The 48934-nt window shown below is 30.0% G+C and carries 51 protein-coding genes; 41 read left to right on the top strand and 10 right to left on the bottom strand.

From position 1 onward, the window contains the following. Positions 1-209 precede the first annotated feature (209 nt). The 5 genes from HS848_RS12390 (at position 210) to HS848_RS12370 (ending at position 8036) form a co-directional block, all read left to right on the top strand. Positions 210-1424, top strand: coding sequence for a hypothetical protein (locus HS848_RS12390; RefSeq protein WP_198612544.1), 1215 nt, complete (start codon positions 210-212; stop codon positions 1422-1424). Between the two features lie 11 nt (positions 1425-1435). Then, a complete protein-coding gene (locus HS848_RS12385) occupies positions 1436-3364 on the top strand; it encodes an AAA family ATPase (RefSeq protein ID WP_198612543.1) in 1929 nt (642 codons plus the stop codon). Positions 3365-3408: 44 nt separating this feature from the next. Beyond that, positions 3409-6729, top strand: a complete 3321-nt coding sequence (locus HS848_RS12380; protein ID WP_198612542.1) for a DUF4013 domain-containing protein — start codon at positions 3409-3411, stop codon at positions 6727-6729. An 82-nt stretch (positions 6730-6811) separates the two neighbouring features. Beyond that, positions 6812-7117: a hypothetical protein gene (locus HS848_RS12375; RefSeq protein ID WP_198612541.1), complete on the top strand. Its 306-nt coding sequence runs from the start codon at positions 6812-6814 to the stop codon at positions 7115-7117. Between the two features lie 28 nt (positions 7118-7145). Then, positions 7146-8036 carry a hypothetical protein gene (locus HS848_RS12370; protein WP_198612540.1) on the top strand — a complete coding sequence of 297 codons (891 nt, stop codon included), beginning with the start codon at positions 7146-7148 and terminating at the stop codon, positions 8034-8036. A 96-nt stretch (positions 8037-8132) separates the two neighbouring features. Here the strand turns inward: HS848_RS12370 and HS848_RS12365 are convergent, their stop codons facing one another. Continuing rightward, positions 8133-9032, bottom strand: coding sequence for a replication/maintenance protein RepL (locus HS848_RS12365; RefSeq protein ID WP_198612539.1), 900 nt, complete (start codon positions 9030-9032; stop codon positions 8133-8135). 495 nt (positions 9033-9527) lie between these two features. Next, entirely contained in the window at positions 9528-10214 is a 687-nt protein-coding gene (locus tag HS848_RS12360; protein ID WP_198612538.1) for a hypothetical protein, read from the bottom strand. Positions 10215-10591: 377 nt separating this feature from the next. Here HS848_RS12360 and HS848_RS12355 point away from each other — a divergent pair, with 377 nt between their 5' ends. Next, a complete protein-coding gene (locus HS848_RS12355) occupies positions 10592-12331 on the top strand; it encodes a hypothetical protein (RefSeq protein ID WP_232806188.1) in 1740 nt (579 codons plus the stop codon). A 67-nt stretch (positions 12332-12398) separates the two neighbouring features. On the opposite strand, the gene HS848_RS12350 is transcribed toward HS848_RS12355, so the two are convergent. The 3 genes from HS848_RS12350 to HS848_RS12345 all read right to left on the bottom strand — a co-directional run bounded on the left by HS848_RS12350 (position 12399) and on the right by HS848_RS12345 (position 13744). Further along, positions 12399-12611: a hypothetical protein gene (locus HS848_RS12350; protein ID WP_198612536.1), complete on the bottom strand. Its 213-nt coding sequence runs from the start codon at positions 12609-12611 to the stop codon at positions 12399-12401. A 187-nt stretch (positions 12612-12798) separates the two neighbouring features. Then, positions 12799-12930 carry a hypothetical protein gene (locus HS848_RS12825; RefSeq protein ID WP_269814430.1) on the bottom strand — a complete coding sequence of 44 codons (132 nt, stop codon included), beginning with the start codon at positions 12928-12930 and terminating at the stop codon, positions 12799-12801. Between the two features lie 220 nt (positions 12931-13150). After that, a complete protein-coding gene (locus HS848_RS12345) occupies positions 13151-13744 on the bottom strand; it encodes a hypothetical protein (protein ID WP_198612535.1) in 594 nt (197 codons plus the stop codon). Between the two features lie 368 nt (positions 13745-14112). Between HS848_RS12345 and HS848_RS12340 the strand changes: the two genes are divergently transcribed. From HS848_RS12340 to HS848_RS12290, 11 genes are all read left to right on the top strand, one after another. After that, positions 14113-15606 carry a replication initiator protein A gene (locus HS848_RS12340; RefSeq protein WP_198612534.1) on the top strand — a complete coding sequence of 498 codons (1494 nt, stop codon included), beginning with the start codon at positions 14113-14115 and terminating at the stop codon, positions 15604-15606. Between the two features lie 45 nt (positions 15607-15651). Then, positions 15652-17478 carry a DUF4041 domain-containing protein gene (locus tag HS848_RS12800; protein ID WP_232806187.1) on the top strand — a complete coding sequence of 609 codons (1827 nt, stop codon included), beginning with the start codon at positions 15652-15654 and terminating at the stop codon, positions 17476-17478. A 238-nt stretch (positions 17479-17716) separates the two neighbouring features. Then, positions 17717-18010, top strand: coding sequence for a hypothetical protein (locus HS848_RS12330; protein ID WP_198612533.1), 294 nt, complete (start codon positions 17717-17719; stop codon positions 18008-18010). A 339-nt stretch (positions 18011-18349) separates the two neighbouring features. Further along, entirely contained in the window at positions 18350-20548 is a 2199-nt protein-coding gene (locus tag HS848_RS12325; protein WP_198612532.1) for a ring-infected erythrocyte surface antigen domain-containing protein, read from the top strand. 28 nt (positions 20549-20576) lie between these two features. Next, positions 20577-21458, top strand: coding sequence for a hypothetical protein (locus HS848_RS12320; RefSeq protein ID WP_198612531.1), 882 nt, complete (start codon positions 20577-20579; stop codon positions 21456-21458). A 40-nt stretch (positions 21459-21498) separates the two neighbouring features. Then, positions 21499-23529, top strand: a complete 2031-nt coding sequence (locus HS848_RS12315; protein WP_198612530.1) for a hypothetical protein — start codon at positions 21499-21501, stop codon at positions 23527-23529. A 253-nt stretch (positions 23530-23782) separates the two neighbouring features. Beyond that, on the top strand, positions 23783-24118 hold the full coding sequence (locus tag HS848_RS12310) for a hypothetical protein (protein ID WP_198612529.1): 336 nt from the start codon (positions 23783-23785) through the stop codon (positions 24116-24118). Positions 24119-24204: 86 nt separating this feature from the next. After that, a complete protein-coding gene (locus HS848_RS12305; protein WP_198612528.1) occupies positions 24205-24513 on the top strand; it encodes a hypothetical protein in 309 nt (102 codons plus the stop codon). 52 nt (positions 24514-24565) lie between these two features. After that, a complete protein-coding gene (locus tag HS848_RS12300; protein WP_198612527.1) occupies positions 24566-24826 on the top strand; it encodes a hypothetical protein in 261 nt (86 codons plus the stop codon). A 19-nt stretch (positions 24827-24845) separates the two neighbouring features. Further along, positions 24846-25259 carry a hypothetical protein gene (locus HS848_RS12295; protein ID WP_198612526.1) on the top strand — a complete coding sequence of 138 codons (414 nt, stop codon included), beginning with the start codon at positions 24846-24848 and terminating at the stop codon, positions 25257-25259. Between the two features lie 181 nt (positions 25260-25440). After that, positions 25441-26031, top strand: coding sequence for a hypothetical protein (locus HS848_RS12290; RefSeq protein WP_198612525.1), 591 nt, complete (start codon positions 25441-25443; stop codon positions 26029-26031). A gap of 40 nt (positions 26032-26071) precedes the next feature. On the opposite strand, the gene HS848_RS12285 is transcribed toward HS848_RS12290, so the two are convergent. Continuing rightward, complete coding sequence (locus tag HS848_RS12285) at positions 26072-26455, bottom strand: hypothetical protein (RefSeq protein ID WP_198612524.1); 384 nt, start codon at positions 26453-26455, stop codon at positions 26072-26074. 98 nt (positions 26456-26553) lie between these two features. On the opposite strand from HS848_RS12285, the gene HS848_RS13055 reads away from it, so the two are divergent. From HS848_RS13055 to HS848_RS12265, 4 genes are all read left to right on the top strand, one after another. Continuing rightward, entirely contained in the window at positions 26554-27927 is a 1374-nt protein-coding gene (locus HS848_RS13055) for a glucosaminidase domain-containing protein (RefSeq protein ID WP_198612523.1), read from the top strand. A gap of 15 nt (positions 27928-27942) precedes the next feature. Further along, positions 27943-28479, top strand: a complete 537-nt coding sequence (locus tag HS848_RS12275; protein WP_198612522.1) for a hypothetical protein — start codon at positions 27943-27945, stop codon at positions 28477-28479. Continuing rightward, on the top strand, positions 28466-29059 hold the full coding sequence (locus HS848_RS12270) for an efflux RND transporter permease subunit (RefSeq protein WP_198612521.1): 594 nt from the start codon (positions 28466-28468) through the stop codon (positions 29057-29059). The genes HS848_RS12275 and HS848_RS12270 overlap by 14 nt, the downstream gene beginning before the upstream one ends. 318 nt (positions 29060-29377) lie before the next feature. Beyond that, positions 29378-29731 (top strand): hypothetical protein, encoded by a 354-nt coding sequence (locus HS848_RS12265; protein WP_198612520.1) that lies wholly within the window; start codon positions 29378-29380, stop codon positions 29729-29731. A 44-nt stretch (positions 29732-29775) separates the two neighbouring features. Here HS848_RS12265 and HS848_RS12260 read toward each other — a convergent pair whose 3' ends face one another. From HS848_RS12260 to HS848_RS12250, 3 genes are read right to left on the bottom strand one after another with little or no spacing between them, the layout of a single operon-like run. Continuing rightward, on the bottom strand, positions 29776-30402 hold the full coding sequence (locus tag HS848_RS12260) for a hypothetical protein (RefSeq protein WP_198612519.1): 627 nt from the start codon (positions 30400-30402) through the stop codon (positions 29776-29778). Positions 30403-30421: 19 nt separating this feature from the next. Further along, on the bottom strand, positions 30422-30703 hold the full coding sequence (locus HS848_RS12255) for a CopG family transcriptional regulator (RefSeq protein ID WP_198612518.1): 282 nt from the start codon (positions 30701-30703) through the stop codon (positions 30422-30424). Between the two features lie 14 nt (positions 30704-30717). After that, on the bottom strand, positions 30718-31530 hold the full coding sequence (locus HS848_RS12250) for a ParA family protein (RefSeq protein WP_198612517.1): 813 nt from the start codon (positions 31528-31530) through the stop codon (positions 30718-30720). A gap of 216 nt (positions 31531-31746) precedes the next feature. Between HS848_RS12250 and HS848_RS12245 the strand changes: the two genes are divergently transcribed. From HS848_RS12245 to HS848_RS12150, 20 genes are all read left to right on the top strand, one after another. Beyond that, positions 31747-32061: a hypothetical protein gene (locus HS848_RS12245; protein ID WP_198612516.1), complete on the top strand. Its 315-nt coding sequence runs from the start codon at positions 31747-31749 to the stop codon at positions 32059-32061. Between the two features lie 98 nt (positions 32062-32159). Continuing rightward, entirely contained in the window at positions 32160-32885 is a 726-nt protein-coding gene (locus tag HS848_RS12240) for a hypothetical protein (protein WP_198612515.1), read from the top strand. 134 nt (positions 32886-33019) lie between these two features. Further along, positions 33020-33394 (top strand): hypothetical protein, encoded by a 375-nt coding sequence (locus tag HS848_RS12235; protein WP_198612514.1) that lies wholly within the window; start codon positions 33020-33022, stop codon positions 33392-33394. 11 nt (positions 33395-33405) lie between these two features. Continuing rightward, positions 33406-35775, top strand: a complete 2370-nt coding sequence (locus tag HS848_RS12230) for an FtsK/SpoIIIE domain-containing protein (RefSeq protein WP_198612513.1) — start codon at positions 33406-33408, stop codon at positions 35773-35775. 45 nt (positions 35776-35820) lie between these two features. Then, a complete protein-coding gene (locus HS848_RS12225; protein ID WP_198612512.1) occupies positions 35821-36486 on the top strand; it encodes a hypothetical protein in 666 nt (221 codons plus the stop codon). A gap of 47 nt (positions 36487-36533) precedes the next feature. Continuing rightward, positions 36534-37634 (top strand): hypothetical protein, encoded by a 1101-nt coding sequence (locus tag HS848_RS12220; RefSeq protein ID WP_198612511.1) that lies wholly within the window; start codon positions 36534-36536, stop codon positions 37632-37634. Positions 37635-37833: 199 nt separating this feature from the next. Beyond that, entirely contained in the window at positions 37834-38121 is a 288-nt protein-coding gene (locus HS848_RS12215; protein ID WP_198612510.1) for a hypothetical protein, read from the top strand. 35 nt (positions 38122-38156) lie between these two features. Next, entirely contained in the window at positions 38157-38711 is a 555-nt protein-coding gene (locus HS848_RS12210; protein WP_198612509.1) for a hypothetical protein, read from the top strand. A gap of 53 nt (positions 38712-38764) precedes the next feature. Next, positions 38765-39190 carry a hypothetical protein gene (locus tag HS848_RS12205; protein ID WP_198612508.1) on the top strand — a complete coding sequence of 142 codons (426 nt, stop codon included), beginning with the start codon at positions 38765-38767 and terminating at the stop codon, positions 39188-39190. Positions 39191-39212: 22 nt separating this feature from the next. Continuing rightward, positions 39213-39836, top strand: a complete 624-nt coding sequence (locus HS848_RS12200) for a hypothetical protein (RefSeq protein WP_198612507.1) — start codon at positions 39213-39215, stop codon at positions 39834-39836. 5 nt (positions 39837-39841) lie between these two features. Next, the gene (locus tag HS848_RS12195) at positions 39842-41179 is read left to right on the top strand and encodes a TcaA second domain-containing protein (protein WP_198612506.1); all 1338 of its coding nucleotides are present in this window, start codon (positions 39842-39844) and stop codon (positions 41177-41179) included. A 24-nt stretch (positions 41180-41203) separates the two neighbouring features. Beyond that, positions 41204-41998, top strand: a complete 795-nt coding sequence (locus HS848_RS12190; protein WP_198612505.1) for a hypothetical protein — start codon at positions 41204-41206, stop codon at positions 41996-41998. A 22-nt stretch (positions 41999-42020) separates the two neighbouring features. Then, complete coding sequence (locus HS848_RS12185) at positions 42021-43007, top strand: DUF1002 domain-containing protein (RefSeq protein WP_232806186.1); 987 nt, start codon at positions 42021-42023, stop codon at positions 43005-43007. A gap of 19 nt (positions 43008-43026) precedes the next feature. Continuing rightward, positions 43027-43368: a hypothetical protein gene (locus HS848_RS12180; protein ID WP_198612504.1), complete on the top strand. Its 342-nt coding sequence runs from the start codon at positions 43027-43029 to the stop codon at positions 43366-43368. 41 nt (positions 43369-43409) lie between these two features. Further along, positions 43410-44216 carry a DUF6710 family protein gene (locus HS848_RS12175; RefSeq protein WP_198612503.1) on the top strand — a complete coding sequence of 269 codons (807 nt, stop codon included), beginning with the start codon at positions 43410-43412 and terminating at the stop codon, positions 44214-44216. Between the two features lie 183 nt (positions 44217-44399). Further along, positions 44400-45659 (top strand): Y-family DNA polymerase, encoded by a 1260-nt coding sequence (locus tag HS848_RS12170; protein WP_198612502.1) that lies wholly within the window; start codon positions 44400-44402, stop codon positions 45657-45659. A gap of 165 nt (positions 45660-45824) precedes the next feature. Beyond that, a complete protein-coding gene (locus HS848_RS12165; protein ID WP_198612501.1) occupies positions 45825-45992 on the top strand; it encodes a hypothetical protein in 168 nt (55 codons plus the stop codon). Between the two features lie 97 nt (positions 45993-46089). Next, positions 46090-46296 carry a hypothetical protein gene (locus HS848_RS12160; protein WP_198612500.1) on the top strand — a complete coding sequence of 69 codons (207 nt, stop codon included), beginning with the start codon at positions 46090-46092 and terminating at the stop codon, positions 46294-46296. A gap of 226 nt (positions 46297-46522) precedes the next feature. Beyond that, entirely contained in the window at positions 46523-46792 is a 270-nt protein-coding gene (locus tag HS848_RS12155) for a hypothetical protein (protein ID WP_198612499.1), read from the top strand. A 161-nt stretch (positions 46793-46953) separates the two neighbouring features. Continuing rightward, on the top strand, positions 46954-47721 hold the full coding sequence (locus tag HS848_RS12150) for a LysM peptidoglycan-binding domain-containing protein (RefSeq protein ID WP_198612498.1): 768 nt from the start codon (positions 46954-46956) through the stop codon (positions 47719-47721). Positions 47722-47943: 222 nt separating this feature from the next. On the opposite strand, the gene HS848_RS12145 is transcribed toward HS848_RS12150, so the two are convergent. Further along, a complete protein-coding gene (locus HS848_RS12145; protein WP_198612497.1) occupies positions 47944-48345 on the bottom strand; it encodes a hypothetical protein in 402 nt (133 codons plus the stop codon). Positions 48346-48934 lie beyond the last annotated feature (589 nt).

Below are 48934 nucleotides of genomic sequence, written 5' to 3'. Positions count from 1 at the left end.
AATAACATCGTAAGTAATAACGTAAATAACATCGTAAGTAATAACGTAAATAACATCGTAAGTAATAACGTAAATAACATCGTAAGTAATAACGTAAATAACATCGTAAGTAATAACGTAAATAACATCGTAAGTAATAAATTGAATCTATTATTTTTCAAATAATAGATTCACTCATTAGCTATATCACTAATGAAAGGTGGCTTCATATGTTTAAGCGAAAAAAACGTGATGACAAAGAAAAATTAAAAGCGATTAAAAAGAAACAAAAATCCCAGCAGCAACAAAATAAGACCCCTAAGAAAAAGCTAACTAAAGAAGAAAAAAAAGAAATGAAACGTAAGCGTAAAGAATTTAAATCTAATAAAACAAAATATGATATCGAAGGCGGTATTGGTGGCGATAAAGACCCAAGAACTAAACGTGATATGCGTACTACGTTCATTGCTATATTCGCTATAGTGTTATTCATATTCAGTTCTATACTTTGTGGTTTTGGATTTCAAGCTTACGGTAATTTCAAAAAGAATAATACTGAGGAGTTTGGTAGCACTAAATCTTTTACACAAGCTGATGCAAAAGTAAAATTCAGTGAAGTTTGGACTGACAAAAATAGAGATGTGACTATTGTCAAACTTGGTTATCCTCAAAGTTCACAAGATAAGCTTTCTAATAGAGGTAGTGCTTACAAGCTTTATATGAATCCAAAAGGTGCAAAACCAAAAGTAAAAATGGCTTACGGAATACTAGGGGTTGAAGGTGATGGTTATTTATTTATTAAAGGTAAACTAAAAGACCAACCTTATCATATTGGTATTGAAAACACACTAAGTTTGACAACAAAATCAATTACTCAATCATCTAGTTCTTCTACTGATATTGATGAAGAAGATGGAATAGAAAGTGCAATTTCTTCTATGAATGATGATGGCTCTTCTAACTCAGCATTTGGCAATGATGATAACGCTAAAAAAGCTAAAAAAGAAAGAGACTTCATTAAATTTATCATTAATCCATATTCTGATAATACAAAAGTATACAAAGGTAGTTTCTTAACATCATCTGGAGATATAGATTATTCAAAAGTAATATCTCAAACAAGTACAGATTCAGCTATCAAGGAGAAAGAAGACGAAAGAGAAAAACATGAATCTAACTTAAAAGATTTGAAGACTAGTAAAAAAGAATACGAGTCTCGTGTTAAAGATGAGAATAAAGATAAAAAATCCAAGAAAAAAGACAAAGAAAAAGACGTTGGTAATAATAAATCAAAAAATGAATCTAACCTAGAAAAAACAGAAGAATCTATTAAAGATGAAGAAAAAGAAATTGATTCTCTTAACAGTGAAATTGATAAATTGAAAAAGTCTAACTTTGGTAAAGAAGATTTTGGAGATATGCAAGAAAAAGCAACAATATACTAGGAGCGATACACATGACTGATACACATAAACGTTTCGATAGTTACAATATAAAAGCCAATGAATTCTTTGAAGACATGAATAGAGAACTAGGTTATTCTCTAACTCAATTATACGAACCTAAGCATAATGTAATCGGTAGAGATAAAGAACTCCATCAATTAGACATACTAATGTCTCGACCTTTAACACCTATAGCCCTTCTTATAGGGCTAGCAGGTGCTGGTAAAACAGCTATCGTCGAAACTTGGCTAAAAATGCAAAAACAAAAAAATAAAAAAGTAGTTTTACTATCTTTAGCATTAGGTGCTATGAGTTCAGACGGTAACACATTACTTCAAAAACGTATGGAATCTCTAATGCCAAAATTAAAAGAATATCAAGATATTCTTAGAGAGAGTGACCCAAACACTGAAGTTGTTTTATTTATTGATGAGGTTCATATGGTTGTTTCTATATTTGGTAAAGGCTCTAAATTAGGTGGAGATTTACTCAAAACTTCTCTAGCTCGTTCATACGTAAAGGTTATTGCTGCAACAACACGTATTGAGTATGATTCATATATTGCTAATGATGCACCTTTGGCTCGTCGTTTTAAAAATCTAGCGATTAACGAAGTCAATAAAGATGTTACAAAGCAAATTCTACAGGATAGTTGGTTGTCTACTTATTTCTATAATGAATCAGATGTAAGAATTGATGATGCATTACTAGACAAAATCATAGAAGCTAACAGATTATATAGACCACAATTTGCTGAACCTGCAAAATCTATCGATATATTAGAAAGTGCAATTGCTATTCATAGAGTTGAAGATGTTGATATTGATGAATCTATTATTAATCGAATTTTCGATGAACAATACAATATAACGTTAAATTTTCAAGCAAACTTTGACCATGTATATCAAACGATTCTAAATCGAGTTATGGGACAGCCAATGGCTCTATATACAGTGGGACAAGCAATTAAAAAGTTAGCCTTCCAACTAGATAATTTTAGTAATAGACCTAAAGCAACAATGTTATTTATCGGTTCAAGTGGTGTTGGTAAAACTGAAATGACAAAAGCACTTGCTGAAGGCTTGTATGATAATCCTAATAAATATAAAACATTTAATATGGCTGATTACGCTCTAGCCAATACATCTCCTATATTTCGTAGTGAGTTAGGTAAAACGGTTAGTCATGATTCAACAGTCATCGTGTTACTAGATGAAATGGAAAAAGCACATAAAAATGTGATGCAAGACTTATTAGCTATCTTAGATGAAGGTATCGTTAGACATAATGAAATAGGCGCAGATGGTTACATGATTACACATGAAGTTTCATTAAAAAATACGATTGTCATTGCAACAAGTAACGTAGCTGCTGACTTATTTAAAGATGTAAACCAATACAGCCGATTACGTACAACTATCACTCAAGAGAATATGAATAAATACTCAGCATCATTAAAACAAGAATATAGAGATTTAGAAATTGATATACACGATGCCTTAAGAGATGCATTTTCTCCTGAGTTTGTTGGTAGATTTTCAAATATTGTTCCATTCTACGCTCTACACGAGACAACCTTGATAGAGATTTGTCATAGAAGTATCATGAAACTAATTAAACAACTCAATAACCGTCCTGAAGGCTACAACGTTAAAGTAAGAGAACCTATGAAATGGAGTCATGGCGGATATAATATTGTAGCTAGTGAATTAACAATGTATGTTTGTTTTGAACTTGCTAATATTGATGATTCGAACTTTGGGGGCGCTCGTGCTATAAAGCGTTATATTGACAATGAAATTTTCCCGAACATCTTAGATGCTATCCTAGATAATCCTGATAAACGACGCTTCTTTGTGCATACAAATGGTAAGTGCTCGTTTGAAAATCCTGATTATCAAGTAGGATTAGGCGATATCATCGTAGAACCCGCTTCCTAACACTTTTAAAAATAATACTAATCATTAGAAAGGAATGATTTATAATGCAGCATAAAAAACGTGTCTTTACATTACTTATCGCAATCGTATTGATTTCAACTTTATCATTAAGCTTTCTATCAATGCATAGTGCTTCACCACTATCACATCATATAGCTTATGCTGATGAAAAAGAAAATAATGGCAATAATGATGACCAAGATAACAATCAAGATGGTAATAATAATAATTCTGATAATGTAAATAGTACTGAAGAATTGCTTAAAAAAGCTAACAACGGAGATACAACAGAAAAAGAAGATGATGAATTAAACAAATTGCGTAAACAGAATATCGTTAAAAATCAAGGCGATAAATGGGTTGCTGGTGATGCATATCAAGCAGATAGTAATCTATGGACATTGTACTCTCGTATTTTAATGGAATCTGGAGATAATAAAGATAATAAAAAAGAAAAAGAAGAAGGAAATGGTGGGGGCGTCCAAAAAATGGTCAAAAATGCCATCGGTTCATTTATGGGAGACGGTGGTGTTGAAGTTGATATTCCCTTTAATGAAATGTACTCCATTGGTAAAGATTTAGGCGCTCAAAACGGAGATAAAGACGCAAACTCTCAAGCAGGACGTCAGCTTGCTTCATTCTTCTCAACGTTTTCTCACTACGGATACGTTGAAACCGTGTCTGGTAATACATTAGCTGCTAAAGCAGACGGCGCATTTAATACGATTATGCGTTATTTTGCAGGGCTATTTTGCTTAGGGGCTATTCTAATACACGGATTCTTTAATGGATTACTTGGTTGGATTGTAAGTTTCTTAGCTAAATTCGATGTTTTCTCAATTTTAGGTTATAACGACCCTGACCAATTAAAAGAGAATGCATCAAATCCATTTGTTAAAGCAGTCTATGGATTTGTACAAGGTGTTGGATTATCACCAGCGTTCTTTAACTTTTTAGTTCTAACAGGCTTTTACGCTATAGTTGGACTGTTCGTTTATCGTATGATGCGCACACTATCATCTGATGCATTTCATTTCGGACAATTCGGAGACCATACCAAACGTTTAATCATTCGATTTTTAACCTTTTTCCCAGTCCCCGTGTTGATTATTACATTAGTAAGTGGATTTGCAAGTCAGCTAGATAATATACAAAACAATAAGAAATTTAATCCTTCACCAGCTCAACAATATATTCTCAATGATAGAAAATGGGCAGCATCTCAGAACTTATCACCTAACGCCTTACAACAAGAAAACAAAGCACCTAATGCAGGTTCAGATAAACAACATATTGATGGTGATTATGCACCGAGTAATGCTCGTAATTTAATCAGCAATATTAACTACGAATCTTATAATCGCATGGATAACATCAATGATGAAAGCTCAATGAAAATGAGTTTAGATTTAATTTTTGGTTATATGCAAAACGGTAAATTTAATGTAAACACATATATGTCTGATATTCGACAAACACCTGCTTCAGGTGATGACCCAACAAGTAAATATTCAGCTTTTCAGAATATCGGAAGCTTAGGTAAAAAGGTAGACCAACAAAATTATAAAGATTATATTTGGACGGCTAAACCCGTATCTAGTTCTAATGAGGATGAAGCTAAACCAACAGATAAGAAATATAAACCACAAGCCAATGCTGGTGTAGATGGCGAAAAATCATTCTCTACACAATCTGTTGCACTTATGCTTCAAACATCATTCGAAGACCATGCAGCAAACTTTTATGCCTACAATATTCCACCGACGGGTATTCAAGGACAGGCAAAAAACATGAGTACTGTTAAAACAGAGTGGAGAGAATATACTTTACCGGGTGAAGGACTACTTGGTAAATCTGGCTCTTACATGGCAATGGTAACACAAGCAATATTCCAATCTATTGTTATTTTAGGTTGTATACACGCTTTACTATTTACCAATTTCTTTAAGGCAACAATCTTAGCAGTTAAGCATTGGTTACTAGGTTTAAGTACTGGTAATCCAGCACACATGCTTGTTTGTCTATTACTTGGTTTAACATCACCGATGACTGGATTTATCGCATATGCCTTACCTTCATTACTTGTATCAGCAATTAACTTACTGGTGCAAGGTGTGAACGGGGTTGTTAAGGCGTTTGGTATCTTAAATGTCGATGGTGTCATTGATTTAGGTAAATCCATCGTATTCTTGTTTGCTGGTTTCTACTTAGTTATTTCTAAAACAGTGACAGGTACGAATATCATTACAACTATTATTGGTTTACCTACTGATATTGGTTTAAATCTAGCTAAACGTGCACAATCAATTATGCGTTCTCGTCAACAATTTAGACATGCAATTCGTTTAGCTAACCGTACAGCTCGTGAAGTGAGTGGTTCAGCAGCAAGTAATACAGCAGCAGGTATGAATAAAAGTACAATGGGTGCTACTTGGAATGCAGCTACAACACCTTCTGAGTGGGCAAGTCACGGCGTCAACTACATTACGAATAAAACATCAAATTCTAATGATAATCAAGATGGCAAAGAATCAGCAAATGCATTTGCAGCTAGACAAGGTGGCGCAGCTAACACAGGTCGTTCTGGTACAGCTCGAAGTACGTTATTAGGTGCTGAAAATCCTAACCCATCTAGAACACATAATCCATATGGTGGTCATAATTATTTTGCTGGTACTAAAGGCAACCCAACTTCAGCTAATAATAACGGTACAAACAATAAACCAGTTGACCCTGAAAACCACAAACGAAATAATCAATACAAAAATACTGCTGATTCATTACCTTCAGCTATGAAATCTGGTTCTGCAAATGACTTTGCGAAGGACATTAGCCGTCAAAAGCAAGAACAAGCTAAAAAGTCTGGAGAAGCTCAAGCGAATAAAGATATTAAAAACACATCTACAGATATAAACACACCTAACTACCAAGATAACAATCGTTCATTCTCTAATGATGATTATCCAACAACAAGTCAGAGCAACCATTCATCATATGAAACAGCAAATGACTTTGCATCACAACAACCGCCATTTAGTGATAGAGAACTAAAAACATTAAATACAGCAAATAACGAATCAGAATTCCAAGAAAAACTATATTATACAAACAATGGTCAATATGCGGCATTGAGCCAAGACAGCGCTAAGCAACATTTACAAGGTACTAAATTTGTAAATGATGATGGAGATATTGACTACAATAAACTTGACCAATTTAACGATAGTATTAATGGTAAACACTTAGAAGACTTAGACAATGACAGCATGAGACAAAAAGAACAACTCGATTATGCGTTCCGACAAGGTGCATCATCAATCTACAGCAAATATGATAATATAGATGTAGATAACAAAGATAAATAATTGATATGTCTTCTTTAAAACTTCAAAGGGTATCCATCGTGATGCCCTTTTCTTTTACAAAATTTTTATTGAGGTGATAACAATGAAGATTACATTCGAGAAAGATACACCCGAAGAAAAAGAAGCAAAGAAAGCTGAACGTAAAGCAAAACGCAAAGAAAAATACGGTCATCTAGGACAAGCTCAAGAAGGTAGCTTAGCAAAATTCATTTCAGATAAGTTTAAAAACAAAGACGGTAACAATAGAAAGTTCTTTGATGATAGTAAGGATTTTGATTTCTTAAAAGAGTCGCAAGAAGGTAGTGCTATCAATTATTTGAAAAATCTAGGTAGTCGTATGTTCCCTAAATCTGATGAAAACAACAGTAAAAACAAAAAAGAAAAGTAGATTGCGCATAAAAGAAAGGTTGATACTTATGAAAAAATACATCTTATTAATCGCATCTTTAGTACTTATGATAGTACTTGCATCGTGTTCTAATAACAGTAATCCTAAACAAAAAAAGACTACAAAAAGTGATGAAATGAAAGTCGGCGAAATGATGCAAGAAGATAAAGAGCATGTATGGTTTCTAATGCATGATAAGAAAACTGAGACTTTGGAAAGTCAATCCGTAGTTGATGAGTTTATTATTACAAAGGGCGGAAAAATGAAGATATACCAAGCTAATACAATTCCGTCTCAAGAATTAGGAAAATTGCTACATCAAGATGAAAAATCATTAATTAAAGATATTAAAAAACAAGATAAAAAGTACTTCAATATGAAAATGGCTGAATTCTATGGTGATACTGAAGCGGATATTAAGAATGCTAAAGACCTTATAAAAAAAGGTTATGCTAACTATAGTCCTTCTCAAGATTCACATGGTGGTAGTGATTATGCCGTCATTCAAAAAGAACTCCATAATAAAAGCCCTAAAGAATCTCTAAAAGACTTAGAGAAAAATATGGAAGACCTTAAGAGTCATGATTATGAAGCTCCAAAATCACAAAAAGTAGACTTACGTTCTGTTGGTAGCGGCAAATTAAGAATTAGTACCGATAGAAAATTTAATTTCCTTAAAGCTTTTCAAACTAACAATGGAGAATATAATACATTTTCCAATACTGTAGCACCTACAGAAATCTCTGGTAAAAAAGTTGCTGGTTTAAGTACTTTTGATGAAGAGGATGGCTCTAAAGAAGGAACTGACCCATTCTTAGTCACTACTGTTGATAATAATATTAAAAAAGTTTTACTTGATAAACCAACAGACCCTGCTATTAAGGATAACCAAGAATTTAAACACAAAAAAGGTTCATAATAACAAACTCTCGCCCCTATAGTTTGCTATAAGGGGCTTAATTTTGCGTTTAAATCATTTCCTATTATCTCATTGAATGCGTTCATTTGAGTTAAATTAATCAGTTATACCCCACATTTGAAGACTTATTTGTTTGAACTCACTAGGTTGATTATCTATGTAGTTTTCTTGATTCCACATGTTCATATGGTATTGACGATAAGATAATGTTTTAGCTATTTGTGTGACATATGCAAAGATATTGCGAACTTTATTTCCTTCATTTCTATGGTATTTTCTTAATTTTTTAATTAGTGAATTGAAACAAGTCTCAACAATGATTGTATAGTTTTCATCTGTGATATTACCGTGCTTTTGTATCTGAGACGTAATCGCATTATAGAGTCCTTTAATTTGGGCATCACTAAAGAAAGGCTTGTACTTTTCATAGAGTTCAAGTGGTACAACTTCAGGACACGCTCTAAAGCTCTTAATATTCTCAGTACGTTTTAATTTAATTGATTTCTTACGTCTTTTGTTACTTAAATAAGATTTTAATAGTTTAAAAGAACTTATAGTTTGTTTCTTTACTTTGGCAAACGTCATTGCTTGATGTGACTGATGTTGGCGATTATGTTCTTCTACATCACGAGGGGACACTTGCGACGTGTCATTAATAATTTCTTGTTGGACTTCAACTGGATTTATTACATAAGCGTTAGCACCTTTACCTCCAGTTTTGATTCTCATAAGATTAATAACAGAAATGTATCCTTTTTCTTGTAAAGCCTTTAAATGTCTTTTTATTGTGCGCACCGATTTATCTAATGACTTTGCGATTGTTTTAATCTTAATATGAGAGACACCTATTACTATACAACTGTACTGTTTGAGTAAGTTAAGTGTTTCATAATGTGTTTTAGTAAGTGATGCATTATATTGTCTTACTGTATTATCCATTTCTTCTATAGAATTGAATGTAGCATAATCTTGTAAATTAATAAGTTGATAAGCCATAATATCTATCTCCTTCTTTGGAGAACAAAAAAGAGTGTAAGCCGATGAAATTTAATTCGGCTTACACTCTTTCGTGACGATATTGTCATGATGGATATCCTTCAGTTCCAGTTTAATTTGATACTTTTATATTGCCAAATAATGGTTGATTTAGTAACATAAGGGTATCAAATTAATAAGAAAGAGGACATCTTAAAGAGAAACTTTGCCGATGGGGGATTCATCGTGTGAAGTGCTAGCCGATACTGGTTTTATCGGATTAGCGATTAATAATTGCGCTAACAATTATTAATGCTAGATGTTCTTTTTCGTTCTTAATTTGATTTAAATTAATTTTAGCATTAAATATTCAGAAATCAAAGGATATTTAAGTGCTTGTTTCATTTCTTCAGTATATACACTGCATAGTATCGAATATCAATTAAAATGCTAATATCATATACAAAAAGGCTCTACAACCAATCATGGTTAAGTAGAGTCTTTTTGTTGGTTCCCTTATTTAATTTTTTCGTCCTCTTTCTGTTTAGGCTCGTAACATGCCACATAGACAATCAATTGTATAATAGTAATCATCATAAAAAACGTATAACAGTCATTACTATGTAGGTATAATTGATATGTTAAATTAGAAGTTGTTGGTAGCGTACTTTCATTAATTTTAACTATCGCATTGAATAGTGGTTCAAACAGTTTAGTAGTTAAATATTCAACCTTCTCTTTACTATCAATTTCTGTACTTTGATTTTGATGTTCATGGGGATAGCGTTCCACGTAATTATCGTTTGTAATGATTGTTTCTGATGTTACTTTAATATCTCCCATTTTCACAATGCCATTATCATTAATAATTTCTGTTAAACCATCTATATTAGGAATCTTCATATTTTTTATACTACTAATTGTATTTGTGAATTCTTGATTATATCCCCAATGACGTCTAAAGTTTTCTATCATTTTTGTATTTAACTGACTAATTTCAGTAAAGTTATTGCTTACTTTAAATGCTTTTCTCAGTTTTTCTGTTAGTTCTATTGAAGTACTTTTGAAGATATCATTACTCATTAATTTTCTATATTCTGAACTATTTAAGTAGTTAGTTGTTGTGAACACATTTCTTTGTAACTGCGTATTATTTTTAATCATAGCCATTGTTTTTTGATAATTAATTAATGCTTGATTCACTATATCGTCTCCCGTCATTTGTAATTTTTCTCTACTTATAACCAAGTATATATTAATTATCAACTTATTATATCTGTCTTTGCCTATCTTAGCCTTCCCGCTTCACATTTCGAATGCTATTAAAGGTTTATATATTAAAAAGTGATAAGATGAAAGAAACATATAATAACTTTAATAACATAATTTAAAAGGGGTTAAATTAACTTATGAATTATACAATTACAGAATTAAGTCTAAGAAATCCTAATTATTTAGGCATTAGTCGAGAACTATTTATTAATGACAAATACAGTAATTTATCTTTTTTAGCTAAAATCTTATATAGTATTCTAAGTAAATTGCAATTCAGAAATGGTTATGACGAATGGACTTTAAATATGCGAAAATTAGAGAGTGAATCTAAAATAGTAGCTGAAGATATAGAACAATATTTAATTGATTTAGAAGAACTGGATTTGATTTTTACAGCAGGAGATAAAATAGTTGTTTTACAACAAAGAGAATTAGCCAAAAAAGGTATTTACAAAATGCCATCATTCTTACTAAAAGATGCTTTTGATGATTTAGATTGGTACGCTAAGATTTTATATACTATTTATCGAAATAGATATTTATTTGCTATTAAAGAAAATATGGGTAATAGTGATTTTTACAATGATGAACATATACTTTATGGAATATATAAAATTAAAGATATTGTTAATGAATTAATGATTGATGAAGAAACAGTTGAGATGTACAACGAACAACTCATTCATGCACATTTACTTAACACTTCAACTACGACTAATGGGTATCTGCGTTTCTACACATACGACGTCTCCTGTGTACCTAAACAATCTAATACAAAAACAACACATTACGAAAAACAAAAATTAATTAAATATATGCCATCAAAAATAGCTTTTATTTTTCAAACGATGGATATCGAACATATTTTGGAAATACAACATGCTATGCGAAGTTATATAGCACATTACAACATCAACAATCCCAATCGCTATCTACGAAAACATGCTGATGGTATTAGTAAAATCATTCAAACAATGGCTTTAGTGGGTGATACAGATAACAAAGACGTATATACAAAGCATAATTTATGTTTCTATGTATTTAACAATGAGATGAAACGCTATTTAGATAATCCAAATCATTTTAAAACTAACAAATCACAAATTAATTATCATATTGATATATTTAATTCGATGATGTCTACAATATTATCGGATTTGAAGATTAAAAAAACCGACTCGTTTAAGATTAAAAGATTACAAAATGCGTTTCCCGAATTTCAGAAATCAACAATCTCTTTACTTCGATTATTTACCCTTAATGATGCAATTTTTTTAGGCAATACACTACGTGATATTATAGAAATCAACAATGTAACTAATCTTGAACTTACACCAGATAATATATTTAGTTATAGTGATAATATGTCTTCTATTAATATAGCAATCTGTGAAGTCAAAGGTTTGTTGATACTGGCAGACCTTGAATTTTCTCATATTGCACCGTTCCTACATGATATGTTCTTAGATGGATTTAATACGTATTATGATTGGACTACTACAGATATAGGTATTGATATTGACAAACAATATGCCAAATTAGAAAAAGGGAATAATATTTATAGCTATTCAGAAGAAACGTCTTATATGATGCAGCTATTAATACAACTGACCAATTGTAATGAGTCAGATGACAATACTCAGGATATGATACGTGTATTGTATTTATTTTCAGGTTTTCATCGTTCAATATTACCACTTAAATTAGAAAAGTATATGTTGTCATTAAAGCTATCAGATTTCATATTTGTATATAGAATGTTTTCATTAGGAATAGCCGATTATACACTTACAATGAAATACAAAATGAACTTATTCCATGTAGACTTGTCATCACTAGAAGACCGTTTATTACGTTGTATTGACATTATCCTACATGTGAAAAATAATCCTAAGTTAAATGATAATACCAATATATGTACTAGTATCGTAAGTGGTGAAATTTCTAATAGTTATCAAGATGGTCATCAATACGAATATGTAAAGCATACAGAAACAGAGATTACGAATTTAATAAATGAATACTTGGAAAAAGAAAAACAATAATATAACGACTAAAAGCCCCCTACAAGTTCTATGGGGGCTTATATTTTGAGTTCTATTTCATTTATCTTTAGTCTTTATTTAATTGGTTCGCCTGATTGTGTTTTTCTAATTCCAATTGATAAAGATAAAGTTTTTCTGCACTGTCTAAAGTTAGTTTACTAAGCTTACGTTCACCACTTCTTAATCGTTGTATACTAGACGCCGATACACCTGTTTGTTGATGAATATAGTAAGCCGATAAATCACTTTCTAGTAGTCGTTCGATAGTTTTTATAATCATTGTCTTATCAATGAACCGTTTATTTATTTGAGCGTTTTATAGATACAGAATGAAAATTAAAGCTAATGCGATAGCTAATACACCAATAGCATAGTTCAACAAAGTTTTTAATTTTATCTTCATTAATTTTGTCATTTTTATCACCTCGTTTTATAATAGAGGTAACGGGGGATAACCCCCGTAATACCTAATGTAGACAACTGATTATTATTTTAATTGCTGGGGCGATTACCGAAAAACCAATAGCGTAATTTTTGAAGGTTTTGCTACGGGTTAATTGGATTTCTGCCTCTTTTTCTTTTCGCTCTATACGGTTCATTGTGCTCACCTCCTTGATTTGATAATTCTATTATACATGCCAATCGGCATGTAGTCAATGGTTTTCTCCTCTTTTTTTATCTAATTTCTCAATTTTTTTAATTTATATGATTACTTACCTGTTTATTTACCTACGTATTTATATGATTACTTACCTGTTTATTTTTTGTTGTAAAACAAAAAATAAACCCTATTAATACATTATTAATAGGGTTGCTCTTCTATATTTGTTTGAAGTTAAACGTATTAAAATTTCGTTCTTTACCTTTTTCTAATAATCCAAAGTCTTCTAGTTCTTTGTAATACGTTTGTACAGTTCTTAAACTTCGACCAATCGGTTTTGCTATCTCAGTTCCTTTGATTTTTAAGTAGGGTTTGTTTTCTTTTTCTTGTAACCAACGATAGTAACTATAAAAAATTTTAGCTCCATATGTTAAAGAATGATATTTCTCGTTTAAAAATTCTTCAGGAATAGGAATGGCATCTGTATTATTTGGTCTATTAACCTTTATTACTCCTCCATTTTCAATGTCAATGTAAGATAGCTTTGATAATTCTGATAACCTTATACTCAATACTGATTTTGCTATATTCAATAATTTAGCTAGTTCTACTTGTTTTAATGGAAAATAATTATCTTCACCACTCATTGAATATAATAAGGATAGGGTATATTTCAAGGTCATATTTAATTTGATATTGGCTTCTCTTTGAAAAAAGCATTTATATATATATATATTACTTGTCATATTTTCACCTACTTCAATCACTCTTAATATAATATTAGCATTTTTTTCTATTAATGTAACAATCAAAAATCCATCATGTATATGTATTGGAAATATTTGAAACTGGTGCTATAATGAAATCAAATAAAAAACACAGTTGCTACCAACAACTGTGTTAGGGTGTTTTGTCACCAAAACAGATTAACATTCTATTCAAGTAAATAGAGGGTTTACATAAAGCTATAAATAAATCTTTATTATGGTGTTTTATCACCTGTTAATAAAGAACTTAAATAAAACTGTAAATAAACCCTTATTTATGCTTTTATTTACAGTTTTAATTATATAGGGCATATCCCAACAAATCAACTATTCTACTTATTTTGTTAAAAACTTCTTTATTTTCTCTCTAGGTGATAAAACCCCCAAATACTATCTATAAAGGGGTTATTAAAATGACTAAAAATCTAAAAACACGTATCTGTAATCAAAATGATAAAAAACATTTACCATTTCTTAAAAGTTACAAATTCCTATATCAAGATAAAAATTATCAAGATTTACCTTACCAATCAAAAGCAATGTATACAAATATCGCCAATAAACAAATGAGAGTTCTAAAATCAAACGTAAGTGACTTATACATTGATAATAACGGAAATCGTTTTGTTACTTATCCAATTAAAGAATTAGAAAATGACCTTAACCTTTCTAATTCTTCAGTTAAAAAATACAAACGGATTTTAATTGAATTTGGTCTCATTTCGACAAAAAATAATGGTAAACATATTTATGTAAATCAACCACAATTATCAGATGATTCTTTAACATACGATAACGGTAAAAAGTTATCATATTTCCATATGCCTAAGTTTTTTGAAACTAATCCTAATTATACAAACGCATCTCTATTAACTAGATTAGTCTATACATTGCAAAAGGAACGTTTCACACTAACGTTAGCTAATGTTACGCCAAAGAGACCGTCAAAATATATTGATGAAAGAGGTCGTGTATACTGCATTTATGCTAATCAAGCGTTAGCAAAAATGTTAAACGTATGTGAAAAAAGTATTATTAAAGCTAAAAAAGAATTAGAAGCTTTAGGTTTACTTAAACAAATCCAACAGGCTATTAATGAACCAAATCGTTTATATTTATATACACCTTTACGCAGTGAACAATTAACAACTGATTCACTTATAGATGAAACTCAAGACCAAAAAACAAAGAGAAAATATGTACTAGTACCACCCGAAAAATCTATTGGGGGTTGCGTATATAAAAAGCAAGGGTTTAAATATGCAGTCGGCAAGGGTTTAAATATGCAGTCTATGAATACAGATTTAAAGAACACAGTATATATTAATACATATAATTCTATGTATTCTATGTATAGTATGTATAGTATGTATATATCTAACAATCTTTTATCAAAACCAAACAACACAGACGAAGACATAGAAACAACTAAAAAAGAAATGAAATTACAACCATTTAACTTTAGTAAACTCTTAAAAAACTATCTTATGAACTTTAATTCTCATGATTTAGGCATTATTTTAAAGAAACTGGTAACTGCTAAAAATAATTATAATGAAAATTATGATACAAACTTTGTACTTGAAGAGATTAACGACGAATTACTCAAAATGTTAAAACGAGTTAAGGTTACTATGCATGAGAAACAAAGTACTGTATCTGAAATGGGTGGTTATTTCTATAACAGTACAATCAATGAACTAAAAGCACACGAAATTAGACAGATTAAAGAACAAAATGATAGTGATGAAACTGTGGAAGAATTCGAAGACCGTTGGTTTGCTAAAATTCAAGATATATCTAAGCAATTACAAAACAATAAAGTGGACTGTACGATGGTTAAATATGAGTATGAACAAAATAATAATACGCTTGGATTCCAAGATGAATTGGGTATCCCTTATTAAGCATATTTGTAATTCTTACAGAAGATAATTAATTGGAGGCGTAAAATGTCTATTGCAAACGATTTAGAAACTTATAAAAGAGTGTTCGGAGTTGAAAATATAGTGTATTCCCACACTGCCGCCTTTATTTATAAAGAAAACGGCAAGGATAGAAATATTATATCTTCAATATTTTTAACATCTGAAAACATAACAATAATCAATACAAAACATGATTTAAAATACCGAATACCGTTAGGAGATATCATAGATTTTAGTACTGAAAGTAAAGTATTGAAATATTACGTCCATCTAGTATATGGTCGTCAGTCAATGCGTTATCAGGCTAGCATAGACTTTACGACTAAGAGTGGTGGGAAAACTTTCATCAGTCTTTTAAGCTTAGCTATTGATGTAGACAGAAAAAGACTAGATTTAGATAAAAAACTTAATGATATGAACAACGAAGTACATCATTGGAAACAACAAATTAATGATTTAGATTCCGCTAACAAAGCATTGACCGAAGAAAAGCAACAAATAGAATATGAATTTAAAGATGAGTCACATGGTTTAAATGGCAAGTTACAAAAAGAATTAAACGATGTGTATTCAATAAAAAAACAATTAAAAATCCAAGAAAAAGAATTACAAAATACAATCAAAGATGAAAAAGATAAACTTCAAGATTATAAAAACAAAGAATTAACAGCGATTAATGAGAAGAAAAGACAAATCATGAATACGATAGCTGAACTTAATTTGGAACGTAAGGATATTGCAGCAAAGAATGAAAAACTCAATGATGAAATAAGACTTAAAAAAGAGAAAATCTTAGAATTAGATAGCAATATTGAAGATAAGATTTTAAATTCCGATTTGAAAGATATCTTTGTATCTCATTTTGAAGATAGTATTACTTCAAAAGAATTAAACGATAGATTAAGCATGTTATCTTTAGATGAAAAAGATATGGTGAAAGATGATAATGCAGTATTTTACTCAGGATATGATGAGAAAAAATCATTTATAAATAATCAAATTAAGCAGATATTAAGGTCATTTAATACCGAATGTGACTATTTATTTAGTAGCTTAACTTCTAGAAATTATGAAAACTATCATAAAAAAATAATTCGTTCTTTTGAAACCCTAAACAAAATATATAAAGTTGATAATGTTGAATTAACTAGAGGATATCTAAAAATAAAGTTAGAAAAATTGAATCTAATTAATGAACGAGCAATTAAAATTGAACAAGAAAAAGAATTACAACGAGAAATCAAAGAGCAGATGAAAGAAGAAGAAAAAGTAAGAAGAGAATTAGAACAACAAGAGAAAAAAATTGAAAAAGAAGAAAGACAATTTGGTAATGAAATAAAGAGTTTATTTAAACGTTTAGAAAAATCACAAAATGAAATTGAAAAAGAACTATATGTTGATAAAATCAAAGAACTTGAAGAGAAAGTTAAGCAACTAGAAGAAGATAAAAAAGATGTTGAAAACAGAAAACTCAATACTAGAGCTGGTTATGTCTATGTAATATCGAATATTGGGTCATTTGGTGAAGGTGTATACAAGATTGGCTTAACTCGTAGATTAGAACCCTATGATAGAGTTAAAGAGTTAGGTGATGCATCTGTACCTTTTGAATTTGATGTTCATGCAATGATATTTAGCGATGATGCACCAACACTGGAAAATACATTACATAGACATTTTAGAGACAGAGAAATAAATAAAGTAAACCATAGAAAAGAATTCTTTAGAGTTGATATTAACGAAATAGAAGAAGTCGTTAAAAATAATCATAATAATACAGTTGAATTTACAAAAATACCAGTTGCAGAGCAATATTGGGAAAGTCAGAATATCAGTGAGCAATATAATTAAATTCATACTACATGACTAAACTTTTTTGGTTACTTTTGAAAGTTCATAGAACAAAGGTATGAATATTGGTAAAATAAGATTAATAAACGTCTTATTACACTGTAAAATCTAAATTTTTTATTAAAAATAATATTTTTTGTACACTCTAAGTGTTATTGTGCTGTCAAATATGATATAGTTATACGTGTAATAAGCATAGTCAGATAGACAAATTCATGCGAGAAAGGAATGTTGTAACATGTTAGACCCGATTATTGAGAGAATTCAATCTCTTGGACCAGAGGTAAAGGCAGTTATTGCAGCTATTGTTGTACTTGCTGGCATTATCTTTGTGGCAAAACCGATTGTTAATAGTCTTAAAGCTTTTGGTGACGCTAAATGGTTACAAGGTTTAATGTGGGGCGGTGCAGCATTAGTTGTTGTAGCCATAGCCACAGGTGCTTTAGCCATTGTGTTTGGCTGGGGTAAAGAAGTAGGTAACGGCATGGAAGGCGAACTAAGCTTTATCATGATGCAAATTTTAAATTATTAATTTCCCACAACATCAAAAGAGGATAAGGGTATATCCTCTTTTTTTAAGAATAAACTGTACACACTTTGTGTACGATGCAGAAAGGACTGAGACTAATTTAATGAGCAATAACTATATAAATATTGATAGAGATGAGCTTATCGCCCATGCGTTAAAGATATTGAATAACAAAAATTTAAAGGGCACCTACATTGCTCAAGAAGCTGATATCAATCAGCGACAGGTCTATAACTTTAGAAATGGATATAGAGATATTAGACAAGCAAGACTAGAAACACTAATCAAATTTGAAAACTTATACCAAAGAATCAAAAACCGATTATAGAAGGGGAGATATGCATGGCAAAGAAAGATGACTTAATGTTAGACAGTATTAAAAATGCAAATGATGTTGAAATTCCTTTTGCTATTGTTTTTACGTATTTAGATGAATATGTAGAGACGTTCAAGCGAGAAGATAAAGCTTGGAGAACGTTTGAAAAACAATATCAAACAGACAATTCGAAAGAAAATTATCATCATATAGAAGATATTAATATAGATATTGATGATGAAGAAGAACCGTACAAAGATAAACCCGTTGCAGTGATTACAAAAGAATCACTAAGTGCTATATCTGAAAATGATAAAGCAACATTAGAATTTGGCATTCGTGTTGTAGATACAGAATCAAATATTGCTCGTGTATTCAGTCAAGAAATGTTGGACTACTACGGTATAGATTATTTACTACAAAAAATTGAATTTGATGATGTTGAATCAACACTTAAAGATGTTATGGAACAAACTAAGCAATTATCTAAAGTTGCTGGAAAACAAAATGAAACTAAAGAATCGCAAGAAGAGAATAAAGTACAAGAAACAGCTACTACAGAAGATAATCAAAATTCACAAGTGGCTTATACGAGTGGTGAAGAGGATAACAACGTAGAAATAGAAAGTGAAACTAATAAAGAAGAAGACATACAAGAGTTAGATGAACCGAAGGAAGTAAGTCAAGATATACCACAAGAAGAGCAAGTGCAAAATCCAACACCAATTACGGAAATTCCACAGAACACTAATGAAGAAAACGCAGAAATTACTGAACAAAATAAACAATATGGTTTTGATTTAGAACCTAAAAAGCCTGAAACACCGATGGACTATGCTAAGCAAGATATAATTCATGAACTTTCAGAGAAAATTAATCCAATTACTCTACCAAGATTAAATCATATTCCAGATGACACGTTAGGTAATTTAAGTAATTCTAAGTCTTATGATAAGTTTTTAACGCTTAAACGTATAACTGAAGATAAATTTGTTAAACGTACTGAATCAGTAGAAAAATCATTAAATAATTTGCGACGTGAGCGCTTAATGAAAATCAATAATAAGCTAGTGAGACGACTAAGCATAGAAAATGATGAGCTTCTTAGAAAAAGCGATTTTACATCAGAATATTCACCTTTTAATGAAGGTTATAGAACATTAAAGGCACAATACCAAGAAATTATTGATTCTTTACCAGAAACAAAATATGAAGAAATCGAAAAAAATAAACACCATCATGAAACAAATAAAAAGGCTTACGTAGAAAGAGCAGCACAAACAGCAGCTCAAGAATATGACCGACAAAACTTACACCTAATTGATGAAAAAGCACAAAACTACATTGATGATATTAAAAAAAGTGCAGACAATGAATACAACGATAATTATCAAACGCTCGAACAAGATGCACAAAATTGGTATGTAACGAACTTCAATACACTAGTTCCTAAAATTTTACAGTCTCATCAAGAAGAGATTGAAAAAGTCGCAAATGATGTATCTGTAGAAATGAAACAAGCGATTGAAGATATGAATAAGAAAAATGAAGATGATATCAACTACTTAGTTAAACAATTTCAAGATATCACATACAAAGAAATTGAAACTGACGAAAATAATAAAGCACTTATCGATAAAAAAGTAAGTGAACGAACACTAGAATATCCTGAGTTTAAACATCAAATCGAAACACTAAAGAATGAACTTGAGCATATCAATAAAGAAAACGAAAAAGCATATGAACAGCAAAAAGATTTAGAGAGAGAATTATTAGCAGAACGTAAGAAAAACGAAGGATTACAACAATCTCTAGAAAATCGTAGTTTAGATTTCACAAATGTATCTGATAATTACCGTGAGTTACAAAAAATCATGGCTGATGGTAACGTTGAAAAATTACAGCGTATTATTGAAAAAAATAAAGGCGAAAATATGAAACCAACGTTAGTTGAAAAGATTAAAGGTTTAGGAAATATCATCGCTGCAGCGATTATTGCGATTGCGATTGTGATTGCAGCTATCTTATTTAGTGGTGGTAGTGGTAAAGCAGATGAAAATACTGTTTCACAAAATCAAGTAAAAACAGAAGTTCAAAAAGCAGTAGATAAAAATGACAAACAACATGAGCAAGCACAAAAAGCATCTGATGAAAAAATTAAGCAACTTGAAGATGACTTAAAAGATGCAAAAAAAGACAGCTCGAAAAAAGATGATAAAAAATAAAGTGATTTTTAAGAAAGGGGGATAACTTTTGGCTGATAATAATGATGCTGGTAAACCAAGAAGAATTTATGGTTTTAAAGCAAATTTTAGACAACACAAAACTGAAGTTGAACTACGTATTGATAAAGTTGATAAGTTTAACATTCCTTATACTATCATTCCCAAAAGATTAATTCTCTCAGCACTAATGGCAGCAGTATTAATTATAAGTACCGCCTTTTTCTTACTGATAGATTTAAGAAGAGCAATTTATATTGGTGTACCCCTAATTTTAATGGTTATCGCATTGCTCATATTGATAGGCTTATATGCCTTTTTATTCCCAGCTTTCGGGTCGCTACTTGAAATCAGTATTAATCTAATTAATCACTTAATAACAAGTAGACAGGTGAGACAGGGTAAAAAATCTCGTTCTAAAAAAACAGGATTTAAACGAACTCGAAAGGACGGATTAATACGATATTCTAGTGGTAATGTTGCACGTTTAGCCATGTTAGATGGACGTACTTCCAAAACAGCTTTCCCAACTGAAATATTGATGCAAGAAGGCGTCGCAGCTAACTATCATACTTCTAGAAATAGAGATATAACTGAAACAATCATTACAAGTTCTCAAAAACAAAGTACAGAGTTACAGTTAGAAAATATGAGAGCATTAGAAGAAACGAACGAAGATGCCGCTATTAAAGAACTTATTCATTTACAACGTGCATATACAGATAAACGCATTGAAGGTCAAGCGACAACTTTTGTACAGTATCTTCTTATGATTGCGCCAGATGAACAAACTTTAGAAGAAGGTATTGAAAACTTATATAATTCAGTCGAAGAAGGCTTGTATTACAATGTGCAATTCCTCAACAAAAAAGATACAGATAAAGTGTTATCTGACATAAAAGGATTTAAATAGAGGACACTATATGTCCTCTATTTTTGAAAGGGTGAAGATGATGATTAAATTGCCAACATTAAAAAAGCATAAATCAAAATCTAAAGACAAAATGAAAGAAGCTAAAAAAAAGGAAGCAGATATTAATACAGCGAAAGATTCAAAGAAATCTAAGGATAAAAAGCTAAGTAAAAGAGCTAAGAAAAAAGAGGTTAAACGTATTCGAGATTTAGGTACGGAATATGCGCCTAGCTCAGGTTATGTGTCAACCGCTTCAATTATGAAATCAGGCAATCGATACGGTACCGTGTTTAAAGTTATTAATACGTACGGTATGAATAGAAACCAACAGCTAGGTTGGGCTTATAAATTAATTCCCCCGATTAACGTTGAGGGTGTAAGAGGATATTTATTTGTAGAAACAAAACCCTTTAGTAAAAAAGAACAATCACATTACTTTAAAAATATCGTACCAGAAACGCAAAAATCTTATAAGACTAACGAAACAGGTAATGTTGATTCAGCAACTGATGAGAAACGACGTAAAGCCCGATTACAGGATATTCGTATTGCCGAAGAATTACATGGCGAAGAAAATATTGCTTTAGATTTACATTTGCATGTACTTATTGTAGGAGATAATCCAGACAATATAGAAGAACAGATACGCCGACTAAATAATAGTTATAGTAAACGTATTAGTGGTGTTAAATTAATGAGTGTTGCAGGTGTACAAGAGCAAATGTTTAGGGAGTTACTACTTGCAAAAGAAGGTAAATCATCTAACTATACGATGATGAGTACGTTATATGGAGGATTTGACCATGTATTGAGACGTGGTTTGAATGATAAAGATGGCTTGCCAATAGGAGAGTTAAGTGATTCTTATACAAAAGGACAGGCATTTATGGCATTAAATAACACATTTAAACGCCGTGTCGTGGTAGCTAGTCACAAAGAAAGTCGTCTAAGGGGATTTAATTCTAAAATGTCTTCTTCATCATTGTGGGGGCAACTCATCGCAAATAACGCTATGATGTATGGCAACCGTACATTTCATATTGTATTAAATGGTCATCGTTATTATGGTGATGTTGATAGAACATACTTCTCATGTCCGCCAAGTTTAAATAAAAAACTACAATATATAGACTTGGCTAAAGGTGGGTTAAATCCTATTCAGATGTTTGGTGATACGAGACGCAAAGATGACAAAGCATATATCACTAATATATTTGATAATAATATCAAGAAATTGTATCAGATTACCTATCTATTAGGTGGTCGTCGACTACGCACTGAAAGAGAAGATTTAATCATGTTATTAGAGAAGTTTTATAGAGATTCTAAAGTATGGAACCGTGATTATCCACTACGTTCTCGACTAATTGGTATTAGTGAACCAGAGACAGTTAAAACAATGGGTAGCTTCATACTAACGCTTAACAACTATCAAAAATCAGTTAGAGAAAATCCAACATCGACAGAAGAAGAAATTAATAATGCGAAACACTTATACCAAACAGTACAAAGTGCTTTAAACACACACAGTCAGTTATTTAATACAGTCACTACATTACCAAGTCATAAAGATAATAGTAAGCTTCAGTGGTACTATGATGTGTCGAATATTAATAATCCAGATGTACGGGAAGCGCAATTCGTGAATGCATTTGATTATTGTACGTATACGGCAGCACCTAATGATATTGTAATGATTCACGGTGTAGATAAAATATCTGTTGAAACTTTGAAAGTACTTAAACCAACACTAGAACAGCTTTCAGATAGAGGCGTTCGTTTAGCTTATTTATTTGATACGATTGGTTCAGGTGAAGTTAAAGATGACGTACTGAAAGCTGATATTTTTAATACAGACGGAATACTGTATCAAGACTTTGAACAACAGTTTGATTACACGATTTTAGGTACAATGTCGCAAGCAGACCTTGCACATTATGAGAGTAAGGTACGACAACAATTAAATGACGAATTAAGAAGTGCACTGATTAGAAATAACCCCGTACAATATCAAATACGACGTACTGGAGACTTAACTTCTAATATTATTAGAGGAGAATTTATATTATGATAAAAATCTATATCTGAAGTTGATATATCCAAAACCAAAAGACCCCCAATCTAATGCAATAGATTGGGGGTTCGCTACGCTAATGACACTACTACATGTCTCCTAAAGAATACTATCTTAATGTTCATAATACAAGCGTATTAAAAGAAAATAAAAAAATCCTAAAAATACTTTACAAATGTATAGTAAGGGTATATAATAATACTTGAAGTTGATAGTTGAAAACAAACAGTATTGAAAGGCGGTAATTCCCATGAAATTAAAAAACATCAATAATTACACACATCAAGAACTACAAGATGTTGTAACTCAAGTGAAAGCAGAATTACAGTTAAATGAATTCTTAGAAGAAGCGGTTATTATATTAGCAAATTTCCAAGAAGAAGAGGAAGAAGGACAAAAATATTATGAAATTTATCATTCAGAAATTAGAATTGATGAAGATACAACCGTACAAGAAGCTTTAGAACAGCAAATAGAAACAGAAAGACTTGTACGTGAATATAAAACACAGAGAGGTCTAATACAAGCATTTATTAATGAAAATGAAATAAAAGGTGAGTATTACAAAATTCATACTAGAATATAAAAAAGCAGAAAGAAGCGGTACTACCGCATAAGAAAGTATTAAGATAACATTGATTAACCAATATATATAAAGAGGAGAGACTTAAAATGATTAAATTAAATACAAACGTATCAATAGAAAGAATAGCAAATGAATTAGAAGTAGGACGTTCTATTGATTTAGAATACAATGAAGCTCGATTCACATTTACGAAAGAAAATAACGGTAATAGTTTATATCCTAATTTAAGAGTTCAATATGATTCAGATAACTTTGGAGAATTAATAGTAAGCGATGACTTAGCAACCAAATATATCTATCGTGACTATGAAGACGATTCAGAATACGATATAAAAACGTTAGAGCAACTTTACGGATTATCATTACTATTCTTATGGAAAGAAAGAACAGAATAAAATATAGGGGCTTTAAGCTCCTCCTTAGTATTAGGAGGCTTGATGAGGTGTCATGGGAGAACTAAGTATAGATAAGAAGGTATTCATTTTAATTTTTAGCCGAAGTGTAACTGGATATGAAATAGCTCAGCACTCAGATATTAGTGAAGCGACAATATCACAAATAAGAAAAGGTAATCGACTTATAGAAAACCTTACAATAAAAAAAGGTCGGTCACTAGAAAAGTGCTATGATGAATTTGAGAAAATCGGAAAAATTGAATTTGATAGAGACTATGAAAATGCTAATAAGTATTATAAAAAAATAAAGTGAATGAAAGGGGTAAATGAATATGGATATAAATAATATTTCAATAAGTAATCACCCCGTTATATTTACAATTGTAACCATAGTGTTTGTTTTTGTAGCAATTATATTTGTTTTTATACCTGCTATTAAAAAAATCCAACAAGATAATATAAACCGTATACAAAAGAAGATAGAAAATAAAGAGTATATTGAAGGGATTGTTACTAAAAAACAAGCTGTTCCAAAGGATTTTAGTATCACTAAATGGAAGTGGGAATATGATTATCTAATAGAGATAGACAATGGCAATCCGTTATATGCGAAAACATTAAAACAGTATAATGCAATACCTCTCAATAAACCGTGTAAAGTTGTCACTTTTGGTGAAAAGATTATGTATCTAGAAGGTTATACCAAGCTAGAAGGACGTGGAATGCTACAATTTTTAAAAGAATAACTCTCTATACCTTAATAACGTTTTAAAGTAGTGAGTTTTTCTAAAAGAGTTGGTTAAATGAAGTTGATAATATAAACAATATAGTAACGACATTATAATTTGTGTTATCAACTTGTATAATTTAAAAACGTATAATAAAAAGATATAAAATAGGAGTAGTGATTTAAAAAGGGTGAGTAATATGTCTACCAATCCGTTTATTATGGCTTTAGGTATGTATGTGATAATTACATTCATTATATATGTATCAATAAAAATAAATAAAAGAAGTGTTGATAGTAAAGATAAAGTGAGTAGAAATCGACAACTAGTAAAATCGACAACTAGTACAATTAGACAAAATAATAGTAATGATATGTATCATATCGGTGGTATTACAACAGACCAGTTTATACTTGAATTATTAAGTACGTATTCTTTAGATTATGCAGGATACAGTTTTGAAGAACTTCATAACAAAAAAACACAGGTAGATTATGATGCGTATGATTTATTTGATATCCTTTGGGTACTGTTTGGAACTTTTGATGAAATATTAGATTGTGATTACGTTGAAGATGGATACGGCACAATGACCTATAAAGAAGTACAAGTACGATTTAACGCCAAAAAGAATCATATGAAGATTGACATAGCAGATATTACTTTAGAAGGAACACTTGAAGAAATAAGAGCTTTTAGATATAAACCTATACAAAACTTTAAAATGTTAGACCCTATCGCTGCTTCAAATCATATTGAAGATTATACGGGAGACATAATACCTAAATAAAGAGAGGACTATACTTTGTAGTATAGTCCTTTTATTGTTGCTAATCTCTATAATAAAATGAGCTATCATTTGCCGCTTCTTCTTTAGATAATCGATAATCCTTATCTTTATTTGCAACTTTTTCTTTAAGCATTTGAAATCCACTTAAATTTTGATGAAGTCTAGGCTCAGTGGCATCATACACTTGATAATCAGTAAATAACATATCAATGATATTTTGATTATCTAATTTGATTGTCTCTAATTTTGTACCTAGTTCTTGTTTAAGGTTAGCTTTATCTTCTAGACTTAATGTACTATCTGATTCAAGTTGAAGAATAATCTCAGCACAACGTTTAAGATGATTAGCATGTTTATCTACATTACTTACAAATTTATGATACTTATTTTGACTAAAAGACTTTGCATCTTCAAATTCTAACATACGAGCATCTCCTTTATTCGAATTATAATTTTTACTTTATAAGCATATAGTATCATGATAATATAGATATAGTAAACAAATAATATGAGGTGGTTAGATTGACCAATAAAACTCAGAAGCGGTCGCTATTGAGGTGCTTAAAATTGATGTGTGGTTCGGCACTTATTGTAAGCACATGTTTTACTACATATGAATCAACAAGCTCTAAACATGTAGCAAAAGCGAGCAATCTTCCTGTTATAGATGCGCAGCAAGGGTGTACTGTCGGTGGAGATAAAGATAGTAAAACAAGTAAAGATGATGTATCTCCTAAAGACCAAAATATCAATATGAAAAAATATAAATCGACTTTCGAAAAAAATGCTAAAGGCGGAAAATTAGAAGGTAAAGCTGACAAAGTACTAGAAATTGCTGAAAAAGAAAAAGTACCGCCACTACTCATGGTAGCAATTATGGTAAACGAATCAGGTTGGGGAACAGGCGCCAATGCGATGAAACAAAATAACCCACTATCTGTTATGGGAAATAAAAGTATCGGCGATTCTACCTACGATACAATCGAAGAAGGGTTAGAAGCGGGTGCTAAAAACTTATACGAAGGCTACATAAAAGAGGGATTGGATACGCCTAAGAAAATTGGACCGAAATATGCACCAGTAGGAGCTGCTAATGACCCTACCGACCTAAACTCAAACTGGATTCCTAATACAGAACAGGTAATGAAAGATTTAGGTGCTGAAGATATTAAATCATCTTCTTCAGATGATAAAGATGATGATAAAGAAGAGAAAGACACTGAAGAAGATACTGGTGCTTCATCAGCGGACACGTCGAACGATTCGGTACCGAAAAGTGCATGTGGGGAGCAAGATAAAAGTAGTGATGATAGTAGCGGCGGGGGTAAAACATCTGGAAAATTAGGTGCATCAACAAAAGCTAATGGTAAATCTGGTAAAAAGATAGAGGGTAACTGGACATATGATGAAATTCCAGAGAAGTATAAAAAGCATATAGAGCTACCTAAATTCCAACCTAAATATTTAAAAGGTTCACCATTTGTTCAATCAGGGGACAATGGTCAATGTACAGAGTTTACATGGGCAATGATGAATCAGTTATATGTAAAAGACCAACCAGCTTTTGATGGTATTACAAATGGAGATAGCGTGTATAAGATTTATGAAAAACGTGGTGCTAAAACTACACACAATCCAACAGTTGGTTACGGATTTTCTTCTTCACCACCATACGCATTAGCAGCAATACCGGGTATTGGTCATACAGGTGTTGTTGCTGGAGTTATGGACGATGGGAAGTTCATCATTGCACAAATGAACGTAGACCCTGACCCCGCACCTTCAAGAACGGTACTTTACTCAGTAATAGATGGAGTTCCTAAAGATGCGGGTAACAACCTAATATTCTTTGAGGGTGTCGGTGAACCTAAAAAAGAATATAAAAAAGGTAAATAAAAAGGAGGTAGACTTATGAATCCTAAAGTGCAATACATTTTAATGGCTTGTTTAGCTATTTTAATCATTGGAATAAGTTGGTATGGAATTAATCAAAAACAGAAAACAGAGAATTTAAAAAATAAGTTAGATAATAATCCTATCGCTCAAAAAAAGGATAAAGACCAGTCACTTAAACCTGAAGAAATACCTAACTATCAAAAGATAGTAGAAAAGAAAATCGATGAATTCTTAGATGGTGAATATAGTGATGATGATATATTCCAAGAAGGAACAGCAGGACGTGTATTTTATGGTCTGTTTGTTCCAACAGGACTTAAAGGGTTAAATGAAGATTCAACACAAAAAGATTTTAAAGAGAGATATAAGGGATTTAGTTATAAATTATCAAATGTAACAGCTCAACAAGAAAATGATAATTCTGTAACCCTAAATGCCAATGTCGAAGTTAAATATAAAGGTGAAACGATTGATACGGGATATGATTTTATATCTATCAACATTAATAGTAATCAGAAACTAGAGGGAGGAACACTATATGCCAAACAATAATCAACATTCAGATAAGTTTGAAGAAGCTTCAAGATTAAGACGAAATGTGGTAACAAGTGTTTTAGCAGTATTAGTAGTGATTGCTGGTATATTTGCATATCAACAGTATACAAGTGCCCAAGAGATGCAAAGTAAGGTAGATAAAAGAATAGAACAAAATAATAAAATGAATAAAGAGAATAAGAAGGTCGAAGAAGCTAACGATGAATTAAAAAAACAAATAGGAGTATATGATACCGACCAATCATCTAAAAAGTTCTATGATAAATTTTTTAATTGGTCAACATGGAAAGAATACATGAGCAATATGAAACAATTACAAGTACTGTATCCATCAATTGAAGAAGGAAATGTCGTTAATATTAAAGGTGACAAGCGAGGCGCTAGTGCAAGCCCTGAAAGTAGTTATTCAAGAGAAAGCTACATTGGTAAGGAAAAAAGCCAAGTTGGAGACATTGTAAAACAAACGAAAATGTATCCTGATGGTGAGGAAACAGAAGCAATATGGTACATTATTTCAGATTATAAAGATGATAAATATAATATTACTAAAATGAAAGCCTATAGAGTAGCACAGTAGGACTTTGGAACGAAAGCAGAAATATTTGATTGTGACATATATATGAGGGTGCTATAATCAGTATTGGGGTATCCTTTCACCCCTTTGTGTTGGGAAGCACAAACAAGAGCACGTTATGCTGCTCAATCGCTTTTTATTTAATACTGTTGTTACAAGTCACCTTTCTTAAATGCTTAATCTTCTTTTAGCAAATCGTTCCTAGTATGCGATTGTCTATTTGACGTAAAGGTCGAATGTAACTTCATGAGGGTAGGTAAGGGAAAACCTATCCTCTTTTAATTACATATAGTTTAATTAGTGAAAGGTGGTCAAAATAAAATGTATGAAACAGCAGATGAAATCAAATCAAGAAAACTTGAAGAAATAGCAGATTATCAAATGATAGAAGTATTTCGATTATTAGCTGATGCAACAGATAAACGTTGTTTAGTACATGGTCGCTTAAGATATTTAGATAAACCGTTGTTAAATAAATGTGTACATTTAATTATGGTTTATGAAAACAAAAGCACAATCAAAGAAGTTAGTGAATTGTTGGGAATCACTAGCGTTACATTAGGAAGTTTAATAGGAAATAACAATAAACAAACATCTAATCGTTTAAGTGTTGATAAAATTATAAAGGGTATGAATGATTTAGCTGATAAATTAGAATATCAGGCACAAAAATAGCAGCACATCGCCAAACAATAAGGCGATGTGCTGCTATTTATTATTTATTTTGATTTAGATGAATAGCCAACGATAGTTCCTTCAATATTTTTTGAGTTCTCAAACGGAGAATAGTCAATTTTAATATTATCATTCACATTTGTATTAAAGTTTTTTATTTTATCGCTAGGTACGAAATTATACTTTTGATTATTAGAATCAATAACCGTTACGGTTTTAATAGTTTTACCATTGGATTTTAAAGAACTTGTTGTTACATTATCAACCTTACCTTGAAATGAGTGAATATTATTAGCAATAGCTATACTAGAGAATATAGATAATACAATAGTAATTATAAATAATATACAAAAAATATAAGTGAATAATTTAGCTAACTTTAAGTAAAAATTGATGGATTTATCTGATGCGTAATTTTCAACCATAGATAAAGTTGAGGTAGGTAAAAATACAAGTACCAAGCTTACAACAAGAGATACTATAGTTAATGTAAAAATCATTTTATGATTAAAAAGTAATTCTAGATAATTAGCCTTTGTGAAAAATGATGGTAAAAATGAAACTATACATACTGCGATACCAGAAATTATTGTAGTGACAACCCAAAATTTTAAAAGATGTAATATGGTTTTGTTGAACATTGTAGGAGTCGCTAAATTAGTTTTATTCATAAATATCTCTCCTTTAAGATTATTGTTTAAATAATGTGTTTAATAATTCACTAGATGATTCATAATTGTTTTCTTTAGCCATTCTCTCAATATTTTTTCTTACTGTTGGTGAAAGACTGAAAGTATAATTTTTTTTCTTTTCAATAGGTTCTTTTTTCGGTATGTGAAGTGTACCATCAGACGAAATATTTTTGTTAGTAGATACAAATTGCTCTTGGGTTTTATTATCATTTCTATTAGTAGATTTTAAACTTTCTTGAACTTTTGCATTATGGTCTTTATTATTAGCTTCAAAAGCCATAGTAGACACTCCTTTTATTGATACTTTTTAGCTTCCTCATATATATGTTCCATGTTTTCATCAAAAGCTTTTTTAAAATCTTTTTCATCTTGATTTCTAGGATTTTTAAGTAATAGAGAAATAGGTGTTTTTTTCTGAATTGAAGTATTAAAGGGTTCTTTTAATCTAAATTTAGCAATGAACTCCTCATCATCATCAATACGTTTTTCAAACTCTTTACCGTTTTTTGTATGTCTGATTTTATTACCAACAAATTTTAAATCAGTAGTAATATATGATTCTCTTGTTTTAAAATCAATAACATCATTTTTAAATTCTTCTAAACGTTGTTTGACTGTTGCGGTAGCGCTAAAGTCAACAGGTTCAATAGGGCTTATCATTAAATGACTAACAGCAACAGCATTTTTAGTAGCAGTTCCAAAGTCATTATGTGTATCCATGATAATGAAATCATACTGTCCTATATTTAAGCGTTCGTAATTATCTTCTAACCACATATACAGCATCATGGTCTTTTTTTCGCTTCTAGCATTATCTTCTTGGACGTCGTGAAGTCTATTAAATCCACCAATTAAATCTACATTTTCTGAAATGTGATGAATTTTTACGTCGCCATTACCAGTTAAAATATTTGCGACAGTTCCTTCTTGGTCATATACATCTAAAACTTGAGAAAAATTGCAGTTTTCATCTAAATCTATACCTAAAACTTTTTTATTCTTTTCGATTGCCAGCCACATCATAAAGTTATATGCAATTACTGATTTTCCAACGCCACCCTTTAACATTTGTACTGTTAAGAAAATAGGTTGTTTTTTATTTGTCATACTAGCACCCTCTTTCGATAATTATACCTTTACTTATGGTTATAAATAAACATATAAATAAAGGTTTATTTACGGTTTTATTTATGATTACAAATATAAGTATAAATAAGGGGGTATTTAAAGTCAATAATTTATCTAAAATCAATACTATAATTGAAAAGGATATAAAAAATAGATATAATGAAAAGTAATTAAAAAGGAAGAGAGGTAGTTATTTTGTATAACAGTAATAATAAAAGGCGAAAAAATAAAAGAAAGTATCAATCAATTTCCCAAAATGAAGAACAATACCTTATAAAGAATGGTATATCGAAAAGTCGCTTTTATGAAAGGGTTACGAGGGGGTGGTCTAGAGAAAAAGCTATGACTAAACCGGTTAATCAGCATATTAGAATAACAGAAGAGGAAAAGAGATTAATGAAAGAAAACGGTGTTGATAATAAAACATTTAGAGCAAGAATTTCTCGTAATATGGATAGAAAAGAAGCAGCAACTAAACCTAAAAGGAAATACAATTACAAAGATAAATGAATAGGTGTAAATTCTTTTAAATCATGGTTTGAACACGTGAATGTATAGTATTATTGATAATGTAAAGATTAAGTTATATTAAGAAAGGAAGATGCATTATGGCTATTAGTGAACAACAAAAACAAATACTTGCTGAAAAGATTGAAGAAATTATTCAATCAACGGACTTTGGATTATTATTAAAAGCGATAGATGCTTATTTGTATGAACAAATGGTGTTAGATGCGTTTGAACAAAACGATATGCCACAAGATATTGAGCCTGAGGACGTAAGTCATGAGCTAATACTTAAAAATAAGAAAAGTTCAGAAGCATGGGCTGAACAGTTGTCTAGAGAAGACATACACAATGAAGCAGATTTAAAGGAATGTGTAGAGAACGAATCAGAGTTGTCACAGTTAATGTTGCAGCACATTGAAGATAACTTTGATGCTGAAGTTGAAATAAAGGAAGAACTCAGTGAAATTAGAGAACGCAAACCTGACGTAAAAACATTATCTGACGCACTAGAACTTGCATATGAAGAGAATGAATTTATTGAATATCTAAAAGAAACTGAACCAGATAAGCTGAATGAGCAGATTAGAGAAAGTGCGACAGATGAAGGAATTCCACAGGATACACCAATAGAAGAAATACCATATACAATATATGTTAATTTAAAAACAGATTTTGACACATTAGCAGAAAAATATCTTGAAGAAGCAAAAGAAAGTGAAAACACATCGATGTATGCGCTAGAAAATATAAATAGAATTCTAGTTCAAGATGAAGTTTATGAGTTTGATGTTGAAGTAGATAAAGACCAATTTGAAGAAGTATAGATGCTATAGATACTTACCTCCTTTGCTCAGTTTGAGTTAAGGGAGGTGTTTTTATTTATTAAATTATAATTGAAAAGTATATATATAAATGATAAGATTATGTTAAATTTAAAGAAAGAAGAAGGGTGGTAATTATGGCTTCAAATACTAGGGAAGAATTAAAACCGCTTCGAAATCGAAAAGTGAAGGTAACGGCGGTTGTTGAGAAAGTTAAATATAGAACACCTTTAGATATCAATGATAAAGGTAAGTTAAATGTATGTGTATTGCTTAAACCCGTAAGTGTTGATGGAATTGAGTTAGACCACATTTGGATATATCAACGTAATAAATACTATGATGTATTTCAATCTTTTAAAGGAGAATATATTAAGTTTAAAGCTAATGTAGTGAGTTATGTTAAGAATAATGATGGTATATATCAAGAAGATTATGGTATAGAGCCTACTTCTAAGATTATGACAAAAGCGTCATATGATAAAAAAATTGAAGATACCATCAAGAGATAAGGAGCGTTTATATGACAAGTAGCGATACAAATCATTATCCCTATGCGAAAGCATCAAGAATATTTATGAAGATAGGAAAGTACCTAATCATATTTATAATGTTATGGTTATTCCTATTTAACATAATACTGTATTTTCTATCATTAGGTTTGAAGAAGGTAGCTAATAGTAATGGTTTGCAAGAAATCATAGAAGTTTATAACAATGCAATCAGCATAATAACTACTAAACGAATTCCCCCAGCAAGAGGTTTAGGTGATTCGCTTCATAATTGGGTAGTTGAACATAAATCATTAGATAATCTATCTTTTTTGATATGGGCACTCGTTATTATAGCGATACTTTATATAGGTACAATTATTTTACGTCATCATCATAGAGAACAAGCACCATTTTTAAATGATATTGAATCAAAAATACTTAAAATGAAAATGCGATTTGCGCTAGGTGCAGGTTGGAATAACATATATGATGAAGATGAGAAGCGAATCAGAAAAGTAGAAAAAGCAGTAAGAAGACGTATTAGAAGAATGAAAGTACGTATTCATACAAAAAAACATGCAGGTGAAAGTGTACCAACCAAACAATATATTGTAAGTATAAGAATCCCGAGTAATGATGATGTTGTCAATTTACTAAAACGAAAAATAAAAAACATGCCAGACCGTTTAAGAAAACAGTCTAATGGTGTGATATTTGGGGATAGAGAAGAAGCGACAGACGGTAAATGGTATAACTTCAAAGGGTCTAAAGAATCAAAAGCGAAGGAAGCTCTATTAGTTAAATTAGACCGTAGAAAAGCAGAAAAAGGTAAGGTAAAGGGCAATAAAGTTACAGTAAGTCAAGGTAAACAACAACCAGAAGAAGTTGAGTATACATTTCCGTTAGACTTATTTGTTGATAGAACAGAAGATATTAAAAATGCGACAAAGGCAGCATATGATTTTGCAGAGAGAAAACAAAGAGAAATAGCAAATTACCTTACGTCAACAGAAAAAAGTGCGACACATCAACTAACAGAGGTTGGAAGTAGTTCAGTATTATATAAATATCGAGTGGCATTTTCTAAAAATCAGACATCAGATAAAGCAGCACAATCTATAGAAGATGGCTTGTCTGATGCGTTAGGTGTAGAAGGTATTTTAGTATCAGGTGGTGCGAGTATTTTAACCATTACTTTACCTTTAAAAGAAGGTGAGGAAGATGATGGAACACTGAAATACAATTATAATATTCCGATTGATGTTAAGAATATGATTCAAAAAGTTAAATTCACTGAACCAACAGACATGATTTTAGGTATGACACCAGATAACAATGTGCAACATTTCCCACTAGCGATTGCGCCTCATTTATTAATATGTGGTGCCACAGGTTCAGGTAAATCTGTAAACGTTCAACAGATGCTTATTACAATGATGATTCACAGTACACCAGATATACTGAAGTTTTTAATTGTTGACCCTAAAAGAGGCGATTTTTCATTCTATAAAGGATTACCTTATATGTTAGCTGACCCTATCACAGATATGGACGACGCAATGGACGCTATTACATATGCAACTATTATTATGGACGAGCGTACGAAAAGTTTTGAGCATGTCGGCGTTCGTGACATTAAAGGTTATAATAAATGGGCGAAAAACAGTGGTAAAGATATATTACCGTATATTGTGGTTGTCATAGATGAGTATGCGCAACTTATGAAGAAACATAAAGAAGTTGAAGAACCGATACAAGAGTTGGCACAAATGGCTCGTGCAGCAGGCATACACTTAATCATTGGTACGCAAACACCTCGTGCTAATATCATTACAGGTGCTATTCGAGATAATATTGATACAAGAGTTGCTATGAAAGTAGTGAACTCAGGAGCAAGTTGGATAGCACTAGATGATACAGGTGCAGAAAAACTAAAAAAACGTGGGGACATGTTAATTAAAAGAGATGATAAAACAGTACGAGCACAGGGTGCTTTTATTACAGACGATGAAATCAAAGGTATCTTTGAACATCTAAGAAATAAATTTGATAAACCGATTTATGTTGATTATAAAAAAGTGGTGGCTAGAGCAAAAGGTGAAGATGACGATGAGTTAGCAGAGAGTGGTAAAGTGTCTAATAGTACAACGATATCAACAAATGCTAATCGTATGAGACCAGAGCCTAGTAAAACACCACAACAATCAATGAAAGGTAAGACAAAAGTATCAACATCAGCTTCAAGTATGCAAAAGTTGAAAGAGCGTGCTAGAAAAAGACGAGAAGCGGCTGAATCAGGAAAAACGACTAAAACATCAAAGCATAGTAACCAAACAAGAACGAGCAAACAACCGAAGAAAAAACAAATAGATATGGATTTCTTTTTAGGAAGAAAGTAAAAGCCCGAATATTTCGGGCTTTTATAATAATTAGGAGGTGTATTAATGGGAATCATACGAACAATTCATAAGTGGATAGAACCTTATAAGTATGATAATGAGATAGAAATTCCTACTAAAAAAAGTACGAATAAAAAGAAACATGTTAAGGTAAGTAAAATAACGAAAAATGATAAAAAACCTACAGAGTTAGATGCAGTTAATAGAGGAGAATTAGGTGTTAAAATTATCACCTTAAATAATGAAATGAATCCAGATACAGCATTTCAAAAAATGGATAAAAGTGCTACGCATATTGCTTATTATTATCATTCATCAACAAAACATCAAATTGCAGCAAGATTTGAGCCACAGTCAGGATTTAGGTATTACAAAAGAAATGATATTAAACGAAAAAATTTTAAGCCTATTATTTACAATAAATATTCCGCTTCAGATAAAACGCATTTAATCCCCGTTGGTTTTCATGGTTCTGAAAATGACCCTAGATTACTAATAGGTTGGAGTAGAAAGTTGAATCGTGGAGGAATAAAAAGACATGAAGAAAAGGTCGTTAATATCAATAAAGAATATGGGATATACTGGTTTGTTGATGTAGAAAAAACATCGAATGGTGGAGCAAAATGGACATCTACAGTATGGTTTGAAGATGGCAATATAGTAGATAAAAAAGTGTTTTACGATAAAGATAAGTATCATTGGTCAAGTTGAAAATGATTACTAATAACTCAATGATTTTTTTAAAAGGTGATATTGACATGAGTAATGAAGAATATATAAAGGATACCTTATATGTTGAAGATAGTTTGTTAAATTCAGTGTTAAAGGGTGGAGATATTAAATATATGACTGATTTACAAAATTCCAACCTTAAAGATATTCAGCTAAAACATGGTTATATTGCGAATTATCAAATATATAAAAATCGAAATGAGATTAAGAATACTTCAAGTGATATAGTTATACATATTAATCACATAAGAACACATTACAAACAAAATGGTATTATGACGGTAACATTAGCGCATATCATTAAATCAATACTTGTAAAATATAATGAGTCTGATAAAAGTATAGAAATAAATTTAGTGAAAAGTGGAGAAGTAAATAGTATAAAGAAAGAAGTCTATTATAAACTTATACCTCGTAAACCGTCAGAAAAAAGTAGAGTGAGATACGAAGTGTTTAAACCAGAAAATCGGACGGAAGATATAGAGTACTACAATAGACTAATTGAAAAGAGTAAATATAATATTGTGGAACTATCAAAAAAATCTTTTGAAAGTATAGATAAAATGTATTATGAAGATTATTTATTAGAGGAACTGATAGAAGTAACAAAAGCTGAGGTTACATACTTACATAGTAAGTATTACGGAAGAAAAGATAACCAAAAAGTCGTTGCTGAGGCAATAGATAATGTAAGTAAATATTCAAATATAGAGCGCTTAATTGACTATTACATGGGTATGAAAAATGAGAGTGAAGAAGTATCAGAATGTTTATCAAGCATAAGTCAATTTAAATTAAAATGTGTGAATTTGAAAACTGAAAGTATAGACAGAGTTTTTGATAAATTTCATAAAAGAAAACAGAGGATTGAGATTATGATGATTGTATATCTGTTGTTGAGTTCTAAAATTACAATAGAGTCGATTACTACAGCAACTAATATTAAAAAAGACGTGTTAAGCAAATTGAAAAGTGAGGAAACATCAATAGAGAACTTAAATTTTGATACAGTATTAAAACTATATGAATATGCTGTAACTATAGAAGAAAAACAAGATAATATACAACAATGGTACCGCATATTAAAACAAAAGTTTAATAAAAAGAGATTGAATAAAGATTGTTAAATCCAGTTTATATAGATAAGCTGGATTTTTTATGTGACAAATTATGCTAACTATAGAAGAAAAATATACGCAAATACTATTGGGTTTTAAAAATACAATAAAATGGTTGAAAGGTATTGAATAAAATGATAAATTGAAGGTAAGTCATCATAGATTGAGGTTTGGTAAATGTTTCCCGATACAAAGGAGGTAAAGCATTATGACAAATAAGTCGAATATGAGTGATGAAGCAAAATGTATTAAAGAAACAATTGAAGCGACATTAGCGTTTGACGATGAACCAGTAGAAAGAATTGCTAAACAACATGTGTTTTTAAATCAAGCGAGTAATGCAGCAATTGAAGAAGTTATTTATTCATTAAGCATCAACAATGTGTACGGTAAAGCATTGAAACAATTTATAGAAAAAGGCGAATTGAACAAAGTCAGTTATGACATTGTAAAATTTGATATTGTTAAAGCTATTAAATCAGAGAAAGAAATATAAATAATATGGTATGCGAATAGATAATAAGAAAATTAATGAGTGATAATTTAAGTAACAACAAAGAAAAGGGTGAGACGTCGATGTTTATTGGTAATATTAATGAAATGGAGCTAAAGCAAGTTGATTTAAATCAATCAGATAGAGAAATAAGTAATAGATATAAGAAAAGTCAAAAACATATAATTCTATTTAGCTATTTACTCTTAATTCTATGGTTATTTATGACGAGCGTTACAGTTTTTAATGTAGATACGCTAAATTTATATCAGTACGAATATAGACATGAAGTTAAGGTGTTAGGTTATATATTGATTTTACTTATGATTATAGGTGATGTTGGTACATTGTATTGGTTCGAAAAAATAAATCGAGAAATAGGAGCAATAATAAAAAATTATATTTCTATTTCTGATGATGGAATAGCGAGTTTGAAGACTTACTACTATAACATTGCGCTTGATTTTAAAGTGAGCAATGTTAAAGAACTAAAACCAATTTCATTTAAAGCGACATGGTCATTGTACATGTATATGAGCTTTGCATTTAACATCATGATTTTATTCACTATGATTATAATTCTCATTTTTTAAAATAGCTTTCTGAATATGAGAAATTGAGATACATGGAGATAGGAGGTGTTGGATTGGTTAAACCGCTTAAAGTTAATATCAATGAAGTTTTGTTAGATAGTGTAAATGAAAAACAACGAAAAAAGGTAGAAAAAGAAACAAGAACTTTAAATGGGATAGACAATTTATTTATGTTAGTGATTGCATTAGTATTGGCTATAACATTTATAGATAAGATGATAGTAAACGAAAATATCCCGTATTTAATGATATTAGTGAGTTTATTAGGAATAATAACAATTATATATATAAGATATGCTAGAAAAAAACAAAAAAAGAAGTTGGAAATATTGTTACAACAGACTCCTTTGTTTAATGACCAAGAATCAATCAAAGTTGTTAGCTATCATGAAAAAAGCCACACAATAGCAATGTATGTATTATTAATATCTTTAGTATTTTCCCTACTAAATAGTATTTTAGATTTGACCATTAAATAAAAGCGATATGGAGGATTTCCCAATGCATAACCAAGAAAACAAAATTTCCCAATATAAAGATAAGTGGATTAATGTTCAATTTAACGCAATTGAAAAAGAAGAGGATTTTTATCTATTTACAACACTACACAATGATAAAGACGACTATTACATAAATATTGGTCATTTAGGCATAAAGTATGAGGGTAGTAGTCAGTGGAAAATTATAGACTTTGAAATTGATAGACAATATCGAGGACAAAATTATGGTGCAGCGATGCTTGTTGAGGCATTAGAAGGTGTTACTAAGTTAAGTAATACACAAAATATTTATCTATATGGTGAAATATCGAGTGTTTATATAGAAGACCGAAATAATTATATGGATATAAACGAATCATTAGGTTATAAAAAGCTAAAAATGTTTTATCAAAAACTAGGGTTTACTTTTGAAGATGATATCAATTTTTATAAACACACGTCCGTAGAAGCTGTTCCAGATTGGCAACAGGTAATGAAATACTCAATGGAAATTGAAGAATTAAAAGTAGAAATTGCCTTTAAAGATATCATCTTAGAAGCATATGAGAAATCTAGATATCAAATGCAGTCTAGTTTTTTAGGCAGATTACTTCTGAAAAAATTTGAGGATAAAAAAGTTAGGTGATGATGATGGAAAATGATAATCAAGAATCATATAAACGTTTAACTGATGAAGAAAGAGAATTACTAGAACAATATAGGAAGAAAAAGCGAAAATGGATAGTGAGAGGCATCTTATTTCTAATATTAGTTTTATTAGCTTTAGCAATCTACTTGTTTGTTGTAAATAAGGGGACAAACGGGCAGGTAAATGAATTTGATAGAGCTGTTAAGCATAAAGATTATAAAAAGCTAACCGAAATTATTAAATCGGGGCAAAAAGATATTAGCACTACAGATGCAAAACATTTTGTTGATTATGTAAATAAACCTGAAAATAAAAAGAGATATAACACAGAAGTCAAGAAAATGAAAAAGGCTTTAAAAGATAAGTCGTCTTATAATTCAACTATTGGTAAAATAACTGATAAAAATGGACGTACTATTATTGATATAACACAAAACGGTAATAGATTTTTCTTTTTAAATGATTTAGCATTTGAACCCAATTTTTATAATGTTTATGTAAAAGAAGGAAATAATGACGCATCATATGAGTTTGAGAATAACGGTAAGCGACGAAAAGTAGTAAGTAATGCAAACAATAAAACAGAGTTAGGACAGTTTTTTGTAGGAAATTACAATGTAGAGGTAACGAAAACTTTTAAAAATAAGCCCTTAGATGGTTCAGTAGATGGTCATATTCATATTAATACAGACAAAGCAGATAAAGGTAGAAAACTAAAAGCAGAAGAAGATATACCGCAAGCATGGTTCAAAGTGAAACTTAAAAATAATGACGAGCTAGATAAAGATTATAAAGTGGTCATTGATGGTGAAGAAGCGGATTATGAAAAAGATAAAATTTACGGGAAATATCCAGTAGATGTTCCGATAACTGTATCGGCGAAAGGTAGAGCAAATAATCAGGTTCTTGAAACAAAAGAAATAGAAGTAGAGAATAACAAAGATAATAAATTACGAACAGTTGAACTAGCATTTAAAGATAGTGACATAGAAAAGCAACGAAAGATAAATAAAGAGATTAAAGATGATGCTGAAAAGTTTATGAAAGATTATACGAAAAAATTAAATACAGGTTATGAAGTATCAGATTTTAGTGCATTACAGTATTATTTTGAAGATAAAAATTCAGATGTAGCTAAAAGTATTAAGGAACAAGTAGAGTCCAAGAAAAAATCTAAGTTTACAGACCCTAAAATACAATCTTATGAGCGTAATGATACAGAGATACAAATAGTGTTAAGTAAAAAAGATAAAAAAGGACATGTGATTAATTCTAAATATGACTTAGTGTATGATTACAAAGAAAATGAATTTAAAATCAAAGATTATACAGATATATAAATTCTAAGTGAAAGGTTAAGATAAATGAAAGATAAACAAAAGCCTCACAGTCAGAATAAAAAAGAATCTCTTTTGAATAAAATAAAATACTTTAAAATATCTATGTTACTAACTCTATTATTATTAGTTTTAGTGCTAGTGTTTATATGTCTATTAATAATGCAGAAACAAGTTAATTATTTTGCAGCTTTATTGAGTTCAAATACAGCTCTTTTAGCTATATTCGTTAAGATTGAATGGGACGAGTATAAAGAAAAACTAAAAAATAGAAATAATAATAGACGACTTATTCTAGCTTACTATAATGAATTAAAAAATATGCAATTAGTTTTCGGGAGATATAGATATAAGTATCGTAAAACTGGAGCAGATATAAATATAATAGATGAAAAAATGAAAGAAGCGGAATGGAACGAAATGCCAATAGATGTTTATTATAATAAGGCAATTAAAAGTGAAATCGAAAGAGGATTGCATAATTTAGAAGTAAGAATATCTAATCATGAAAATTTAGAAAAAAGTATTAAAAACATGTTGTTGGAAAGTAATATGCCAATAAGTGGAAAATTATTTGATGAGTTTTGGAATGTTCAAAAAGAGTATCATAAGATATATACAAGACCTTTAAAATATGATGAGTGGAAAGAAAAATTAAGTGAACCAATGAAAAATTACAATCCCCAAATATATCATCTTAGTTATGATTATTGGGAAGAAATTTATAAGGCATTAGCCGCAATTGATATGAATGTAAAACTAGACACTCATATGGAAGAGATTATTAATAATATGATAAAAACGTTAAATGAAAATAAATAATATGGATTAAGAGGTTCTAATCATGAAAAAAATACTAGGAACAATTTCAGCAACTTTACTAACAACAACACTACTAGGTACAACCGCTTCAGCAGAACAAAATCAAGAGGCGAATAATGATAAACAACCTGAATTAAAAGAAGATGTAATCACATATGGTGGCGATTTAAATAACAATCAAAAAGAAGAAGTTAAGGAAAAATTAGGGGCAGACGACAGTGACAAAACAATCAATGTGACACTAGCAGACGTTAAGGAATTCACAGGTGTTCAATATGACCATATTTACTCTAGTTCACTTATTGAACCTAAAACCTTTGGAAAGGGCGTTGATGTTGAAATTGTAACGCCAGATTATATTACTAAAATAACAAAAGAGCAATATACTAATGCGGCTATCAGTGCAGGTATACAGAACGCTAAAATACGTGTTGCTTCAACTGTTGAACCGACAACAGGAGATGGAGCACTGACAGGTATAGTTAAAGCTTATGCTAAAGAAGGCACTGATTTAAGTGAAAGTGACGCTAAAAATGCCAATCAAGAGATGTCAGATTTAGCAACAATTAGTGATGAAAATGAAGGTAAAGAAGGCTATTCTGATGCAGCAATGAATAACGCTGTAGCTGATATGAAGTCACAAGTTGCTCAAGAAAAAGAGAACAATGGAGAGGTATCTGAAGATAAAGTGAGAAGTATTGTAGATGAAGTATTGAAAGAAAAAGGACTAGATAATGTGATAAACGATAATCAGAGAAATACGATTTATAATATTGTTATCAATGTATCAAAATCAAATGTTCTAAATAATGACCCTAAAGCGTTTATAAAACAATTAGATAAATATAAAGGACAATTAGAAAAAAATCATGGCGATTTAATTAATAAGGCGAAAGATAAAGCTAAAAGCTTAAATACTGAAGAAAATCGAAATATTCTACAAAAAATAGGAGATTTCATAAAAAATATAATTAATGCAATTATAGACTTTTTTAAAAGCTTGTTTTAAATAATGGAGGATAAGCATTATGGATAATGCACAGATTATATGTTTGTTAGAAGATGAAGATATTGAACTTACAAAAAACATCGAAGAAGCAATTTATATAATGTCAGATGGACGTTACATTTCAGGTATGTTTGATAGTGGAATTAGAGGGATAGACCATAGAGTTATAGAGAGCTTGTTTGATGATATAGATAGAGAAACAGAGGGTTTTTGGGATAAAGCATTAAACAGGTTATCATTAGTCATGTATGTTCCAGAAACAAATACAGTATTACTTAAGGATAATCAAAAGGTAACTGATAAGCAGTTAGAAGTTATAGAAAATTTAAAAGAAGATAATCACAAGGTAGAATCTTTTTAAGAATCAATAATAAAACCGCTTCAAATTGGAGGAATGATAAATTGGATACTGGTAATCACAATAATAAAACTTTGATGAAGATAGAATCTAAAGAAAAACAAAAAAATAAAAGAGTAAATGCACAATTAAATAATGTGTTAGAAAAAGCAAAATATATATTAGAGGAAAATCCACATTTAGTATATGAGCAACAACACCCTATATTTAGTTATATAAAAATATTTACTGACCTAATACAAAGTAAACTAACAACCTTAGTATTAATGAATGGCAGAGATAACATATATTTAAAAAAGTATAAATGGTTTAATACTGTTGAGGCATACATGAACCCAATAGACCGTATATTTTTAGGAGAAAAGTTTTCTAATGCTAAATTATATACGAATACGAATCTAAGCATATCTAATGCGAGAGACCCTATTGTTACTCACTTATGGAATGCAACGAGATTATCAGATGCTATTAGAAATATAGGTAAAGGAATGGTAAATAAAAGCTTTTCAGAGATAGGTATGAAAAAGGAAAATGCTTTTAAATACGACGATATAAATCATAAAGGAGAGTTTATATATCCTTTAGGTGTAACTAATATTTACAATGGAAATCATTCCATCAGTGCAGGATTAAACAAATCCGAAGGGCATATCATAATTGATGAAGTAGTAGATATCAGTTACTTATATGATGAATATGTGTTTGATGGTAGATATTTTATTAATAATAAAACGGGAGAGAAAGAAGAAATTTATTTTGAATTTGGAGCTTTGTTTGAAATCGGACGTTTATTATTAAGTAATAAGCATGTGTTTTCTGAAGCGGTTCAAGACATTGTAAATACTTATTAATTTAATAAATGTTAATGTCAGAGTGTATAAGTACCAATCAAAAAATGGTAAAGCAAAATATATGTGTAAAGAGAACTTACTATTTAGTAAGTTCTCTTTTTTTGTTTTCAAAAAGAGAAAAACCTTCAAAAATACGAACGTATGTTCTATAATTAAGGAGTAAATAATAAAGGGGTGTATCAAATGTATGACTATCACAATTGCCAACATAGAGATATTTTGTGTGTTGATTTAAAAAGTTTCTATGCTAGCGTTTCATGTATATTAAACGGTCTCAATCCATTAGAAACCAAGTTAGCAGTTGTAGGTAATACTAAAAGGCAAGGGTCAGTAGTATTAGCAGCAACACCACCATTAAAAGATTTGGGAATTAAAACAGGGTCAAGACTATATGAGATACCTAAACGAGAAGATATATATATTACTAATCCAAAAATGAGAACGTATATGAATATATCTACAAATATATCTAACTTAGCATTGAGATACATAGTACCAGAAGATTTTCATCAATATAGTATAGATGAGTTCTTTATGGATATAACAGATAGCTACTATTTATTTGCTTCTAGCCCATACGAGATGGCTAAAAAAGTACAATATGAAATATATCAAGAGACAGGAATAAAAAGTACTATTGGAATAGGGAGTAATCCGCTTCTAGCCAAAGTCTCAATGGATATAGAAGCAAAACATACAATGAGTGGTATAGCAGAATGGAGATACCAAGATATTCCTAATAAACTTTGGAATATAGATAATTTAACTGACTTTTGGGGGATTAATACACAAACAGCAAAAAAATTAAATAAAAAGGGCATAGTGACTGTAAAAGATTTAGCACACTATCCATATGTATATTTAAAAAGAGAATTGGGAATTGTTGGAATTGATTTACATTTACATGCAAATGGTATTGATGAAAGTTTAATAAAAGATAAATATCATACTAAACAAAAAGGGCTAGGAAAAAGTCAAATACTATTAAGAGATTATCGTTTTAGTGAAATAAAAGCAGTAATAAATGAGCAAGTAGAAGATGTTTATTATAGAACACGTCAAAAAAAGAAATATCCAACAACAGTATCAGTTCATGTGGGATATTCTAAAGGTGGGGGATTGAGAAAACAATTTACTGATAAAAATGGGTTTAAAAGTACAAATCATATTATAAATACGTTATGGAATTATCTTAGAGATAAAGCAGATAGAACTGAACTATATAGAATAGTCGGAATAAATTTCACAAATTTAAGAAATAGTAACATACACCAATTAGAATTTTTTAAATCTGAGAGAGAACAAAAGCAAGAAATAATAGACTATTCATTAGATAAAATAAAGCTTAAGTATGGAAAAGATATAATAATGAGAGCAACAAGTTTACTGGATAATGGTACTTTAAAATCTAGGCGTGGATTATTGGCAGGTCATAAAGCTTAGTAAATTATACATCTAAATATATACTTGTACTTTTTGAATTATGGTTGTTTATCATATAAATAAAAGATAATTTAAATAAAACAAAACACAAATAAACAATATTTCACTTGAAAAGTATAGTATAAAATGATAATATGTAATTAACAAAAGAAAAGGGGGTGCAAGATGAAAAGGCAAGAAAGATTAGCTTATAGCCGACAAGAAAAGAACAGAACGATAGGAAAAGACATAATCAAAATCGGCTATAAGTTCTCATCATTCATTGGTTTCTTAACAGGAATTGTTACTTTAATAAATGCTTTAATAAGCTTTATACAAAGAACATTCCTATAAGGGAAAAGGGGCGTAAAGCCCCTAGCCCTTAAAATAATTATCTTGCCGTAATTATTTATAAATAATATCTTTTAAAAAAGATAAAGGAGTGTGTCTAATGGCTTTAAAACAACCTAAAACAGATGTATCTGTAGATTTTTACGGGGAAGACGGTAACATTTTTAATTTAGCCGGAAAGGTAACAAAAGCATTAAAAAGAAATGGATACTATGCTTATGCTAAGGAAGTACAAGACCGTTTGTTTCTTCAAAAAAGTTATGAAGACGCTATAGCGATACTTGGAGAGTACGTAGAGATTGTCTAAATATCTTTTTATATAAAAGAGAAAGTGTACTTGAACCGGAAAATACTATGTTTAGATAAAATTAAAGCATATGAAAGGAATTCGTAAAGTTAAATTTATAGAGAAGAGTGATGAGATAATGGTAAATAAAAAGATTATGATATTAAATATAGTTACATTATTTTTATTTTTAGGTGCATGGGTTTTAAATTCTATTTAGAAAGAAACAGATAAGAGAAGGTGTAGTATGACCAGTAAAGAAAAGTTCAAAATAGCAATGTTTACGTTGCTGAGTTTAATAATAATTGTATTATTACTTATAATATCTTTCTTTGCAGCATATACTGTGTTTTTATCAATGCTTATAGCATTATCAACGAATACATTAAACACTGCGGTTTGTATATTAGGAGTATTTCTAATGCAGGTTATTGGGATATTCACATGGTGGCTTATAAAAAGGTTATATAGAGTATATTGCAACAAGACAGGTTTTAATATAAAAAAAGAAAATTGAATCCCCCTACATTCCCCTACCTTTAATCAAAAGCAGGGGAATGTTTTATTATGAAATGAAATATATATAATAATTAAACATTATAATTAAAACTAATAATTTAATAATGTTTAATTTAATGATAGAATGATATTGAGTAATAAAATAAGTAGGTGTAAATTATGGTTGGAAGAAAACAAGCTTTTAATAAATCCTTTCAAATAGTTAGAGCTTTGGAAAATGGTTTGTATAAAAAATATTTAGATGGAGATATCGTGCTTCAAGATATAGCTAATGAATTCGGTGTAACAGTTCAGCATGTAGCTTCAATAGTTAAAGTGAATAATATTGGAAATCCAAATAAAGAAAAATCAATATATAAATCAGAAGAACAAAAGGCTATAAAGAGAGATATTGATAATGGATTACCAATAGAATATTTTAAATCAAATTATAAGGTATTAGAAAAATTGTCTAGTACTATAAATGTTTCAAATACTTTTCTTAGATGGAAAGAAAAAGATGGATTTCATACAGATGTACCCTATGCAACATTATCTAGATTGAATAAAACAATAGCGAGTATTAATATAAGGAAATATATAGAGATAAATAATAATTTACCTAAATCAAATAGAGAATCGTTAACAAAGATAGCAAAACGATTTAATGTAAGTTATACAAAAGTTGCTAATATAGCTACACATTTGAAAAAGAATACAACAAACTTAATACCATCTAAAGATGATAAATTTTCAAGAATAGTTTATAGAAATTTAAATATTGTGGAAGAAGTTACCTATAGTAAAACTAATCATGAAGAAGCTATTGATAAAGTATCAAAAAAGTATAAAGTAGATAGAGATATTATAGAAAGTATTTTGTCTTGTGAAGCATATGTTAAAGGAGCTAGTCTAGATGAGTATTTGGATAGTATAAATAATCATTAGGAGATGATTAGAATATGGGAATAATTATGATTGTCATGGCTATAGGAATACTAGCTATGTGGTTCGCACTACATGTAATTATATATAAGAATAATAATAAACCTATCAAAATTGTATATTTTATAATTGGTTCATTAATTTTATATTTGTCATTAAGTTACTGTTTATCGGAACTTTTAAAATATAAGGTATAAAAAGAGAAAAGTACTTACTTTTCTCTTTTTATTTTTCTCCGAAAAATTTTGATTGAATAGCACTAATTACAGATGGAATATTTATGTACATGTTTGTTTCGCCATCTTCATTTTCAAGATAAAAACGACCATCAATAATTTTCACTTTGTCATTACCGATTGAAAAAAATCTAGGAGACTCTTGCTTATAAAGATAATGGTTTTTATCCATTTCTTCACTAAATTCTACACTACAAGAAAAATCATTAATATAAGTAAGTGCTTTTTCTAAAGACGAAGTACTTACTGGTTCTGAATTAGATGGTTTAATAATATAAGATATATTTTCTGTTATTACATCAATATTATAATCTGGAATATATATTCCATCAAAATCCATTTGAGTATTATACCCTTCATCTATTAATCTATTATTTAGTTCTTCAATCATGAATATCAAACCTCATTAATAAATTTTTATTATAATCCTATTAATATAAGCTATCATTTATTATTGTTTTCGAACAATACAAATTACTAAATCATCTATTATATATAACTAATATAACCTATTTAAAAAATACAAACAAGTTTTTGGTATTGATAACAAATTGAATTAATCATCTGAAATATATTTTATTAATAAACAGTTAATTTATAATTATAAAAATATACGAACGAAAAAATTCGAATGTACGTTATTAATAGAAATGTATTTCCATATAAAAGTAAGTAAAAATATAGTTTGAAATATCGGACTATATGATATATACTTTAAATATAAATAATAGTTCACTTTTAAGAACTATAAGTATTATAATAAATATAAACGTAAATAAGATAGTAAATAGAGACATATTTAAACATGTATTTAAGACCTTAAATAAGATAATAAGTAAATTATGTAATAAGACTATAAATGCTATAAATTAATACCTAACGGTATTTATAGGGCAAAACTGGTTGTTTACTTATAAGTGTAATTAAAGAGATAAATAGACTAATAAGTATAGATATAAATAAATATGTAAATAATAGAC

Origin of the sequence: Staphylococcus caledonicus (assembly GCF_016238465.1) — a bacterium.
Taxonomy (GTDB): domain Bacteria; phylum Bacillota; class Bacilli; order Staphylococcales; family Staphylococcaceae; genus Staphylococcus; species Staphylococcus caledonicus.
Note: the sequence above shows the minus strand (reverse complement) of the source record. Positions and strands in the feature narration are given on the sequence as shown.

Coding starts and splice junctions, on each gene's coding strand:
- HS848_RS12275 (WP_198612522.1), top strand. CDS start 27,943: ATGAATCCTAAAGTGCAATACATTTTAATGGCTTGTTTAGCTATTTTA.
- HS848_RS12170 (WP_198612502.1), top strand. CDS start 44,400: ATGTATGACTATCACAATTGCCAACATAGAGATATTTTGTGTGTTGAT.
- HS848_RS12240 (WP_198612515.1), top strand. CDS start 32,160: ATGGCTATTAGTGAACAACAAAAACAAATACTTGCTGAAAAGATTGAA.
- HS848_RS12260 (WP_198612519.1), bottom strand. CDS start 30,402: ATGAATAAAACTAATTTAGCGACTCCTACAATGTTCAACAAAACCATA.
- HS848_RS12295 (WP_198612526.1), top strand. CDS start 24,846: ATGGATATAAATAATATTTCAATAAGTAATCACCCCGTTATATTTACA.
- HS848_RS12350 (WP_198612536.1), bottom strand. CDS start 12,611: ATGATTATAAAAACTATCGAACGACTACTAGAAAGTGATTTATCGGCT.
- HS848_RS12165 (WP_198612501.1), top strand. CDS start 45,825: ATGAAAAGGCAAGAAAGATTAGCTTATAGCCGACAAGAAAAGAACAGA.
- HS848_RS12825 (WP_269814430.1), bottom strand. CDS start 12,930: ATGAACCGTATAGAGCGAAAAGAAAAAGAGGCAGAAATCCAATTAACC.
- HS848_RS12230 (WP_198612513.1), top strand. CDS start 33,406: ATGACAAGTAGCGATACAAATCATTATCCCTATGCGAAAGCATCAAGA.
- HS848_RS12375 (WP_198612541.1), top strand. CDS start 6,812: ATGAAGATTACATTCGAGAAAGATACACCCGAAGAAAAAGAAGCAAAG.
- HS848_RS12365 (WP_198612539.1), bottom strand. CDS start 9,032: ATGGCTTATCAACTTATTAATTTACAAGATTATGCTACATTCAATTCT.
- HS848_RS12250 (WP_198612517.1), bottom strand. CDS start 31,530: ATGACAAATAAAAAACAACCTATTTTCTTAACAGTACAAATGTTAAAG.
- HS848_RS12150 (WP_198612498.1), top strand. CDS start 46,954: ATGGTTGGAAGAAAACAAGCTTTTAATAAATCCTTTCAAATAGTTAGA.
- HS848_RS12145 (WP_198612497.1), bottom strand. CDS start 48,345: ATGATTGAAGAACTAAATAATAGATTAATAGATGAAGGGTATAATACT.
- HS848_RS12160 (WP_198612500.1), top strand. CDS start 46,090: ATGGCTTTAAAACAACCTAAAACAGATGTATCTGTAGATTTTTACGGG.
- HS848_RS12180 (WP_198612504.1), top strand. CDS start 43,027: ATGGATAATGCACAGATTATATGTTTGTTAGAAGATGAAGATATTGAA.
- HS848_RS12185 (WP_232806186.1), top strand. CDS start 42,021: ATGAAAAAAATACTAGGAACAATTTCAGCAACTTTACTAACAACAACA.
- HS848_RS12265 (WP_198612520.1), top strand. CDS start 29,378: ATGTATGAAACAGCAGATGAAATCAAATCAAGAAAACTTGAAGAAATA.
- HS848_RS12270 (WP_198612521.1), top strand. CDS start 28,466: ATGCCAAACAATAATCAACATTCAGATAAGTTTGAAGAAGCTTCAAGA.
- HS848_RS12370 (WP_198612540.1), top strand. CDS start 7,146: ATGAAAAAATACATCTTATTAATCGCATCTTTAGTACTTATGATAGTA.
- HS848_RS12305 (WP_198612528.1), top strand. CDS start 24,205: ATGATTAAATTAAATACAAACGTATCAATAGAAAGAATAGCAAATGAA.
- HS848_RS12215 (WP_198612510.1), top strand. CDS start 37,834: ATGACAAATAAGTCGAATATGAGTGATGAAGCAAAATGTATTAAAGAA.
- HS848_RS12325 (WP_198612532.1), top strand. CDS start 18,350: ATGGCAAAGAAAGATGACTTAATGTTAGACAGTATTAAAAATGCAAAT.
- HS848_RS12315 (WP_198612530.1), top strand. CDS start 21,499: ATGATTAAATTGCCAACATTAAAAAAGCATAAATCAAAATCTAAAGAC.
- HS848_RS12155 (WP_198612499.1), top strand. CDS start 46,523: ATGACCAGTAAAGAAAAGTTCAAAATAGCAATGTTTACGTTGCTGAGT.
- HS848_RS12285 (WP_198612524.1), bottom strand. CDS start 26,455: ATGTTAGAATTTGAAGATGCAAAGTCTTTTAGTCAAAATAAGTATCAT.
- HS848_RS12800 (WP_232806187.1), top strand. CDS start 15,652: ATGTCTATTGCAAACGATTTAGAAACTTATAAAAGAGTGTTCGGAGTT.
- HS848_RS12255 (WP_198612518.1), bottom strand. CDS start 30,703: ATGGCTTTTGAAGCTAATAATAAAGACCATAATGCAAAAGTTCAAGAA.
- HS848_RS12220 (WP_198612511.1), top strand. CDS start 36,534: ATGAGTAATGAAGAATATATAAAGGATACCTTATATGTTGAAGATAGT.
- HS848_RS12385 (WP_198612543.1), top strand. CDS start 1,436: ATGACTGATACACATAAACGTTTCGATAGTTACAATATAAAAGCCAAT.
- HS848_RS12210 (WP_198612509.1), top strand. CDS start 38,157: ATGAGTGATAATTTAAGTAACAACAAAGAAAAGGGTGAGACGTCGATG.
- HS848_RS12390 (WP_198612544.1), top strand. CDS start 210: ATGTTTAAGCGAAAAAAACGTGATGACAAAGAAAAATTAAAAGCGATT.
- HS848_RS12310 (WP_198612529.1), top strand. CDS start 23,783: ATGAAATTAAAAAACATCAATAATTACACACATCAAGAACTACAAGAT.
- HS848_RS12225 (WP_198612512.1), top strand. CDS start 35,821: ATGGGAATCATACGAACAATTCATAAGTGGATAGAACCTTATAAGTAT.
- HS848_RS12290 (WP_198612525.1), top strand. CDS start 25,441: ATGTCTACCAATCCGTTTATTATGGCTTTAGGTATGTATGTGATAATT.
- HS848_RS12190 (WP_198612505.1), top strand. CDS start 41,204: ATGAAAGATAAACAAAAGCCTCACAGTCAGAATAAAAAAGAATCTCTT.
- HS848_RS12330 (WP_198612533.1), top strand. CDS start 17,717: ATGTTAGACCCGATTATTGAGAGAATTCAATCTCTTGGACCAGAGGTA.
- HS848_RS12235 (WP_198612514.1), top strand. CDS start 33,020: ATGGCTTCAAATACTAGGGAAGAATTAAAACCGCTTCGAAATCGAAAA.
- HS848_RS12200 (WP_198612507.1), top strand. CDS start 39,213: ATGCATAACCAAGAAAACAAAATTTCCCAATATAAAGATAAGTGGATT.
- HS848_RS12355 (WP_232806188.1), top strand. CDS start 10,592: ATGCGAAAATTAGAGAGTGAATCTAAAATAGTAGCTGAAGATATAGAA.
- HS848_RS12340 (WP_198612534.1), top strand. CDS start 14,113: ATGACTAAAAATCTAAAAACACGTATCTGTAATCAAAATGATAAAAAA.
- HS848_RS12195 (WP_198612506.1), top strand. CDS start 39,842: ATGGAAAATGATAATCAAGAATCATATAAACGTTTAACTGATGAAGAA.
- HS848_RS12300 (WP_198612527.1), top strand. CDS start 24,566: ATGGGAGAACTAAGTATAGATAAGAAGGTATTCATTTTAATTTTTAGC.
- HS848_RS12380 (WP_198612542.1), top strand. CDS start 3,409: ATGCAGCATAAAAAACGTGTCTTTACATTACTTATCGCAATCGTATTG.